Here is a 53,799-nt window from a genome sequence, read left to right on the forward strand (position 1 = left end):
TGAATCGGCCACCTGTGCGCGAGCGGACGGGCCCGCTCAACGCCCGCCTCCCGGATCTGACGCCGGTCCCCGACACCACCGTCTGGTTCCAGGGCGAAACACCGCGGCACGAATTGCTGCTGGTGCGCCGGGGCATCCTGCGCCTGGAGCGGGTCACGGCCGGCGGCGAGGCCGCATCGTCAGCCTGGCCGGGCGGGGCATGCTGCTGGGCGTGGAGTCCTGGCTCGGCCAGGCCCATGGTTATGACCTCGTCAGCTGCACGTCGGCGCAGGTCTCCCGGCTTCGCTGCCGGGACGTCGAAGACAACTTGCTACAGCAGCCCGAGCGCTACCGCCGCCTGCTGCGGCACTGGCACCAAAGCCTGAGCGACTCGCAGGCCTGGTCGGCGGAGCTGCTACGAGGCAGCGCACGGCAGCGCATCCTGCAGTTGCTGCTGTGGCTCGTCGCGCTGAGTGCCGCGCGCGCCGGCCAGCATTCGGTCTGGCTGCCACGGCGCGAAGACATGGGCGCCATGCTGGGATTGGCAGAGGAGACCGCCAGCCGCCAGATCAGCCCGCTGTGCCGGGAAGGCCTGTGCACCCCCGGGGACCACGAAGCGCAGGGGTGGATGCTGCCCGCCTGAGGCGGGCCGTGGCGCTGGCGAACTCGGAATGAGCGCAAGGGCTCAGGCCGCAGCCGAGGCCAGCTCGCTGGCCAGCCCGCCGAGCCGGCGAAGTGCGTCGTCTATCCGGGCGTCGCCCGGGTGGCCCAGGTTGAGCCGCATATGGTGGACGAATCGCCGGTCCGCCGAGAAGAGCACGCCGGGCGCGGTGCTGATGCCCAGGCTCATCGCCTGATGATGCAGCGCGAGCGCCTCCACGCCGGCAGGCAGTTCAAGCCAGACGAAGTAGCCACCTGCAGGACGGGTGACACGCGTTCCCGCCGGAAAGTGGCGTTCGATCAGCCGACGCGCCCGTTGCTGTTCGGCGGCCAACGCGGTGCGCAGTTGGCGCAGATGGCGCTCGTAGCCGCCCTGCCCGAGGTAATCCGCGATCGCCAGCTGGGGCGGCAGGGCCGTCGCCAGCGAGCTCATCATCTTGAGCCGCCGAACCGCCGGCGAGAAGCGCCCCGCCGCAGCCCACCCGACGCGATAGCCCGGTGCCAGGCATTTGCTGAAGGAAGAGCAATGCAACACCCCGCCGGCCTGGTCAAAGGCCTTGGCGGACGGCGGTCGACGCACGTCGACGTACAGCTCCCCGTAGACGTCGTCCTCGATCAACGGCACGCCGTGACGCGCCAGCAGCTCCACCAAGGCCTGTTTGCGGGCTCTCGGCATCAAGGCACCCAGCGGATTCTGGAGCGTGGGCATGAACCAGCACGCCGCCACCCGCTGCCGGCCCAGCAGTTCGCCCAGCGCGTCCAGGTCCACGCCGTGCTGCGGGTCGGTCGGCACTTCGACGGCTTTCAGCTTGAGCCGCTCCAGGGCCTGCAGCGCTGCGTAGAACGTCGGGCTCTCCACGACCACCACATCGCCGGGCTGGGTGACGGCCTGCAGGCATAGATTCAATGCCTCCATCGCGCCGTTGGTGATGACCAACTCATCCTCGGCCAGGGGAACGCCCTGCAGCGCATAGCGCTTGCGCAGAGTCTGACGAAGCCCGGCGTCGCCGACGGTCAGCGCGCCGGTGATCTGGGCCGGCTTGAGCCGCCTCATGGCGCGCGCACCGCTACGCGCCAACGCCTCGAACGGAAACAGGTGCGGCGCTGGAAACGCAGACCCCAGCGGGACGACGGCCGCATCCCGGGTGGACTCCAGCAGATCGAATGCCAGGGCACTGACCGCAACTTCGGTGGCCTCGGCGCGGATCGGCGCCTGCAGCGGCAGCGCCCGCGCGGGCTTCTTCCGGGCCAGGACGTAGTAGCCCGAGCGCGGTCTCGCCTCGATGAGGCCGCGCGCCTCCAGCAGCCCGTAGGCCTGGAACACGGTCGACGGGCTGATGCCGTGATGCTGGCAGGTCACCCGCACCGACGGCAGGCGCTCGCCGGGCCGCAGCAATCCCTCGCCGATGGCCTGATCCATTTCATCAGCCAGCTTTTCGTAGCGCCTGCTGACGGGACCGGGCATCTGATGCGCTGAAGTTGGCTGAAATATTCATTCTACGGATCAGGCGCAGATGCCGACCGGCCGCGCGCCAGGCCTGCGGTGCCCGCCAAGGTCGGATATCAGCGCCCTGGCGAAACGTTCTGCGGGGCTAACCCGAGCCCGCCCCAGCCCGCGGCCAAGTCCGAACCGGTTTTGCCGCACAAGTCACGGCAGGGGCGTCTCCCTGTCGCTCAGATCGCATTCGGGGCGGCGATTTCTGCTGAAATTTCGGCCAGTTTCATCCGCCTCCGCCTGCATCCAGAACTCCATCAAGCGGGCGGCTCGCTCCCTCAAACCAAGGCCGCCCCATGAAGTTCTTGTCCCACCTGCGCATCGGACAACGTCTCGCCGCAGGCTTCACTGTCGCGATCGCCTGCCTGGTGGCCATGGCGGCCCAGGGCTACTTTGGCATCCAGACGCTGAACAGCGAGATCAGCCAGCTGCTCAGCAGCGACTACAAGGCCGTGGCCCTGGCCAACCTCGCCAAGGCCGAACTCGGCGACGCGTCGCGCTCGATGATGACGACGCTGATCATGACGGGCGAGGAGCAGATCAAGAAGGAGCTGGACACCGTGGCCAGCCAGCTGGCCGCGCACGAGAAGACCATGGCCGAGCTGGAACCGCTGCTGACCGACGAGGCCAGCCAGGAGCAGCTCAAGGCCGTCAAGGAGGCGCGGGCCAGGTTCATGCCGGCCCAGGCCTCCTTCGTGAAGATGGTGGCCGCCGGCGACACGGAGGGCGCGCCGCTGAAGTTCCAGTTCTCGGTGCGCGCCGCCCAGGTGAAGTACCAGGCCACGCTGGACAAGCTGGTCGAGACCCGCAACGCCGAGATGGAGGCCGCCGGCCTGAAGTCCAACGGCGTGGCGCGCAAGACCGGCCTGCTGCTGATGGCGCTGGCCCTGGCGGCCTGCGTCGCCAGCGTGGCCATCGGCGTGCTGACGACGCGCGGCATCGTCAACCCGCTGCGCGGCGCGGTGAACGTGGCCCGCCAGGTGGCCTCGGGCAACCTGACCAGCGAGATCGAGGTGAGCAGCCGCGACGAGACCGGCGAGCTGCTGCAGGCCCTGTCGGACATGAACGAGAGCCTGAAGGGCATCGTCGGCCGGGTGCGCGAGGGCACGGAGTCCATCTCCTCGGCCTCCAGCGAGATCGCCAGCGGCAACCTGGACCTGTCGGTGCGCACCGAGGCCCAGGCTGCGTCGCTGGAGCAGACACTTTCGGCGATGAAGACGCTGACCGACGCCGTGCAGCAGAACGCCCAGAACGCCCAGCAGGCCAACCAGCTCGCGCAGGCGGCCTCGACGGTGGCCGTGGAGGGCGGCGCGGTCGTGGCCAAGGTCGTGACGACGATGGGCAGCATCGACGCCTCGTCCAAGAAGATCGTCGACATCATCAGCGTCATCGACGGCATCGCCTTCCAGACCAATATCCTGGCGCTGAACGCGGCCGTGGAGGCCGCCCGTGCCGGCGAGCAGGGCCGCGGCTTCGCGGTGGTGGCCGGCGAGGTGCGCTCGCTGGCCGGCCGCAGCGCCGACGCGGCCAAGGAGATCAAGCGCCTGATCGGCGACTCGGTGGAAAAGGTCGCCCAGGGCAGCCAGCTCGTGGCCCAGGCCGGCAACACCATGCAGGGTGTGGTGGCGAGCGTGCAACGGATGACGGACATCATGGGCGAGATCACCCACGCCAGCGCCGAGCAGAGCTCCGGCATCGAGCGCGTCACGCATACCATCCACGACATGGACAAGAGCACGCAGCAGAACGCCGCGCTGGTGGAGCAGGCCGCCGCCGCCGCCGACTCCCTGCGTGCCCAGGCCCATGGCCTCGAAGAAGTCGTCAGCCTCTTCAAGCTCGAAGCGGCGCGCTGATCCCCTCCCCCCCAAGATCAAGACCAGGAGACAACATGAAGACGAACACCGCCATCCGCTGGATCTCAGGCCTGGGCCTGGCCCTGAGCCTCGCCGCGGCGGCCCAGGCCGTCGAGGTCGGCGGCCTGAAGTTCGACGACACCGCCAAGGTGGCCGGCAAGGAACTCAAGCTCAACGGCGCCGGCGTGCGCGTGCGCATCGTCGTCAAGGTCTATGCGATGGCGCTCTATCTGACCGAGAAGAAGACGACGACGGCCGGCGTGCTGGACAGCGCCGGCCCGCGCCGCTTCACCCTCGGCCTGCTTCGCGAAGTGACCGGCGACGAGCTCGGCCAGGCCTTCATGGCCGGCATCACTGCCAATACCGACAAGGCCGAGCGCTCCAAGTTCGTCAACCAACTCGCGCAGTTCGGCGAGGCCTTCGTCAGCATCCCCACGGCCAGGAAGGGCGACGTCATCACGGTGGACTGGGTGCCCGACACCGGCACGGTGATGGCGCTCAACGGCAAGCAGATCGGCGAGCCGCTGAAGGACGTCGGCTTCTACAACGCGGTGCTGAAGATCTGGCTGGGCGACAAGCCGGTCGACTCCACGCTCAAGCCCGAACTCCTGGGAAGCAAGGGCTGACACCCCCATGCACCAGCAAGCGCGCCACGCCGCCGCCGCGACGTGGCGCGATTTGCTTTTCACCGGCCCGCCCTGACTGCCCTTGTGGCAGCATGACCCGATCTTGAGCAGCAAGCCCTCCTCCTCGCTCTTCGCCGCCCTGGCCCTCGGCGCCAGCATCGGCCTGCTCGTGCCGGCCCTGATCGTCGGCGGCCTCTTCATCGGCCTGCGCGAATCCAAGGTCGCCGAGCAGAACCTGCAGCGCGACCTCGACGCCAAGCTCGACGTGCTGGCCAGCAGCCTGCCCGAGCTGCTTTGGAACCTCGACGCGGTCGCCGCGCGCGAGGTGGTGTCGGCCATCGTCAAGTCGCCCGAGGTGGTGCGCGTCAGCGTCAGCGACGCGTCGCAGGGCCTGCCCTTCATCGAAAGCCACCTGCCCGAGCGGCGCCTGGGCCAGACGCTGACCGGCGAGCGCGACATCCTGCGCGGCTCGACGCGCATCGGCCACATCCAGATCGAGATCGACGACCACCTCAGCACCACCGCGCTGCTGCGCCAGCGCTGGCTCTACGGCGCCACCGTGGGCGGCCAGCTGCTCGTGTCGCTGGCCCTGGTGCTGTGGCTGCTGAACTCGCGCCTGTTCCGCCCGCTGCGCGAGCTGGGCGGTTTCGCCAACGACCTCGCCCAGGGCCGCTTCAACGCCAAGCTCGAGCACAAGCGCCAGGACGAGATCGGCCTGCTCGGCGGCCACCTGGAGCACATGCGCGACGCGCTGCAGCAGCAGTTCGACGCCCAGCGCAGCCTGATCGAGCGGCTGCGCGGCATGGCCGAGACCGTGCCCGGCGTCGTCTACCAGCTGCGCCTGGCGGTCAACGGCGAATTCAGCTTCGCCTATGTCAGCGAGGCCGTGCGCGAATACTTCATGCTCGGCAGCGCCGAGCTCGGCCGCGGCGCCGCGCCCTGGTTCGAGCGCATCCACCCCGACGACCGCGCCGCCGTGCGCGAGAGCCTGCTGGCCTCCGCGCGCACCCTCAGCCCCTGGCAGCAGGAGTTCCGCACGCCGCTGGCCGACGGCGGCGAACGCTGGATCTACGGCAATGCCATCGCTCAGCGCGAGGCCGACGGCAGCGTGCTCTGGCACGGCTTCCTGACCGACATCTCGCGCCAGCGCCGCGACGCGCTGGAGCTGGAGCGCTACCGCCACCACCTCGAGGAACTCGTCGAGGCCCGCACCGCCGAGCTCGCCGAGGCCACCCAGGCCGCCCAGGCCGCCAGCCTGGCCAAGAGCGCCTTCCTGGCCAATATGAGCCACGAGATCCGCACGCCGATGAACGCCATCATCGGCCTGACCTATCTGGCTCAGAGCGACGCCGTCGAGCCCGTGCAGCAGCAGCGCCTGCAGAAGGTGGCCCATGCGGCCGAGCACCTGCTCAGCGTCATCAACAATGTGCTCGACTTCTCCAAGATCGAGGCCGGCAAGGTGCAGCTCGAGCGCGTCGAGTTCACCGTCGACGAGGTGCTGGACAACATCGCCAACATGACGCTGCAGGGCGCCGCGAGCAAGGGCCTGAAGGTCGAATGCGACATCGCGCCGGCGCTGCGCGGCCGCCCGCTGCTCGGCGACCCGCAGCGCATCACCGAGCTGCTACTGAACTTCGCCGGCAATGCAGTCAAGTTCACCGACCGCGGCTTCGTGCGCCTGTCGGCGCGCAGCGAGGGCTCGCCGTCACCGCAGCGCCTGAGCGTGCGCTTCGAGGTGGAGGACAGCGGCATCGGCATCGCCGCCGACGCCCAGGCGCGGCTGTTCCAGGACTTCGAGCAGGCCGACAAGTCCACCACGCGCCGCTACGGCGGCACCGGCCTGGGCCTGGCCATCTGCCGCCGCCTGGCCGAGCTGATGGGCGGCGTCGTCGGCGTCGACAGCACGCCCGGCCGCGGCAGCCGCTTCTGGTTCCAGGTCAATGTCGAACCCATGGCCATGAACGAGGAGCACGAGCCCGAGGCCAACACGCTGACCCGCTCGCACACGGCGCGCGAGCGCCTGGTCGCGCTGGCGGCGACCCACCCGCGCAAGCTGCTGCTGGCCGAGGACAACCCGGTCAACCAGGAGGTCGCGCTGGCGCTGATCGGCAGCACCGGCCTCGTCGTGGACGTGGCCGCCGACGGCCAGCAGGCCGTCGACATGGTGAAGGGCGGCGACTACGCCCTGGTGCTGATGGACGTGCAGATGCCCATCATGGACGGCCTGGACGCGACCCGCGCGATCCGCCGCCTGCCGCAGGGCGCCGAGCTGCCCATCCTGGCGATGACGGCCAATGCCTTCGACGAGGAACGCCAGCGCTGCCTGGATGCCGGCATGGACGACCATGTCGCCAAGCCCGTCGTCGCCGAGCAGCTGTTCACGACGCTCTACGACTGGCTGTCCGGCCAGCGCACGACGCTCAAGGGGACGCGCCGGGCGCCGCCTGCGACTCCTTGATGATCCGCCCCGAGCCGGCCTGCAGCGGCCTCGCGTTCATCGGGTAGAGCCGGGCGAATATGCCGATCTGCTGGGCCGTCAGCGGCACCGGCCGGCGCATCACCATCCACAGCACGCCCTCGCTGCAGGGCGGCGTCGTCAGCGAGCCCATATAGATGTAGTAGCCGCGGTCGGCCGGCAGCAGCTGGTTCAGGTCGATCTGCGACTGGGCCGCCAGCGCCTCGCCCTTTTCGAGCGGCAGATTGGCCCAGACCGCCTGCACCACCGGTTGAGGTCGATCGTCAGCACCGCGCTCCAGCGGCACGGCCACCACGGCCAGACGCCCCTGCTCGTCCCGGTGCACGAGGTGGACCACCATGTCGAACTGATGGCCGTTGATGCGCTCCTCGCCCGGCCGGTGGAAGTGGAATTGCACCAGCTCGAAGCGCCGGCCCATGACGGTCAGGCCATTGCCCGGCGCGACATTGACCTGCACGGTGTGGCCGTTGTCCAGTACCGAGAAGCCACTGGCGCGGTAGTCGAAGGCGATGGGCTCCAGGTCGACGGCCAGGCCGTCGCGGATGTCGATGGGGCTCTGGCGCGTGCCGACCGCGCAGAGCCGGTTCTCCGGCGCCAGCTCGGCCCAGTGATCGGGGCCGACGTCTCCCGCATAGCCCCAATGGGGCGCATGGGCCGCGTGCGGGCCCTCGCCCCTGGCCGGCTTCGCGGCCCTGGGCGCCGACTTGGCGGCGGCCATGGCGCTGCCCTCGACCTTGGTGGACAGGCGCTCGGCCAGGCGCTGGCGCAGCACCTCCACCGGTTCCTTGGGTTCCTGGGCCGGTGCAGCCGCCGCGGCCAGCAGCAGCGCAGCCAGGAGCGCGGACGGCAGAGATTGCATCTTCTTCATCATGGAGATTTCGGCGCCGCCGCCCAGGGCTTAAGCGGCGACGGAGCGGCGCACGCCATACCAGGCCGCCAGCCCCACCAGCATCAGCCCGGCCGACGTGACGGCCAGGGCCAGCGTGGAGTGCATGACCAGGGGCACCAGTACGCCGGCCACCAGGCCGTTGGCCGCCGAGCCGATGCAGGCCTGCAGCGACGAGGCCATGCCGCGGCGCTCGGGCACCTGGTCCAGCACCAGCAGCGTGACGACAGGCACCATCATGGCCCAGCCGAAGGCGAACAGGCCGACCATCGGCAGGGCCCAGAAGGGGCTCAGCGGCGCGAACAGGTTCAACAGGATATTGGCCACCGACACCGCGGACATGATGCGAAAGCCGCGCATGATCTGGCGCTTGGCCGACATCCGGCCGGCCAGCCGGCCGCTGACCGCCGCGCCGGCCATGATGCCGCCGATGGAGCAGATGAAGAACCAGAAGAACTGCGTCGGCGCGAAATGCAGGTGCTCGCCCAGGAAGACCGGCGTGGCCAGCACATAGAGGAACATTCCGTTGAAGGGGATGCCGCTGGCCAGCACCAGCAGCATGAACTTGCGGCTGCTGCACAGCCGCCCGTACTCGCGCATCAGCGCACCCGGGTGGAAGGGCTGCCTGAGCCCGGCGTGCAGGGTCTCGGGCAGCAGCCGCCAGTTGGACACCAGCAGGGCCGTGCCGACCAAGGTCAGGAACCAGAAGATCGAATGCCAGTCGGCATGCACGAACAGGAAGCCGCCCACCATCGGCGCGATGGCCGGCGCCACGCCGAAGAAGAGGGTCACCTGCGACATCACGCGCTGCGCATCGGCCGGCGGGAACATGTCGCGGATGATGGCCCGCGACACGACGATGCCGGCGCCCGCCGACATGCCCTGCACCGTGCGCCAGAAGACGAGCTGGCCGATGGAGCCGGCCAGCGCGCAGCCCACGCTCGCGCCCGTGAAGATGGCCAGGCCGACGAGCACCACGGGCCGGCGGCCGAAGCAGTCCGACAGCGCGCCGTGGAAGAGGTTCATGAAGGCGAAGCCGAGCAGATAGGCCGACAGCGTCTGCTGCATCTGCACCGGCGTCGCGTCCAGCGCCGCGGCGATGCCGGAGAAAGCCGGCAGATAGGTGTCGATGGAGAAGGGCCCGACCATGGCCAAGCAGGCCAGCAGCACGGACAGGGCCCAGCGGGGCGCGCGCCACAGGCGGCTGGCTTCGGGATTCATCGGGGGGGAGGGAGGGGATCGGGGGGCAAAGGAAGCAGTCTATCGACGCACCGCCGGCCCTGCCGAAAGAAAAGAGTGAAGCAAGCCGATAGGCCGGATTCTGTGCACCGCCCTGCCCTTGCGGGCCGGACGGCGTGACCGCCATTCCTCTGGGCCGGGCATCGCTGCCCGGCTCGTTGCCACCTACCCGCCAGCTCTGCGAGCCGCATCGACGCTGGCCTACTTGGTGTTGCTGCGCGTAGAGATTGCCCGTTTCACCTCCGTCGGGCAGAGCCCGACAGAGGTGCTGTTCGGTTCGCGCTTTCGCGCGATGGTGCGAAGCTTTCGCTCCACCCCACGCCAGCTTGCGCTGGCGCCTCACAGACCACCCATCGGGTTGTCCCAACAGAACTCGTCTCTGTTGCTCTGATCCTCGGCTTTCGCCGGGCAGCCGTTAGCTGCTACGCCGCTCTATGCAGTCCGGACCTTCCTCCAGGGCCTCGTTTCCGAGATCGCCCCAGCGGCGGTCTGGCTTGCTTCACACTAGCGATTATCCCAGCACCGGCCCAGGAACCGACATGAAGGCTCAGAACGTCCTCGACACCATCGGCAACACCCCACACATCCGGCTGCAGCGCCTGTTCAGCGGCAGCGAGGTCTGGGTCAAGTCCGAACGCAGCAACCCGGGCGGCTCCATCAAGGACCGCATCGCGCTGTCCATGGTCGAGGCCGCCGAGGCCAGCGGCGAGCTCAAGCCCGGCGGCACCATCATCGAACCCACCTCGGGCAACACCGGCGTCGGCCTAGCCATGGTGGCAGCCGTCAAGGGCTACAAGCTCATCCTGGTGATGCCCGACAGCATGAGCGTCGAGCGCCGCCGGCTGATGCTGGCCTATGGCGCGAGCTTCGACCTGACGCCGCGCGAGAAGGGCATGAAGGGCGCCATCGCCCGCGCCCGCGAGCTGCTGGAACAGCACCCGGACTCCTGGATGCCGCAGCAGTTCGAGAACGCGGCCAACCCGGCCGTGCACGTCAGGACAACGGCGCAGGAGATCCTGCGCGACTTCCCTGAAGGCCTGGACGCGCTGATCACCGGCGTCGGCACCGGCGGCCACATCAGCGGCTGTGCCCAGGTGCTGAAGGCCGTCTGGCCGCAGCTCAAGGTGTTTGCCGTGGAGCCCAGCGCCAGCCCCGTCATCAGTGGCGGCCAGCCCAGCCCGCACCCCATCCAGGGCATAGGCGCGGGCTTCATCCCGGCCGTGCTGGACACGGCCCGGCTGGACGGCGTCATCCAGGTCGAGGCCGAGGCCGCGCGCGAGTACGCGCGCCGCTGCGCCCGCGAGGAGGGCCTGCTGGTGGGCATCTCCAGCGGCGCGACGCTGGCGGCCATCGCGCAGAAGCTGCCCGAGCTGCCCGCGAGTGCGCGGGTGCTGGGCTTCAACTACGACACCGGCGAGCGCTACCTGTCGGTCGAGGGCTTCCTGCCGCAGACCTGAACCTCATTCGCCGCTGTCGTCCTCGCCGGCACCTTCGCTGTCCTTGTGCGCCTGGCGGGCCAGCTCGGCCTTCAGCGGCTTGAGGGACTCGATCAGGGCCTGCGGCGGCTGGGTGGGTGCGATGCGCAGCACCGGTGGCGGCAGGCTGGCGAGGTAGGGCGGGCCGAAGGTGTGCTGCTGTTCCTGGCGCCCCGCCGCCTGCAGGCCCAGGCCCAGCAGCAGCAGGACTGCGAGGCCGCCGTTCAGCGTGCGATGCGCGCCCGGCCAGACGAGGCGGGCATGCCAGGCGATCAGCAGCGCGGCGGCGATGGGCATGGACAGCGCCTCCAGCGCCATCAGCCGCGGCCAGGAGAAGGCATAGGCCACAGCCGGCAGCAGCCATTCCAGCAGCTGCATCGCGACGATGACGACGAGCGCGCGGCGCAGATGCGTCGTGAACGGGAAGCGGTGCTGGAAGAGCTGGCTGGCCAGCGACCACAGGCCCGCCCAGCCGAGCACGAGGGCCAGCGGCGCCAGCAGCGGCGAGGCATAGTCGACCCAGCGCGCGTCGGGGTCGACGGCGCTCCAGCGGTCCAGCCACTGGAAGAACAGCATGCCCAGAAGCAGCAGCGGCACCAGGGCCCAATGGCGGGTCTTGTCGACGATGAGCAGATGCTCGGGCGCGAGCATGTCGGCGCTGGTGCGCAGCCGCAGCAAGCAGCCGGCCAGCTGGAAGGCGCCGCCCGCGGGCAGCGGCGCCTCGTCGCCGCCGGCCAGGCGCTGCTTGCCGACATGGCCGCCGTTGCGGCTCGGCAGCAGCCTCAGCCGCACGCCGCCTGCGGGGGCGAGGTGCAGCTCGGCATGCTCGGCGGCGAGGTGGGCGTCGTCCAGCACGATGTCGCAGGCCGGCGAGCGGCCGATGCGCACGGGCCATCGCGTCACGCGCTGCACGAGCGTCGCGCGGCCGTCGCGGCCCAGCAGCTCGACGACGGCAGCGGGCGCGGTGGGCGTCGTCACTTGGCCTTGCTGCTGTTCGTCCACGCGAAGCCCTCCAGATAGTGCGCCGCGAGCTTGAGCGCGTTGTCGAAGCTGACGCCCTTGGCGTCGAAGCGGCCCAGCGCGCCCTGCGTGGACGAGTCCACCGTCGTCACGAGCACGCTGAGATCGTGCAGACCGTCGAGCTTGCGGTAGGCCCGCAGGCAGACGACGGCGCGCAGCGGCAGGCCGTCCCGGTCGACGAACTGCTCCTTGCAGTAGGGCGCGGTGCGCGCCTTGTCGGCAGCACCCAGGCGCTCGTTGCGAAAGCTCTGCGAATACTGGCGCGCGAAGCGCAGCGGGCCGAGCTTGCTGCCGTCATAGGCCTCGTGCGACATGTCCAGCCAGCCGGTCTGCAGGCTGCCGCTGACGAAGAGAGCGTGGTCCATGCGGCACTGCGAGCGCTCGAAGTCCAGGCCCTTGGTGTCGGCCGACGTCCCCCGCCCCCAGCAGCGCATGAAGTCCTGCCTGGGCACGGGCAGGCGGTAGCGGTCGTTGTTGGCACTCTCCCAGGGCTGGGACAGGAAGCGCGTGACGAGCTCGTCCTGGTAGCGGGTCAGCTGGTCGCGCAGGCGGGCCCAGGCGGCCGTGTGGATGGGCTTGGCGCCGAGGCTGCGCCTGACCAGGCCCTCGGCGAACTCGCCCGGCACGAGGAAGCTGACCTGCTGCGCGAACAGCAGCGTCGACACGTTGACGCCGACGACGCGGCCGTCCTCGTCCAGCACCGGCCCGCCGCTCATGCCGGGGTTGATGCCGCCCGCGTAGTAGATCAGCGGGTCGAAGCTGCGCTCGACCAGGCCGTTGTAGTTGCCCTCGACGACGGCGAAGGCCACGTCGTGCGGGTTGCCCATCGAATAGATGCGCTCGCCCTTGGCCAGCGGCTGGCTCTGCGGGCGGAAGCCCAGGGCGCCGCGGCCCTTCAGCCCATCGCCCACGGCGCGCAGCAGCGCCAGGTCGCGACGGGCGTCGAAGTCCAGCAGCTCCAGCGCGCCGCCCTGGCCGTCGGTCGTCGCATAGCGCAGCCGGTAGCTGTCGGGCTCCAGTGCGAACTGGCTGATGACGTGGTAGTTGGTGACGATGTGGCCGTCGTCGCTGACGAGGAAGCCCGAGCCGACCGAGGCCTGGCTGTCCTGGGTCTTCAGCAGCGTGCGGATCTGCAGCAGCTGGCCCTTGCTGCGCTCGTACAGGCGCCGGGCACTGGCCGACACGGTCGGCGGCTGCTGCGCCCCAGGCGCCGATGCGGCGGGCGCCTGCGTTTGCGCGCCGGCCGCAAGCGCCAGCCCGGCGAGGGCCGCGACCAGCAGGAACTTCAGACAGGACTTCAACAAGCGAGACCTCCGGTGGAGGGCGCCGATGCTAGCTGCTTTGGGCGGAATACCCGGTCGTCAGCGTAGAAGCCCGCCCCTCGTTTGCTGGCCACCAGCCAGGGATGCCGAGCACGGGCAGGGGGGGCAGCGCGGCCGGCACGCGGCCGGTGGCGGCGATGTGCCACTCGTAGCCCAGGCGCAGCGGTCCGGCGGGCTCGAAGCGCGCGTGGCCCAGTGCCTCGAGCACCGGCGCGCCATCCGCCAGCCGCGCCAGCACCGGTGCGGCCACGTCGCGGTACGGCTCGAACCAGGGCGCAGCCCAGTCCGGGGCGATCCTCAAGTAGCGAAGCGGACCTGGTTCGGCTGCTTGGCCGGCTGCAGCTCGAAGGCGTGCGGATGCTTGCGGAACAGCTTGGTCGACGGCGCGGACTTGGCCAGCAGGCCGGCCTCCTTCAACACCTTGGCGGCGGCGCCGAGGTCATGCCATTGGCCGTCGGCCAGCCTGGGCAGCAACGCCAGCACGGCGTTGATTTCCTTGGCGGCGGCAACGCTGGCGTCGACCGGGACCGGCGCTGCTGCCAGCTTGGGCACGGGCGCTGCAACGGGCCTGGGCGCAGGCACCGCGGCGGGCTTGGCTTCGGGCACAGGCGCCGCCGGCTTCAGAGCCGGGGCGGCGGCCTTGGCGGGTGCCGCGGCCTTCTTGGCGGCCGGCTTGGGTGCTGCTGCGGCCTTCCTGGCCGGCTCACGCTTGGGCGCGGGCTTGGGCGCGGAGCGGCCGCTGTCGTGGGCCAGTTCGTTGAACTGGTCGTAAATCTGGATCACGCCGTCGCCGGTCTTGCCGTGCTGGCCGAAGCCGCGCAGCCAGCAGCCCTTCTCGCGCAGGCGCAGCACCAGCGGCGCGAAGTCGCTGTCGGACGACACCAGCACGATGACGTCGGGCTTCTCGGTGATGGCCAGGTCCATCGCGTCGGCGGCCAGCGCGATGTCGGTGGAGTTCTTGCCGATGGCGAGGTTGACGATGGCACGCAGGCCCAGGCGCTTCAGGAAGCTTTGCTCGCGCAGCGCCTGCTCGGCATTGCAGTAGGCGCGGCGGATGTGGGCGGCGCCGTAGTCCTTGAACACGGCGTTGAGCGCCTGCTCGATGACATCGGTGGCGACGTTGTCGAAGTCGACGAGGAAGGCGACCTTCTTGTTCGTGTCGGTCATGCGATCAGTTTCCAGTTCAGCGTCTCGCCGCCGCGCAGCGGCTTCAGCTGGGCTTCGCCGAAGGGCACGGCGGACGGCAGCGTCCAGGGTTCGCGCTTGAGCGTGACGGTGCCGCCGTTGCGCGGCAGGCCGTAGAAGTCGGGGCCATGGTGGCCGGCGAAGGCGTCGAGCTTGTCGAGGGCGCCGATGGCTTCGAAGGCCTCGGCATACAGCTCCAGCGCCGCGATGGCCGTGAAGCAGCCGGCGCCGCAGACCGAGGCCTCCTTCAGCTGGGCCGCGTGCGGCGCGCTGTCGGTGCCGAGGAAGAACTTGGGCAGGCCCGAGGCCGCAGCCTTCAGCAGGGCCTGGCGGTGCTCCTCGCGCTTGAGCACGGGCAGGCAGTAGTAGTGCGGGCGCAGGCCACCGGTGAAGATGGCGTTGCGGTTGTAGAGCAGGTGCTGGGGCGTGATGGTGGCGGCGGTGAAGCGGTCGGCCTCGGTCACGTACTGGGCGGCCTCCTTGGTCGTGATGTGCTCGAACACGACCTTGAGCTCGGGCATGGCGGCGCGCAGCGGCGTCATCACGCGGTCGACGAAGACGGCCTCGCGGTCGAAGACGTCGATGTCGGCGTCGGTCACCTCGCCGTGCACGAGGAAGAGCAGGCCCTCGCGCTGCATGGCCTCCAGCGTCCTGTAGGTCTTGCGGATGTCGGTCACGCCGGCATCGCTGTTGGTCGTGGCGCCGGCCGGATAGAGCTTGAGCGCGACGACGCCCGCGTCCTTCGCACGCTTGATCTCGTCCGGCGGCGTGTTGTCCGTCAGGTACATCGTCATCAGCGGCTGGAAGTCGCTGCCCTCGGGCAGGGCGGCGAGGATGCGCTCGCGATAGGCCAGGGCCTGGGCCGCGGTGGTGACAGGCGGGCGCAGATTGGGCATGACGATGGCACGCGCGAACTGGTGCGCCGTATAGGGCAGGACGCTGGCCAGCGCCGCCTCGTCGCGCAGGTGCAGATGCCAGTCGTCCGGGCGGGTGAGGGTGAGGATGTCGGTCATGATGGGGTGGGATTGTCGTCGTCCAGATAGCCCGCGAGCTGGCCGGTCAGCCAGTCCATGAAGACGCGCACGCGCCGCGGCGTGTGGCGGCGCTGGCTCGTGACGAGGTTGACCGACAGCGGCGCCGGCTCGTAGCCCGGCAGCACGCGCACGAGGCGCCCGTCCGCGATGGCCGCGCGCAAGCCGATGCCGGGCGCCTGCACGATGCCCATGCCGGCCAGCGCGGCGGTCTCGTAGGCATCGGTGTGGTTGACGCTGACCCGCGCCGGCAGGCCCAGGCTGCGTGCCCGGCCCTCCGCGTCCACCCAGTCGAAGCGCGGCCGGCGGTCGGCCCAGGTCTGGCTGTAGTGGACGAGCTCATGGCCCTGGGCGAGCAGATCATCCGGCGTTCCGGGCATGCCGCGTGCGGCCAGATAGGCCGGGCTGGCGGCGTTGACCAGGCTGACGCGCCCGAGCGGCCGCGCCACCAGCATGGGGTCATGGACGGCGCCAACGCGCAGCACGCAGTCGAAGCCCTCCTCCACGAGGTCCACGCGCCGGTCCGAGCAGCTCAGCTCCACCTGCAGACCCGGATGCGCGGCCAGAAAGCCCGGCAGGGCCGGCAGCACGCGGCCCAGGGCCAGGCGCACCGGCATGTCCACGCGCAGCCGGCCGCCGAGCTGGCGATCCTGCTGGAACAGCGCCTCGACCTCGCCGGCGTCCGCCAGCAGCGTGCGGGCGCGCTCCGCGAGCAGCTCGCCGTCCGAGGTCAGGCTGACACGCCGCGTCGTGCGCTGGAACAGGCGCGTGCCGAGCCGGGCCTCCAGTTCACGCACGACCTGGCTGACCCGCCCCTTGGGCAGGCCCAGCTCGTCGGCAGCCCGGCTGAAGTGGGCCAGCTCGGCGACCTGCAGGAAGACGCGCAACGCGGCCAGATCCAGATTGGATTGCATTTAATGCACAGTCTTTTCAAACGAACCTACTTTATCGACATTAAATAGAACAATAAATTCCCTCCGTCACCACTCCACGGAGAAATCCATGCAATCCACGTCCATCACGTTGATCACCGGCGGCAGCCGCGGCCTGGGCGCCGCGATGGCCCTCGCCCTGGCCCGCGACAACCACGACATCGTGCTGACCTACCGCGAGGCCGCCACTGCCGCCGACACGGTCGTCGCGCAGATCCAGGCCCTGGGACGGCGCGCGCTGGCCCTGCCGCTGGATGTGGCCGATGCGGCCGGCTTCCCGGCCTTCGTCGCGCGGCTGCAGGCCGGCCTGGACGCCTGGGGCGCAAGCCGGCTGGACGGCCTCGTCAACAATGCCGGCGCCGGCGCCCACGCCAGCTTTGCCAAGACGACGCCGGCCCAGTTCGACGCGATGCTGGCCATCCATCTGAAGGGCCCCTTCTTCCTGACCCAGGCCCTGCTGCCGCTGCTGGCCGACGGCGCCCGCGTGCTGAACATCTCCAGCGGCCTGGCCCGCTTCACGGTCCCGGGCTATGGCGCCTACGCGGTGATGAAGGGGGCCGTCGAGGTGCTGAGCCGCTACCAGGCCAAGGAGCTGGCCGCGCGCGGCATCCGCGTGAACACGCTGGCGCCGGGCGCGATCGCGACCGATTTCGGCGGCGGTGCGGTGCGCGACAACGCGGAGCTGAACCGCTTCGTCGCATCGGTCACGGCCCTGGGCCGGGCCGGCGAGGCCGCCGACATCGGCGGCGCCGCGGCGGCGCTGATGCGGCCGGGCGCCGGCTGGATCACCGGCCAGCGCGTGGAGGCGTCGGGCGGGATGTTCCTCTGATCGAAGACGGCCCCAAACGGCCCCGTCTTCGGGCTGAGGCCTGACACGACAAGTCCCGAGGGCTTGTCGTGCTTGCCGAAGGGCAGCCGCTCTGCCGGCTGCGCGGTCTGCAAGACCGACCAGGCTTGCCCGCGTTCAGCGCGGCAAGCCTGGGCAAGGGGCTCAGTGCTGCAGGATCTTCGAGAGGAAGTCCTTGGCGCGGGGCGAACGCTCCTCGGGCTTGCCGAAGAAGTCGGCGCTGGAGCAGTCCTCGACGATCTTGCCGGCGTCCATGAAGATGACGCGGTTGCTGACCCGCTTGGCAAAGCCCATCTCGTGCGTCACGCACATCATGGTCATGCCCTCGTTGGCCAGCTGCACCATCACGTCCAGCACCTCGCCCACCATCTCGGGGTCGAGCGCCGAGGTGGGTTCGTCGAACAGCATGACGATGGGGTCCATCGACAGCGCCCGCGCGATGGCCACGCGCTGCTGCTGGCCGCCGGAGAGCTGGCCCGGGAACTTGTCCTTGTGGGCCGACAGGCCGACGCGGTCCAGCATCTTCAGGCCGCGCGCCTTGGCGTCGGCCAGCGAGCGGCCCAGCACCTTGACCTGGGCGATGGTCAGGTTCTCGGTCACCGACAGGTGCGGGAAGAGCTCGAAATGCTGGAACACCATGCCGACGCGCGAGCGCAGCTTGGGCAGGTTGGTCTTGGGGTCGGCGATGGAGATGCCGTCGACGACGATGTCGCCCTTCTGGAAGGGCTCCAGCGCGTTGACGGTCTTGATCAGCGTCGACTTGCCCGAGCCCGAGGGCCCGCAAACGACGACGACCTCGCCCTTCTTGATGGACGTCGTGCAGTCGGTCAGCACCTGGAAGCTGCCGTACCACTTGGAGATGTTCTTGATGTCAATCACAACGCGACCTCAACGGATGATGGCGATCTTCTTCTGCAATTGCCTGACAAGGTGGGACAGGCCGAAGCAGATGACGAAATAGACGACGGCGGCAACGAGATAGGTCTCGACCGGGCGGTTGAAGTTCTTGCCCGCGACCTCGAAGCCCTTCAGCAGGTCGTATTCGCCGACCGCATAGACCAGCGAGGTGTCCTGGAACAGGATGATGGTCTGGGTCAGCAGCACCGGCAGCATGTTGCGGAAGGCCTGGGGCAGCACGACGAAGCGCATCGTCTGCCCGTAGGTCATGCCCACCGCGTAGCCGGCATTGACTTGGCCCCTGGACACCGACTGGATGCCGGCGCGCATGATCTCGGAGTAGTAGGTGGCCTCGAACAGCGTGAAGGTGATGAAGGCCGACATCTGCCCGCCCAGCGGCCCGAGCAACTTGGGGATCAGCAGGAAGAACCACAGGATCACCATCACCAGCGGGATGGAGCGCAGCGTGTCGACATAGAAGGCCGCTGGCGCCGACAGCCAGCGGTGGCTGGACAGCCGCATCATCGCCAGCAGCGTGCCGAGCACGATGCCGCCGATCATGGCCACCAGCGTCAGCTGGATGGAGAACCAGAAGCCCTTGGCGACGAAGCTCTGGACGACGTCCCAGTTCAGGAAGGAGTAGTCGAGGTTCAGCATCACTTGCCTCCGCCCGAGCCGGGGATGCGCACGCGCGCCTCGATGAACTTGGCGACGCGGTTGATCGCGAAGGCGGAGATGAAATAGAGGGCCGTCACGGGGATGAATATCTCCTCGAAGTGCGAGGTTTCCTCGGAGGCCTGCTGGGCGAACTGGGCCAACTCGGGAATGCTGACCGCGAAGGCCACGGCCGAGTTCTTGACGATGTTCATGCTCTCGCTGGTCAGCGGCGGGATGACGATGCGAAAGGCCATCGGCAGCAGCACGAAGCGATAGGTCTGCGGCAGCGTCATGCCCAGGGCCTGGCCGGCATAGCGCTGGCCGCGCGGCAGGGTCTGGATGCCGGCCTTGACCTGCTCGCCGATGCGCGCGCTGGTGAAGAAGCCCAAAGCGCAGACGACCAGCACCGAAGGTGGCACCGCGTCGCGCAGCACCGGGAACAGCGCCGGCAGCACGTGGTACCAAAGGAAGACCTGGACCAGCAGCGGGATGTTGCGGAACAGCTCGGTCCAGGCCTCGCCGAAGCGCGCCAGCCATTTGTTCGGCGTCGTGCGGGCGATGCCGATCAGCGAACCCACCACCAGCGCCACCAGCAGCGCGAGCAGCGAGACGCTCAGCGTCCAGCCCCAGGCGTTCAGCATCCACTGAAGATAGGTCTGCTCCTTGCCGCCCGGCCCGAAGCAACCGGCGACGGCCTCGCCGGTGGCGGTGTCATTGCAGTAGAACTGCCAGTCCCAACTCATGGCTTCTCCTTGAGCCTTCTAGAACAAAGCGGGTGCCAGGCACCCGCTTTGCGGTGGTTCAGGTCGATACGCGGATCACTTCTTCGCGTAGTCTTCCATCGGCCTGTCGTTGGGGTTGGCCCAGGCGTCCTTGTTCGCGGCAGACAGTGGCAGGCCGATCTTGGTGTTGGTCGGCGGGATGGGCTGCATGAACCACCTGTCGTAGATCTTGGCCAGTTCACCCGACTTCATCATGCCCTTGATGCTGTCGTCCACGGCCTTCTTGAAGGCCGGATCGTCCTTACGCATCATGATGGCGATGGGCTCGACCGACAGCACCTCGCCGACGATCTTGAAATCGGCCGGGTTCTTGGACGTGGCGATGTTCTTGGCCAGGATGGAGCCGTCCATCACGAAGGCGTCGGCGCGGCCGGAGTCCAGCAGCAGGAAGCTGTCGGCATGGTCCTTGCCGAAGACTTCCTTGAAGTCCACGCCGGTGGCGCGCTCATGCTTGCGCAGCGTCTGCACCGAGGTCGTGCCGGTGGTCGTCGCGACGGTCTTGCCATTGAGCTGCTTGATCGACGTGATGCCCGAGGCAGCCTTCACGGCGATGCGCACTTCCTCGACATAGGTCGTCACCGCGAAGGCGACGTCCTTCTGGCGCGCGACGTTGTTGGTCGTCGAGCCGCATTCCAGGTCCACGGTGCCGTTGACCGTCAGCGGGATGCGGTTGGCGGACGTGACGGGTTGGTACTTGGTCTCCAGCTTGCGGCCGAGCGCCTTCTCAAGGTCGGTGATGACGCGATGGCAGACATCGATGTGGTAGCCGACGTATTTGCCGTCACCGATGGTGTAGGCCAGGCCCGAGGACTCGCGCACACCCATCGTGATGACGCCGCTGTCCTTGACCTTCTTCAGCGTGTCCTCGGCGTGCACGGCGGCCGCGCCGGCCACCAAGGCCGCGGCAAGCAGGATTTTCTTCATGGAGACTCCAACAACAAGGAAGGGATATCGATATCAAACAGGCATGAGCAGACCACGCGCGGCACCCAGCCCGAATACGGGTTTATACGTGGCATGCGCATGCGCGATGACCTCATGCCGCCGACGCAAGATAGTCCCACAGCGCCTGGGCGGCGGGCTTCTGCCGGCGCGAGATCTCGGGCCGCTCGCGGTAGATGCGCAGCTCCATGCTGACGCTGAAGGTCCCCGCCGCCGCCGCCGGCACGAGGCGGCCGCTGGCCAGTTCCTTCTGCACCGAGCTGGCCGGCAGGAAGGCGAAGCCATGCCCCTCCAGCGCCATCGCCTTCAGGCCCTCGGCCATGTCGGTCTCGTAGATGGCGTCCAGGTTCAGCGCGCAGTCGGCCTCCTTGACGATGAGCTCGACCAGGCGGCCGAGGTAGGCGCCGGCCGCGTAGGCGAGGAAGGGGATCTTTTGCCCCGGCCGGCCCGGCAGCCGGAACAGCGGCCGGCCCTGCGCGTCCGCCCTGGCATAGGGCGACAGCGTCTCGTGGCCGAGCGAGGCCATCTGGTAGCGCTCGGGGTCGAGCTGCAGCGGCTGGCTGGCGTGGTGGTAGACCAGCAGCAGGTCGCAATTGCCTTCGCTGAGCTGCAGCATCGCGTCGTGCACATTGGCCGCGTTCAGCCGGCACTTGATCGCCCCGAAGCCGCGGCGCAGGTCCATCAGCCAGTGCGGGAAGAAGGAGAAGGCCAGCGAGTGCGGCACGGCGAACTCGATCATGTCCTGGTCGGCCGCCTGGTGGCTGCGCAGCATATTGCGCGTGGCCTGAAGGTTGCCCAGCACCTCGACCGCCTGGGCCAGCAGCGTCGTGCCGGCGGCCGTCAGGCGGGTCGGGTAGGACGATCGGTCCACGAGGTCGACCCCGGCCCAGGCCTCCAGCGCCTGGATGCGGCGCGAAAACGCCGGCTGGGTCACATGGCGGAGCTGGGCGGAGCGGGAAAAACTGCGCGTCTCGGCCAGGCTGACGAAGTCTTCAAGCCATTTGGTTTCCACCCGCGGCAGTGTAGCCAAGGCCCCGACCACGCCCGGCAGCCCGTGGTTTCCCCGGGGCCGCACCCTGCCACCCCCCTCAAGCCCGGTCCCTGCCGGCTCCCAGCCCCCTCAACTGAAGGGGCGAAGGCAGGCTCAATTTCAAGGTGCTTGTTTACAGTTCCGTTCACAAGCCCAACTCGAACAACGGATGGAGAACGCCATGCGTGCGACAAACAAACTCCTGGCCCTGGCCTTCACAGCGGCACTGCAGCCGGCCATGGCGGGCGTGGTCTCCCTGGATTTCGAGGATATCCAGCAGGACCGCCAACTCGCAGCCTACGATGGCGTCACCTTCTCTGGCAGTGCATGGGGCGTGAGATCCAGCGCGCCCTCCTGCGGCGGATTCGACAGTTTCCTGCGCACCGGCAGCTGCGGCGCCCTGGAACTCGCGCTGGATGCCACTGCAGATCCCGTCCTGGGTTCCCAGAGTTTTGTGATGAGTCTGGCGGGAGGCTTTGTCAACGAGTTTTCGTTCGTCTACTCGGCCCAGCCTGGTTCCGCCGTCACGATTCAGTTGTTCGATGGCGCCGGTCACGAGTTGCAGAGCCTGACGGGTCTGAAGGAAACCGGATGCTCTATCCAGGGCATACGTTTTTGCAACTGGACGACGACAAGCATGAAGTTCGATGGCATCGCCCTCTCGCTCAAGGTCACCGGTGCTGACCAGGGTCTGCTGCTGGACGACCTGAGTTTCAACCAGCCCGCAGCGGGCGGCACGGTGCCCGAGCCTGCCAGCATCGCGCTGGCCCTGGGCGCCCTCGGTGCCGCCGCCTGGACCCGCAGGCGCGCCGCTCGCTGAGCCGCCTCACGCCGTCCAAAGATGACCGCCTCGGCGGTCATTTTTTTGGCCGCAAGAAGCTCGACTTCCATCCTGGGCCAGACCTATCACACGCGTTGCGCGGGATGCGTTCGCCGGGTGGCTGCGGCGCGAGCAAACCGGCCCGCAAGATCGACCGCCTAGCCCTTGTTCAGCGCGGCGAGATCTGGCGAAGGGCAGTTTCATCTGGCGCGTGCGTCTCCTCGAGCAGGTCGAGCAGCATGCGCGCAGCCCGGGTCGGCGGAGGGTCGTTGCGGTGCACGCAGACGAACTGGCATTCATAGCCCAGCACGCCCGGCGCGGCGGCCCGCATGCGGCCGGCCGCGACGAAGGGGCGGGCGTAGTGCTCGGGCAGGAAGCCGACGAAGCAACCGGTCAGGATCAGCAGGGCCACGCCCTCCTGGTCGGACGCGGTGGCCTGACGCTGCAGTTGCTTCTGGTGGGCCAGCAGCATATTGGGCGAGTGGTAGCCCAGGCCCGCGAGCGGCTGGCCCTGCAGGTCGGCCCAGGTCCGGTCGGGCGCATCGGCAAACCAGGGGTGGCCGGCGCCGGCGTACAGATGCATGGCCTCGGCGAACAGGCGCCGGTAGGCCAGGCTGGCCGAGGGCCGGTGCTCGGGCACGACGCCGAGCTGGAACTGCCCGCTCAGCACGCCCTGCTCGATGGATTCGATGGTGCCGACATGGACATGCAGGCTGACGTCAGGCGCCGCACGGTGCAAGCGCTCCAGCGCCCGGTCGATATGGCAGGCGGGGTTGCTGGCGGTCTTCTCGAAGACGGCCAGGTGCAGCTCGCCGGCGACGCGCTGATGGATGTCCTCCAGCCTGGCCCGGAAGTCGGTCGTCGCCGACAGCAGCTGCAGCGCCGCCGCGTACAGGGCCGCGCCCTCGGCCGTCAGCGCGAAGCCCGCCCGGCCGCGGCGGCACAGCACCAGGCCCAGGCGCTCCTCGAGGTCCTTGATCTGCCGGCTGATCGTCGGCATGCCGACGTTGAGCTCCAGTTCGGCCGCGGCCATGCCGCCGCATTCGACGACGGACTTGAAGACGCGCAGCAGCCGCAGGTCGACATCGGCGATCTGGCCCGGCAGGCTAGGCTTTGGTTTCATACCCTAGCAAGTTGACATTGATACACGATCATTTTCCGCAAGTTTTCGTCCATGCAACATGCCGGCGAATCCCCGCGCGGCGGGCCAACGCAAGGAAGTCGCAATGCCAGAACCCCTCCTCTCCAACGCCGACGTCCAGCATCCCGACGGCTGGCTGGACGCCCACTGGATGGCCTTCAGCGCCAACCGCGAATTCAAGGCCGCCCCGCGCCTGATCGCGTCGGCCGAGGGCAGCTACTACACGACCACCGACGGCCGCCGCGTCTTCGACGGCCTCTCGGGCCTGTGGTGCGCGGGCCTGGGCCATGCGCGCGAGGAGATCGTCGAGGCGGTCGGCCGCCAGGTCGCGACGCTGGACTACTCGCCCGCCTTCCAGTTCGGCCACCCCCTGTCCTTCGAGCTGGCCAACCGCATCGTCGAGAAGATGCCCACCGGCCTGAACCGGGTCTTCTATACGGGCTCGGGCTCCGAGTCCGCCGACACGGCGCTGAAGATGGCCCGCGCCTACTGGCGCGCCAAGGGGCAGGCCGGCAAGACGCGGCTGATCGGCCGCGCCAAGGGCTATCACGGCGTCAACTTCGGCGGCATCTCGGTCGGCGGCATCGTCGGCAACCGCAAGACCTTCGGCCAAGCCGTGGAGGCCGATCACCTGCCCCACACCCAGCCGCCCAACGGCAGCTTCCACAAGGGCATGCCACCGGCCGAGGCGCCCGATGGATGGAAGGGCGCGGCGCTGGCCGACGAACTGCTGCAGCTGATCGCGCTGCACGACGCGAGCAATATCGCGGCCGTCATCGTCGAGCCCTTCTCGGGCTCGGCCGGCGTCGTCATCCCGCCGGTGGGCTATCTGCAGCGCCTGCGCGAGATCTGCACGGCCCACAACATCCTGCTGATCTTCGACGAGGTCATCACCGGCTTCGGCCGCTGCGGCCAGTGGACGGGCGCGGCCGCCTTCGGCGTCGTGCCGGACATCCTGACCGCCGCCAAGCAGATCACCAACGGCGCGCAGCCGCTGGGCATCGTCGTCGCCAGGCAGGAGATCTACGACACCTTCATGGAGCAGGGCGGCCCCGACTACATGCTGGAGTTCCCGCACGGCTACACCTACTCGGCCCACCCGGTGGCCTGCGCGGCCGGCCTGGCCTCGCTGGACCTGCTGGAGCGCGACAGCGCGCTGCAGCGCGTGCGCGAGCTCAGCCCCGTGTTCGAGACCGCCGTGCACAGCCTGCGCACCGCCCGGCATGTGGCGGACATCCGCAACTACGGCCTGGCCGCGGGCATCACCGTCGCGCCGGCACCCGGCGAGCCCGCCAAGCGCCCCTGGCAGATCGCGATGGACATGCTGCGCAAGGGCTATTACGTGCGCTACGGCGGCGACACCATCCAGCTCGCCCCCCCCTTCATCAGCACCGAGGCCGAGATCCAGTCGCTGATCGCCGCCCTCGGCGACAGCTTCAACGCCACCGCTTAAATCCCATCCTCCCACTCATGATCAAGCACCTCATCAACGGCCAGCGGGTCGACGGCGGCAGCCGCCGCGCCGACGTGTTCAACCCGGCCACCGGCCGCGTCGGCAACCAGGTTCCGCTGGCGGACCGCCCCACCGTCGAGGCCGCCATCGCCGCGGCCCAGGCCGCCTTCCCGGCCTGGCGCAACACGCCGCCGCTCAAGCGCGCGCGCGTCATGTCGCGCCTGAAGGAGCTGCTGGAGAGCAACGCCGAGCGCATCTGCCAGCTCATCACCGACGAGCACGGCAAGGTGCTGGCCGACAGCCTGGGCGAGCTGCAGCGCGGCATCGAGAACGTCGAGTACGCCAGCTACGCGCCCGAGCTGCTCAAGGGCGAGCACAGCCGCAACGTCGGCCCCGGCATCGACGCCTGGAGCGAGCACCAGGCCCTGGGCGTCTGCGTCGGCATCACGCCGTTCAACTTCCCGGCCATGGTGCCGCTGTGGATGTGGCCGATGGCCGTGGCCTGCGGCAACAGCTTCGTGCTCAAGCCCTCGGAGCGCGACCCCAGCAGCACGCTGCTGATCGCCGAGCTGGCGCTGGAAGCCGGCCTGCCGCCGGGCGTGCTCAATGTCGTGCACGGCGACAAGGAGGCCGTCGACACGCTGCTGACGGACCGGCGCGTGCAGGCCGTCAGCTTCGTCGGCTCCACGCCCATCGCCGAATACATCTATTCGACCGGCACGGCCCACGGCAAGCGCGTGCAGGCCCTGGGCGGCGCCAAGAACCACGCCGTCGTGATGCCCGACGCCGACCTGGACAACACCGTCAGCGCGCTGATGGGCGCCGCCTTCGGCTCCTGCGGCGAGCGCTGCATGGCCATCCCGCTGGTGGTCGCCGTCGGCAACGCGACGGCCGACGCGCTGCGCGAGCGCATCGTCGCCGAGATCGCGAAGATGAAGGTCGGCCCCGGCACCATGGCCGGCTGCGACATGGGCCCGCTGGTCACGAAGGCGCATTTCGACAAGGTGCGCGGCTATGTGGACCAGGGCGTCGCCGAGGGCGCGACGCTGGTGGCCGACGGCCGCACGCTGAAGGTGGCGGGCCACGAGGAAGGCTACTTCCTCGGCCCCTGCCTGTTCGACGACGTCAAGCCCGGCATGCGCATCTACCAGGAGGAGATCTTCGGCCCGGTGCTGGGCATCGTGCGTGTCGAGAGCCTGGAGGCGGCCATGCAGATGATCGACGCCCACGAATATGGCAACGGCACCTGCATCTTCACGCGCGACGGCGAGGCGGCCCGCCACTTCACCGACCACATCCAGGTCGGCATGGTGGGCGTCAACGTGCCGCTGCCGGTGCCGGTGGCCTACCACTCCTTCGGCGGCTGGAAGCGCTCGCTGTTCGGCGACCTGCATGCCTACGGCCCCGACGCCGTGCGCTTCTACACGCGGCGCAAGCAGATCACGCAGCGTTGGCCTTCATCCGGCGTGCGCGAGAGCGCGGTGTTCGCCTTCCCGTCCAGCAAATAAGGCGTTGGGGGCCTGCCGCCGAGCGCGCGGCGCTGGCTCCGGAAGGCGATTAAGGCCGCGCGCCGCATGAACCTCGGCGGCTTCGGGATCGACCTCGCCGATCCCAAGCGCCCCGGCTCGCGCTTCACCGACATCGTCTACGTGGGCTCGGAAGGCCGCGTCGCACGCCGAGCGGCACACGGGCCGGCGTCGTGTCCCTGGCGCCGGTCTCGTCGCGGCCTCGAAGTGCCTCCAGCCGCGCGCTGACAATGCGGCCGGGCGCTTTGTTCAAATCGCTTGCGTTGCGAAGCAACTGGAAACCAGTGGCGCAGCGCCGTCAGATTCCAATGAGGCGCACCACGCCTGCAAGTCGGAAGTCAAGCGCAGATGAACCGAGTCCCGTCCCCGCCCGCCGAGCAAGCCGTGCCGCCCCGCCACCACCCATCCCGCCTCGCGCGCGGCGCCGTGCTCGCCACGCTCGTCGCGCTGCTGTCCAGCGGTGCCCAGGCCGCAGGCCGGCCGCTTGGCTTGCCACACGGCCTGGGGAACCCGTTTCCGGGCTCCCAGGGGCTGGACCAGGGCCGTGCGTTGGGACGGCTCGACGAGTTGCCCGCGCAGGCCCAGACCGCCCAGCAATTGGCGCAGGCGCGCAAACAGGCGGTGGACGAGCTGGTCAGGCGCAACCCCGCGGTCATTGATCGCGATCCGGCAGGCGCGCCCATTCGCCGCGGCGAACTGGTGGTGCTGGATCCTTCCGCCGCCCTGCTGGACGCCGCGGCATCGGCGGGCTTCCTGCGCCTGCGCAGAACGACATTGACGGGTCTGGGGCTCACCGCCGTCGTCCTCGGCATCCCGGCCGGGATGCCGGGCGCGGCCGGGCTGGAAGCACTGCGGCGACTGGACCCCGACGCCGACTTCAACCACCTCTACCAGCATGCCGGCGGCATCACCGGGCCCCGAGCGGACCTTGCCGCCGCGCCGGGCAGCGGGGCGCCGTCGGCGGGTGCCGAGGCCCGGGTCGGCCTCATCGACTCGGGCGTGGACGGCGAACATCCGGCGTTGCGCGACATACATCTGCGGCGCTCGGGCTGCGACCAGCCCCACCCCAGCGCGCATGGCACCGCGGTGGCGTCGCTGCTGGTGGGGCGCCTGGCGCCGTTTGCCGGCGCGGCGCCGGGCTACCAGCTGTTTGCCGCCGACGTCTACTGCGACGACCCGGCCGGCGGCTCGGCCGAGGCCGTCGTCGTGGCCCTGTCCGGCATGGCCCGCGAGCGCGTGCCGGTGATCAACCTGAGTCTGGTCGGGCCACCCAACCGGCTGCTGGAGCACGCCGTGGCCGCCCTCGTCGCACGCGGCCATCTGCTGGTCGCCGCGGTGGGCAACGACGGGCCTGCAGCGCCGCCGCTGTACCCGGCCGCCTACCCGGGCGTGGTTGCCGTGACCGGTGTGGACCCCCACCGCCATGTGCTGCCCGAGGCGGGTCGCGGGCCGCATGTGCAGTTCGCGGCGCCCGGCTCGCAACTGGCCGCCGCCGCCCAGGGCACGCGGGGCTTTCGGCCCGTGCGCGGCACCTCCTTCGCCGCGCCCCTGGTGGCCGGCCTGCTGGCGCGGCGCCTGGCGCAGCCCGATCCGCGGCTGGCGGCCGCGGCCGTGCAGGCGCTGGGCGCTACGGCACGCGATCTGGGCGAGCCGGGTCGCGATCCGGTGTTCGGCTACGGCCTTGTCGGCGAGGGGCTGCGGAGCGACGCCGACGATCTGCCGTAACCCAAGCCCATCCCCTCCGTTTTCAAGCGCCGCGCCGCAGTTGCGGGAGCCGCCCTCATGACCTTGACGCTCGCCCGCCAGGCGGGTGGGCCTGCTCGCGCTGACCAACGGCGTGCTCAGCGAACTCGGCCAGGCTTCGCTGCCCACTGGGCACTACACGCAGATGCGGCTGGTCCTGGCGGCCAATGACAACCGCCCCCGCTTGAATCGTCTCACTCCGTCCCTATAATCCTCGTTGCTAGCACTCGCCGCATTCGAGTGCTAACGAAATCGGGCCGAGGATTCGGCCCCGTTTTTTCACGCAATCACGGCCCAAAGGGACCGTGATCGCTGCGGTTCAAACTCTGAAGGAGATCCCATGAAGCTGCGCCCCCTGCACGATCGCGTGATCGTTCGCCGCCTGGAACAGGAAACCAAGACCGCCTCCGGCATCGTCATCCCCGACAACGCCGCCGAGAAGCCCGACCAGGGTGAAGTCCTGGCCGTCGGCCCGGGCAAGCGCAACGACAAGGGCGAGTTCGTGGCCCTGAACGTCGCCGTCGGCGACCGCGTGCTGTTCGGCAAGTACTCCGGCCAGACCGTCAAGGTCGACGGCGAGGAACTGCTGGTCATGCGCGAAGAGGACCTCTTCGCCGTCGTTCAAAAGTAATGCCTTGCGGGACAGACCGAAGCGCGCAGCGCGAGCTCTGTCCTCAACCGACTCAGAGAAATTGACTCTGACCCCAATTTAGATTCGGAGAATTCAAATGGCAGCAAAAGACGTGATCTTTGGCGGCGAAGCCCGCGCCCGCATGGTCGAAGGCGTGAACATCTTGGCCAATGCGGTCAAGGTGACCCTGGGTCCCAAGGGCCGCAACGTGGTGCTCGAGCGCTCCTTCGGCGCCCCCACCGTGACCAAGGACGGCGTGTCCGTGGCCAAGGAAATCGAGCTCAAGGACAAGCTCCAGAACATGGGCGCCCAGATGGTCAAGGAAGTCGCTTCCAAGACCAGCGACAACGCCGGTGACGGCACCACGACCGCCACGGTCCTGGCCCAGGCCATCGTCCGCGAAGGCATGAAGTACGTGGCCGCCGGCATGAACCCGATGGATCTGAAGCGCGGCATCGACAAGGCGGTCGCCGCCCTGGTCGCCGAACTGAAGAAGGCCTCCAAGGCCACCACCACCTCCAAGGAAATCGCCCAGGTCGGCACCATCTCGGCCAACAGCGATGCCGACGTCGGCCAGATCATCGCCAACGCGATGGACAAGGTCGGCAAGGAAGGCGTCATCACCGTCGAAGACGGCAAGAGCCTGAACAACGAGCTGGATGTCGTCGAAGGCATGCAGTTCGACCGCGGCTACCTGTCGCCCTACTTCATCAACAACCCGGAAAAGCAATCCGCGATCCTGGACAACCCCTTCGTGCTGCTGTACGACAAGAAGGTGTCCAACATCCGCGACCTGCTGCCCACGCTGGAAGCCGTCGCCAAGGCCGGCCGCCCGCTGCTGATCATTGCCGAGGAAGTCGAGGGCGAAGCCCTGGCGACCCTGGTGGTCAACACCATCCGCGGCATCCTGAAGGTCGTCGCCGTCAAGGCGCCGGGCTTCGGTGACCGTCGCAAGGCCATGCTGGAAGACATCGCCATCCTGACGGGCGGCAAGGTCATCGCCGAGGAAGTCGGCCTGTCGCTCGAGAAGGTCACGCTGGCCGACCTGGGCCAGGCCAAGCGCGTCGAAGTGGGCAAGGAAAACACCACCATCATCGACGGCAACGGCGCTGCCGGCGACATCGAGGCCCGCGTCAAGCAGGTCCGCATCCAGATCGAGGAAGCCACCAGCGACTACGACCGCGAGAAGCTGCAAGAGCGCGTGGCCAAGCTGGCCGGCGGCGTGGCCGTCATCAAGGTCGGTGCCGCCACCGAAGTCGAGATGAAGGAGAAGAAGGCCCGCGTGGAAGACGCGCTGCACGCCACCCGTGCCGCCGTCGAGGAAGGCATCGTCGCCGGTGGCGGCGTGGCCCTGCTGCGCGCCAAGCAAGCTGCCGGCGCGATCAAGGGCGATAACGCCGACCAGGACGCCGGCATCAAGCTGGTCCTGAAGGCCATCGAGGCCCCGCTGCGCGAGATCGTCTACAACGCCGGTGGTGAAGCCTCCGTCGTCGTCAACGCCGTGCTGGCCGGTTCGGGCAACTACGGCTTCAATGCCGCCAACGACACCTATGGCGACATGATCGAGATGGGCATCCTGGACCCGACCAAGGTGACCCGCACCGCGCTGCAGAACGCCGCCTCCGTCGCGTCGCTGATGCTGACGACCGAGTGCATGGTTGCCGAGGCCCCGAAGGAAGAAGCTGCCGGCGGCGGCATGCCCGGCGGCATGGGTGGCATGGGCGGCATGGGCGGCATGGACATGTAAGTCCACGCCGGCGACACACCCGTCGCTGACGAACGAAGGGGCTGCTCGCGCAGCCCCTTTTTCATTGCGGCATCAGACGCAGCAGCGCTTCGCAAAGGGGGCTCGCAGTCCAGGCGCAGATGCTCGTCCTCGTCCGCCGCGACCCAGCCGGCCGCCAGGCCCAGCGTCTGCATGAAGCTCGGGCCCCGGAGCGAGATCGGCGCGGCGCCGGGCCGCCCGCGCGCGCTCGAAGGCCGGCAGCGCGTCCTCGCCCGGCATCTGCTGCGCGACGGACAGCGCCTTCCGCAGGGCTCCGTCCGCCGGATGCCGCGCTAGCAGCGTGCGCGCCGCGGCGGTCATCCCGGCAGGGCGCCCGGCCTGGAAAAGCGTGAAAAGGTTATGAACTGCGGCGTTTGCCATGCGAATCGGGGAATGTGAGAGACGGCAACAGGCCGGAACGCACCAGTCTGGCGCCGGATAATCTCACCCCTTCGTCACACGATGTTCATGGCCACCTCTTTGCATCCCCACGCCCTGCTCGACCACGCGCTGACCGAGGCCGGGCCGCTGGCGCGCGAGCTGCTGAACGTGGTTCAGGACGAACTCGATGCCCAGCCGCAGCACTTCCCGTTGCGCGAGGGCTGGCGCAAGGTGCGCACGAACTTCGCGGCCGACTTCGAAGGCGAGCTCATCACGCTGCTGCAGGCCGGGCGCCGCGGCGAGGATCCGCTGAACCGCCTGCAAAGCCCGCTCGGCGGCCTCGACAGCCTCAGCCTGGTCGACGAGCACCAGGCCCTGCAGGACGTCGCCATCGCCCACGTCGCGCATGCCGCCGAGGACGCCAGCCGCGCCGAGCTGCACCAGATCGGCAACTTCTATGCCGCGCTGCGCGGCATCGCCCGCGCCCGCGAGCGCGACAACCCGCTGCGTCCGGCGCTGTACGCCCACGCGCTGCACCGGGCCCTGGTAGCCAGCCCGCTGAGCGCCCAGGCGCAGTACGAGCTGATGCGCGTGGCGGCCACGCCGCTGGCCAAGGCCCTGCACCGCCAGTACACCCAGGCCTGCGCGATGCTGCACGCGGCCGACCTCAGCGCCATGGTCGCCTCGCACGGCCAGGCGCAGAGCGACCCGCTGGCCCGCCAGCGCCTGGCGGCCTCGCATGGCACGCTGGACGGCCTGTCGCGGCGCGTCGACGCCGTGAACTCGCGCCCCCAGCCCCTGGCTGCCGCCCAGGCCCGCCCCGACGCGCCGGCACCCTTCGTGCGCTCGACCGGGCCGGACATGCTGAGCCGGCTCTACGACCAGATCCTGGCCGACCCGCGCCTGCTGCCGCCGCTGAAGGCGCTGCTGGCGCGCCTGCAGATCGCCGTCGTGCGCCTGGCGCGCAGCGACACCAGCCTGCTGCGCAGCCAGGACCACCCGACCTGGGCGCTGCTGAACCGCGTCGCCGCCCATGGCATGGCCTTCGAGCGCGCCGACGACGAGCGCCTCGTCGACTTCCTGCGCTTCATGGAGGCCGAGGCCCAGTTCCTCGTCGACGCACCGACGCCGACCGCTGCGCTGTTCCAGCAGGTGCTGGCCCGCGTCGAGGCGCGCATCGGCCAGCAGGCCCGCCAGAGCAGCGAGCGCAATGCCGTGGCCCTGGCCGCGCTGGAGCGCGAGCAGCAGCGCAAGGAATGGCGCGAGCTGCTGCGCGAGCAGATCGACCACCAGATCATCGGCGCGCCGCTGGGCCCGCGCATGCACCGCTTCCTGCAGACCTGCTGGGTGGACGTCATCGTCGCGGCCATGGTGCGCCACGGCCGCGACTCCCGCGAGGCCCAGGCAGCGATGGAGCTGGTCGACGCGCTGCTGGACAGCCTCAGCACGCCGCGCGACCTGGCCGACCGCGAGGCCCTGCGCATGCGCCTGCCGGTGCTCGTCGAACGCCTGGTGGCCGGCTGCGAAAGCATCAACCTGCCCGTGCCCAAGCGCGAACCCGCGCTGAGCGAGCTGATGAACCAGCACGCCCGGCTGCTGCGCGGCCTGCCGGCGCTGGACCCGGCCGAGCGCCGCCCCGCCCCGCCCCGGCCGGCAACGCCGGGCAGCGCTGCGCCGGCCTCGGCCGACGAGATCGTCAAGCGGCTGATGGAGGAGCGCGACTCCCAGGTGCCCTCGTTCTGGCTCAGCGCCGACGTCGACCGCGGCGAGCTGCCGACGGTGCCGGTGCAGCTCTACAACGAGAATGACTCGCCCGACGCCCGCGCCGCGCTGCAGCGCTGGATCGACGGCCTGCAGATCGGCCACTGGTTCCACCTCTTCATCCAGGGCGGCTGGCACACGGCCCAGATCGCCTGGTTCAGCGAAGGCCGGCAATACGTGCTCTTCGTCGGCCGCGACCCGGAAGAGCGCCTGTCCCTGACCCGCAAGGCGCTGGAGGCGCTGCTGGCCAACGGCCTCATCGCGGCGCTGGACGACGACAGCGTCCTGCAGCGTGCCGTCGACACGCTGATGAGCGCCCTGGACGGCGGCTGAGGCTCAGTCCTCGGCCTGGACCGCAGGCGCGGCCTCGAGAACCGAGTCAGGCACCGCGTCGGGCACCCGATGCGCCAGCACCCACTCGCGCAGCGCCACCGCGACATCGCCGACGCCGCTTTTCTTCAGCGCCGAGAACAGCGTCACCGCGACGTCGGAGTTCTCCGTCGACATGCCGCCCAGGAACTCGGTCGTCGCGCGCAGCGCCGCGTCGGCCTCCTTGCGGTTGAGCTTGTCCGACTTGGTCAGCAGCACCAGCAGCCGGATCTCGCCCGTGGCGACGCGGGCCGCGACGAAATCGAGCAGTTGCTTGTCGAGGTCGGTCAGGCCCAGCCGCGAGTCCACCATCAGCACGACGCCCGACAGGCTGCGGCGGATCTCGAGGTAGTCGGCCATCACCTTCTGCCAGCGCTGCTTGGCGGACTTGTTCACCGCCGCATAGCCATAGCCCGGCAGGTCTGCGAACAGCGCGTCGGGCGCGTCCTTGGGGCCGAGCTGGAACAGGTTGATGTGCTGGGTGCGGCCCGGCGTCTTGGACGCGAAGGCCAGGCGCTTCTGCTGGGCCAGCGTGTTGATGGCGGTGGATTTGCCGGCGTTGGAACGGCCGACGAAGGCGATCTCCGGCAGCTCGGTCGCCGGCAGATGGACCAGCTGGCTGGCCGTCGTCAGGAAGCGGGCGGTATGCGTCCAGGCCAGGGCGAGTTTGTCGGTGACGGCCTCGCCGGGCGTTGCATCAGGGATTTCGTTGGTCATGGTGTTGTCGGACGCAGTGATTCAGCATTGTAAAATTTGCAGGTTGCGCCCAACGGAACCTTATTCATCCATGAAGACTGTCGCCTTTCTCCTGTCGAGTCTGATCCTGGCTGCCACGGCTCACGCAAACGAGCCGGCGACTGCCCCGGCCAAGCCCGACCTCGCCAAGGGTGGCGCCATCTCGTCGCAGGTCTGCGCGGCCTGCCACACGGCCGATGGCTCGCGCGGCAGCCCGGCCAACCCCATCCTGCAGGGCCAGCATGCCGAATACCTGGTCAAGCAGCTGACCGAATTCAAGTCCGGCAAGCGCAAGAACCCCGTCATGAGCGGCATGGCCGCGCCGCTGTCCGACGAGGACGTGCGCAATGTCGCCGCCTTCTATGCGAGCAAGACCGCCAAGCCCGGCTTCGCGAAGAACAAGGACACCGTCGCCCTGGGCGAGAAGATCTACCGCGGCGGCATCGCCGAGCGCAATGTGCCGGCCTGCGCGGCCTGCCACGGCCCGACCGGCGCCGGCATCCCGGCCCAGTACCCGCGCATCGGCGGCCAGCATGGCGACTATGTCGAGGCGCAGATGACGGCCTTCCGCGGCGGCGCACGCGCCAATGGCCCGATGATGGTCGCCATCGCCGCCAAGATGAACGACAAGGAAATCAAGGCGGTGTCCGACTACGTCGCCGGCCTGCGCTGAACCTGGCGCAAGCCTCGAGGAACGAAGGCCGGTGTCACGCACCGGCCTTTTTTCTTGGCCCACACTCTCGATCCCGATGTCCTCCGCCTCACTCCCCCGCCCCTCGGCCGCCCGCGAACTGCTGGACCTGCTCGCGTCCATGCGTTTCGCGATCACGCTGCTGACCGTCATTTGCATCTCGTCGGTCATCGGCACCGTCGTGAACCAGGGCGAGGCGATGGGCAACTACATCGACAAGTTCGGCCCCTTCTGGGCCGAGCTGTTCGGCCGCCTGAACCTCTTCACGGTCTATAGCGCGCCCTGGTTCCTCGCCATCCTGGCCTTCCTGGTCGTCTCGACCAGCCTGTGCATCATCCGCAACACGCCCAAGATCCTGGCCGACCTGCGCAGCTACAAGGAAGGCGTGCGCGAGCAGTCGCTGCAGGCCCACCACCACAAGGCCATAGCCTCACTGCCCAGCAGCCCGCAGATGGCGCTCGCCGAGATCGGCAAGACCCTGACGGCCCTGGGCTGGAAGGCCCGCGTGCAGCAGCGCGAGCACGGCATCATGGTGGCGGCCCGCCGTGGCGCGGCCAACAAGATCGGCTATCTGGCCGCCCACTCGGCCATCGTCCTCATCCTCATCGGCGGCGTGATGGACGGCAACGCCATGGTCAAGCTGGCGATGTGGGCGCAGGGCAAGCAGCTCTACAAGGGCTCCGGCTTCATGGCCGACATCCGGCCCGAGCACCGCCTGTCCACCGCCAACCCGAGCTTCCGCGGCAATCTTTCCGTCGCCGAGAACCAGCGCTCGGGGCTGGCCGTGCTCAGCCTGCCCAGCGGCGTCGTGCTGCAGGACCTGCCCTTCGAGATCGAGCTGAAGAAGTTCAGCGTCGACTACTACCCCACCGGCATGCCCAAGAGCTTCGTCAGCGACATCGTCATCCACGATGGCGGCGCGAGCCGCGAGGCCACGGTCAAGGTCAACGAGCCCGTCATCCACGACGGCGTCGCGATCTACCAGAGCAGCTTCGAGGACGGCGGCTCCAAGCTGCAGCTCAAGGGCCTGCCGCTGGCCGGCGGCGAGCCCGTCAGGCTGGAGGGCCGCGTCGGCGGCAAGCTGGCCTTCGGCGACCAGACGCTCGAGCTCTCCGGCCTGCGCGTCATCAACGTCGAGAACCTCGCGGCCGATGCGGGCGCCAACGGCACCGACGTGCGCCGCGTCGATCTCGGCGAGCGCCTGAGCAAGCACCTGGGCAGCGGCGCCAAGGGCGGCGCCGACAAGGCGCTGCACAACATCGGCCCCTCGTTCAGCTATCTGCTGCGCGACGCCGCCGGCCAGGCGCGCGAGTTCAACAACTACATGCTGCCGGTCGAGCTGGACGGCCAGAAGGTCTTCCTCGCCGGCGTGCGCGACACGCTGGCCGAGAACTTCCGCTACCTGCGCATGCCGGCCGACGAGAACGGCCAGCTCGCCGGCTGGCTGCGCCTGCGCCAGGCCCTGGCCGACCCGGCCCTGCGCGACGCCGCCGCGCGCGCCTACGCCGCCAGCGCGGCGCCGCCCACCCAGCCGCAGCTGAAGGCGCAGCTGCAGACCACCGCCCAGCGCGCGCTGACGCTGTTCTCCGGCGCCGCGGCCAAGCCGGGCGAGGAAGTCCGCGGCGGCCTGCCTGCACTGTCGCAGTTCATCGAGCGCGAGGTGCCCGAGGCCCAGCGCCAGCGCGTCTCCGAGGTGCTGCTGCGCATCCTGAACGGCAGCCTGTTCGAACTCAACCAGCTCGCCCGCGAGCACGCCGGCCTCGCCCCCGCCGGCACCGATGCAGCCGTGCAGGCCTTCATGACGCAGGCCGTGCTGTCGCTGTCCGACAGCCTCTACTACCCCACGCCCATGCTGCTGCAGCTCGAGAACTTCGAGCAGGTGCAGGCCAGCGTCTTCCAGGTCGCGCGTGCCCCTGGCCAGAAACTGGTCTATCTGGGCGCCCTCTTGCTCATCGTCGGCGTCTTCGCCATGCTCTACATCAAGGAGAGGCGGCTGTGGGTCTGGATCGCGCCCGGCACCGACCCGGCCAGCTCGCAGGTGCGCATGGCCATGTCCTGCACCCGCGATTCGCCGGACAACGCCGTCCTCTTCGCCCAGCTGGAAAAAGCCGTCATCCCTGCCGCCGAGCCCAAGGAGCGCTCATGAACACCACCACCTTCGACCTGCCGCGGCGCCACGCGCTGCAACGGCGTGACATGCTGGACTGGGCCTTCGCCGTGCTCGTGCTGCTCGGCGGCGCCTATGCCTTCAACCGCTACCACGCCAGCATGAACGTCTACGAGCAGGGCATCCTGCTGTGCGCCATGCCGGCCATCGTCGCGCTGGGCTGGTTCTGGAAGCCGCTGCGGCTGCTCTGCGTCGCGGCCGGTGCCGCCACGCTGCTGGCCATCTCGCTCTACGCCCAGCACACCGACGGCTTCGGCGCCGACCTCGCCGCCGGCGAAAAGGTCTTCTGGCTGAAATACCTGCTGTCCAGCCAGAGCGCCATCCTGTGGATGAGCCTGCTGTTCTATATGAGCACGCTGTTCTACTGGGGCGGCTTCTTCACCGGCGCGGGCCGCAACAGCGTGGCCGAGGTCATCGGCTCCAAGCTCGCCTGGGGCGGCGTGCTGATGGCCCTGATCGGCACCCTGGTGCGCTGGTACGAGAGCCACCAGATCGGCCCCGACATCGGCCACATCCCGGTCAGCAACCTCTACGAGGTCTTCGTGCTGTTCAGCTGGATGACGGCGCTCTTCCACCTCTACTACGAGCAGCGCTTCGCGACCCGCTCGCTGGGCGCCTATGTGATGCTGGTCGTCAGCGGCGCGGTCAGCTTCCTGCTCTGGTACACGCTGGCCCGCGATGCCCAGGAGATCCAGCCGCTGCTGCCCGCGCTGCAAAGCTGGTGGATGAAGATCCACGTGCCGGCCAACTTCGTCGGCTACGGCAGCTTCTCGCTGGCGGCCATGGTGGCCTTCGCCTTCCTGCTGAAGTCGGCCACGCAGCGCGCGCTGCTGATCGGCCTGGTCGGCGTGCCGGGCTTCATCGTCGCGCTGATCCTGGCCGTGCGCTTGCTGGCCGGCGTCAGCCCGCAGACGGCGGAGGGCCTGGAAAGCTGGGCCGCCAAGATCGCCGGCGTGATGGCCTTCCTCGGCCTGTGCATCGCGCTGCGCCGCCATCTGGTCGCCCGCCTGCCGGAGCTGCCCCAGCTCGACGACCTGATGTACAAGGCCATCGCGCTGGGCTTCGCCTTCTTCACCATCGCCACCATCCTGGGCGCCTTCTGGGCCGCCGAGGCCTGGGGCGGTTACTGGAGCTGGGACCCGAAGGAGACCTGGGCGCTGATCGTCTGGCTGAACTACGCGGCCTGGCTGCACATGCGGCTGATGAAGGGCCTGCGCGGCATGGCCTCGGCCTGGTGGGCCCTCGTGGGCCTGCTGGTGACGACCTTCGCCTTCCTCGGCGTCAACATGTTCTTGTCGGGCCTGCACAGCTACGGCAAGCTGTAGAAGCCTCAATACCGCGGCCGTCGCCGCGTCTCCTTGACGCGGTACATCGCGGCGTCGGACTCGCGCAGCGCCTCCTCGACGCCCGAGCGCTGCGGGTCCATGCAGGCCACGCCGACGCTGGCGCCGGCATAGTCCAGCTGTACCGCGCCGGCCGGATAGCGCCCGACGGTGGCCGCGGCCAGGCGCTGCTGCAGCAGTTGGGCCGCGGCGCGCCCGTCCTCGCTGAGCATCGGCCCCAGGCCGATGACGACGAACTCGTCGCCGCCCATGCGCGCCAGCACGTCGCCGGCGCGCAGCGCGGCCTTCAGCGCATCCGCGACGCCGCACAGGAAGCGGTCGCCGGCGTCGTGGCCGTGGGTGTCGTTGATCTGCTTGAAGCCGTCCAGGTCCACCGTGCCGGCCAGCAGCCAGCGGCCGGTGCGCTGGGCCACCGCGGTCAGCCGGCGCAGCTCCTGCATCAACGCGCGGCGGTTCATCAGCCCGGTCAGCGCGTCGGTCAGGGCCTGGGCCTGCAGCTCGGCATTGGCCCGCCGCAACTGCTCGACGAGCTGCTCGCGCGCGACCTGCTGCTCGATGAGGCGGGCGAACAGCTCCAGCGCCTGCCCGGCCTGCGGGCTCGGCGGCCGGCGCTGCGAGCTGGCCGCGCACAGCGTGCCGTATAGCGCGCCGTCGTCCTGGCGCAGCGGCGTGCTGGCAAAGGTCTGCAGGCCGAACTCGCGCGCCGCGGCGGAGTCGCCCCAGACACCGGGCACGTCGTCCGTGTAGGGCCGCCCCTCCTCCAGCGCACGCTTGCACAGCGTGTCGCCCCAGGGCAGGGTCAGGCCCTCGGGAATCTGCAGCTCTTGCGTGTTGCGCGCATACAGGACGCGCTGCTGGCCGCCGGCCAGGTCCAGCGTCGTCAGATAGGTCGATTCCAGGCCCGTGACGGCCTCCAGCATCTCCAGCAACGGCCGGGCCAGCCCCTCCAGCGTGCGGGCCTGGGAGACGGCGGTGGAGAGCTGGGGCAGCAGGGAATCCATGATCGGGAACAAATGGCGGACCGGTCTACTGTAGGCAAGCCGGAGCCCTGCTCCGAGGATGCAGGGCCTCCTGTTCGAGGGGGGGCGTCAGCCCACCGGCAGCGCCGTCTCGTACTTGACCTCGCGCAGCACGACATTGCTGCGCACGCTGGCCACGCCCGGCAGCTTGAAGATGTGCTGCTGCAGGAAAAGGTCGTAGGCCTTCATGTCGGCGGCGACGACCTTGATGACGTAGTCGGCCTCGCCGGTGATGGCGTGACATTCGATGATCTCGCGGCGCGTGGACACCAGTTGCTCGAACTGCTCTACCGCGCCCTCGCTGTGCCGCACCAGGCTGACATTGGCCAGCACGAGGATGGACAGGCCGATCTTCTCGCGGTCCACCAGCACGACCTGGCCGCGGATGACGCCGCGGTCCTCCAGCTCCTTCACGCGCCGCCACACCGGCGTGGCCGACAGGCCGACCTTGTCCGCCAGGGCCTGGGTAGACAGCCGCGCATCGGCCTGCAGGGCCTCGAGGATCTGCAGGCTGGCGCGGTCGAGTTGGTTTGTTTCCATGTCAGTGGTGCCCGGCCGCCCGAAACCACTGACGCGCCCCCTCGGGGGGCAGCGAGCAGCGCGAGCGTGGGGGCTTTCGATAAATCGCCTCTTTGGAGAAGAATCATCTCATTCAGCCGCTGAAGACCCGGCATTGAGGCAAGTTCTTTCGGCGGTTGGAGGGAAGAATTCCCCGCCCCAAAGGAGACAAGATGGCCGACACCCCCGCCCTGCGCCCCTACCAGCTCAGCGACAACCTCGCGGCCGACAGCGGCGCCGTCTTCCTGACCGGCACCCAGGCCCTGGTGCGCCTGCTGCTGGCACAGAAGAAGCAGGACGAGCGCGCGGGGCTGAACACCGCGGGCTTCGTGTCCGGCTACCGCGGTAGCCCGCTGGGCATGGTGGACCAGCAGCTGTGGAAGGCGAAGAAGTTCCTGGCCGCCGCCCACATCGAGTTCCTGCCCGCCATCAACGAGGATCTGGCCGCCACCGCCTGCCTGGGTGTGCAGCGCGTGGCGTTGGACCCGCAGCGCAGCGTCGATGGCGTGTTCGCGATGTGGTACGGCAAGGGCCCCGGCGTGGACCGCTCGGGCGATGCGCTCAAGCACGGCAATGTCTACGGCACCAGCACGCAGGGCGGCGTGCTCGTGGTCTGCGGCGACGACCATGGCTGCGTGTCCAGCAGCACGCCCCACCAGAGCGACCAGGCGCTGCAGGCCTGGAGCATGCCCCTCGTGCACCCGGCCAATGTGGCCGAGTACCTGGAGTTCGGCCTCTACGGCTGGGCGCTGAGCCGCTTCTCCGGCGCCTGGGTGGGCTTCAAGGCGATCTCGGAGGTCGTCGAGAGCGGCATGACCGTGGACCTGGACGCGGTGCCGCTGGACTTCGAGCATGCCGTCGACTACACGGCGCCGACCAACCTGCACATCCGCTCGGTCGACCTGCCCTCGCTCGACCTCGAATCGCGCCTCGCGCACAAGCTGGACGCGGTGAAGGCCTTCGCAAAGGTCAACAGCATCGACAAGCACATCGTCACCAGCCCGGCCGCCACGCTGGGCATCGTGACGGTTGGCAAGGCCCACTACGACTTCATGGAGGTGCTGCGGCGCCTGGACCTGGACCCCAATGCGCTGGCCGCGGCCGGCGTGCGGGTCTACAAGGTGGGCCTGGTGTTTCCGCTGGAGCCGACGCGCATCACCGAGTTCTGCAGCAACCTGACCGACGTGCTGGTCATCGAGGAGAAGGGGCCGGTCGTCGAGCGCCAGATCAAGGAGCTGCTCTACCACCTGCCCGACTTCCAGCGCCCGCGCGTCGTCGGCAAGACGGACGAGCATGGCTGCCCGGTGCTGAGCGCCCTCGGCGAGCTGCGCCCCAGCCGCATCATGGGCACCGTGGCCGACTGGCTGGCGCGCCTGAACCCCGCGCTGGACCGCCGCCATCTCGTCGTCGACTTCCTGACGCCGCAGCTGCTGTCCAACGCGGCCGACGCGGTGCGCCGCCAGCCCTATTTCTGCTCGGGCTGCCCACACAACACCAGCACCAAGCTGCCCGAGGGCTCGCGGGCTCTCGCCGGCATCGGCTGCCACTTCATGGCGAGCTGGATGGAGCGCGGCACCTCGGGCCTGATCCAGATGGGCGCCGAGGGTGTGGACTGGGCCGCCCACTCGCGCTTCACGAAGGAGAAGCACGTCTTCCAGAACCTGGGCGACGGCACCTACTACCACTCGGGCTATCTGGCCATCCGCCAGGCCATCGCGGCCAAGGCCAACATCACCTACAAGATTCTCTACAACGACGCCGTCGCGATGACCGGCGGCCAGCCTGTGGACGGCCAGACCAGCGTGCCGCAGATCGCGCGCCAGGTCGAGGCCGAGGGCGTCAAGCGCCTGGTCGTCGTGTCCGACGAGATCGGGAAGTACGACGGACACCACGGGTTGTTCCCCGCCGGCACGAGCTTCCACGACCGCAGCGAACTGGACGCCGTGCAGCGCGAACTGCGCGACATCGAAGGCGTCACGGTGCTGATCTACGACCAGACCTGCGCCGCCGAGAAGCGCCGCCGCCGCAAGAAGAAGGAATTCCCCGATCCGCCCAGGCGCATCTTCATCAACGAAGCCGTCTGCGAAGGCTGCGGCGACTGCGGCGTGGCCAGCAACTGCCTGAGCGTCGTGCCGGTAGAAACGGACTGGGGCCGCAAGCGCACCATCGAGCAGAGCAGCTGCAACAAGGATTTCTCCTGCGTGAACGGCTTCTGCCCCAGCTTCGTCTCGGTGCACGAGCCGGTGCTGAGGAAGAAGGCGGGTGCCAGCTACACGCCGCAGGACCTGGCGCGCGAGCTTGCCGCCATCCTGCCGCCGGCCGCCTGGCCCTGGACCGGGCCCTTCGACCTGCTGGTCACCGGTGTCGGCGGCACGGGCGTCGTCACGGTCGGCGCGCTGGTCTCGATGGCCGCCCACCTCGAGGGCAAGCAGGCCTCGGTGCTGGACTTCATGGGCTTCGCGCAGAAGGGCGGCGCCGTGCTGTCCTTCGTGCGCGTGGCGCCGACGCTGGATCTGCTCAACCAGGTGCGCATCGACACCCAGCAGGCCGACGTGCTGCTGGCCTGCGACATGGTCGTCGGCGCCAGCCCCGACGCGTTGGGCACCGTCAAGCCCGGCCGCACCGTCATCCTCGCCAACACGCATGAGCTGCCGACCGCCGGCTTCGTGCGCAACCCGGACGCGTCTCTGCAGGGCGACTCGCTGCTGGCCAAGATGCGCTTCGCCGTCGGCGATCAAGCCGGGCTGCTGAACACCATCGACGCCCAGGACATCGCCCAGCGCCTGATGGGCGACACCCTGCCCAGCAATATCGTCATGCTGGGCGCCTGCTGGCAGCGCGGGCTGATCCCCGTCAGCGAGGCCGCGCTGATGCGCGCCATCGAGCTCAACGGCGTCGCTGCCGAGGCCAACAAGACCGCCTTCTCGCTGGGCCGCCTGGCCATCGCGGCGCCGGACGCCATCGCGAGGCTGGCCGGCGACGTCAATGTCGTCAGGCTCTTCAACTACGACCAGCTCGACGGCCCTGACGGCCTGATCGAGCGGCGCGCGAAGTTCCTGACCGACTACCAGGATGCCGCCTACGCCGCCCGCTACCGCGCGCTGGTGGACCGCGTGCGCAGTGAGGAAGCCAAGCTTGGCAAGGGCCAGCGGCTGACGCAGGCCGTGGCCCGCTATTACGCCAAGCTGCTGGCCATCAAGGACGAATACGAGGTCGCGCGCCTGTACACCGACGGCCGCTTCATGGCCGCGATGAAGGAACAGTTCGAAAACTGGGAATCCTTGAGCTTCCACCTCGCCCCGCCATTGATCTCCAAGCCCGGTGCCGACGGCCGTGCGAAGAAGATCGAGATGGGCTCGTGGACGTTCACGGCGTTCAAGTGGCTGGCCAAGTTCAAGGGCCTGCGCGGCAGCGCGCTGGACGTCTTCGGCAGGACCGAGGAGCGCCGCATGGAACGCCAGTTGATCGCCGACTACGAGGCCCTGATCGACGACGTGCTCAAGTCACTGGCCGCAGACAATCTCAACACCGCCGTCGACCTGGCCCGCCTTCCCGAAAAGATCCGCGGCTACGGCCATGTGAAGCAGGCCAACGTCCTCGCGGTGAAGCAGCAATGGCAGTTGCTGCTGGACCGCTTCCACGGCCGTGCGGCGGAGGTGGCGGCTCAGCCGGTGGCGATGGCGGTGCGGGTCAAGGGCGTGGCGGAGCTCTGAGTCAGACCGGCTCTTCCCAGCCTAGCGCCGCCATGTCGTCAAGACGGTACACGCTGTCTCCGAGCAGGATGAAGTCATCCAGCTGCGGCGGCCTGACCGCCGTGCCGGCCAGCATCGCATGCGCCTGGCCACGGTGATGGGTCTGGTGCATGAAGAGGTGGGCCAGCACCCGCCCGACCGGCTCGCGCGGGCCGTTCTCGAGGCCCGCGCCGCGGTCGAAGGCGACGCGGCGGTCCTCGTCGCCGGGCCTCAGGGCCGCGCAGAAGGCGACCAGGCGGGCGTCGCTTTCGTCCTGGCGCCCGGCCAGCGCTAGCGCCGTGATTGCGGGCACATAGCTCGCCCAGATGCCGCGCATGGCCGCGTCGCCGTGCAGGGCGGCGAGGTAGTAGTGATCGACATTGAGGACGTGGTTCAGCGTCAGCGCGAGACTGGGGAAGAAGCTGGTGCGCGGCGCATGGAAGTCGGCATCCGACAGCGTTGCCACAGCGCCCAGCAGGCGGCGGTTGGCCAGGCGGCTGGCCCGGGCCTGGGTCAGGAACAGATTCATGACAGCAAATTGTGCGCCGCCACGGCCCGGGCGAGGCTGACGACGGCGGCCGGACATGCTTCAATGTCCGCGCAGCCCTCGCTGCGCCAATAACGAGAGACAACTTGCGCATCGGAGACGGCTACACCGGGCCCGACACGATCAGCACGACCGCGTGGGTGACCGCGGCGGTGGTGCTGTCCATCGGCCTTGCACTGACGGCGGCTGGGGCCCTGTGGCAACAGCATCGGGCCAGCACCGAGACCCGCAGCCTGCAGGACCGCCAGATCGAACGGCTGCATGCCGACCTCGTCAGGCAGCTGACCATGCCGGTCTACGGGCTCAGGGGCGCGCGCGGCACGCTGGCGGCGCTGGAGGGGCGCGCCAGCCGCACGGCCTTCCGGGCCTATGTCGGGTCGCGCGACCTGCCGCGCGAGTTCCCCGGCGTGCGCGGCTTCGGCTTCATCGAGAGGGTGGAGCAGGCCGATCTCGACGCCTTCGTCGCGGCCCGGCGGCGCGGCGATGCGCCGGACTTCCAGGTGCACGACCTGGGCCAGGGCCCGACGCACTACATCGTCACGCAGATCGAGCCGCTGGAGCGCAACGCCCAGGCCTGGGGCGCCGACTCCGGCGCGCTCGTCCCGCGCCGCCAGGCCATCGAGCGGGCCATAGACAGCGGCGAGGTCATGCTGTTCGGGCCGCTGCCGCTGATGCAGGATCCGCAGAAGGGCCCCGGCTTCCTGATGCTGGTGCCGGTCTACAGGCAGGCCGGCGACCCGGGCTCGCCGGCGGAGCGCCGGGCGGCCCTGCTCGGCGTGCTGTACGCGCCGTTCGTGGCCAGCGAACTGCTCAAGGGCACGGCCGACCAGGCCGCGCAGCTGCTGGACCTGAAGCTGTCGGCGCGCGCCTCGGGCGGCGAGTTCGCGCCGCTGCTGGCGACCCGCCAGGGGCAGATGCTGCCGCTGGACGAACTGCCGGACTACACGCTCGGCGACGCCCCCACGGCCGAGTCGGTGCGCTTCACGATCGACGGCTGCGAGTTCGAGCTCGACGCCGCGCTGACCCACGACGCCGCTGCGCGCCTGCTGGGGCTGTCCGGCGTCGGCCTGGCGCTGGGCGGATCGCTGCTGAGCCTGCTGCTGGCCGTGACGGTCTATCTGCTGGCCGCGGGCCGCGCGCGCGCCGAGGAGATGGCGCGCGGCATGACGGCCGACCTGGCGCGCCTGGCCAAGGTGGCCAGCGGCACGACCAATGCCGTCCTCATCCTCGACACCGGGCACTGCATCACCTGGGTCAACGACGGCTTCACGCGCATGACGGGCTACACGCTGGCCGACGCCCAGGGGCAGCGCCCCGACGCGCTACTGCACTCCGACCGCACGAATGCCGACACCGTGCACGGCATGTTCGAGGCGATGAACGTGGGCATGGGTTGCACCGGCGAGCTGTGCAAACGCGCCAAAGACGGCCGCTACTACTGGGCCGACATCGAGATCCAGCCGCTGCGCGGCACCGAGGGCGAACTGACCGGCTTCATGGTCATCGAGTCCGACATCACCGCCCGCAAGGCCCTGCAGGCCCAGGCCGACGAGGCCCGCCAGAGCCTGCAGGACCTCTACGACAACGCCCCCTGCGCCTACTATGCGCTGGACGGCAACGGCCGCTTCCTGCAGATCAACGCCCTCGGCCTGAGCTGGCTGGGCTGCACGGCCGAGGAGCTGATCGGCCGCACCAGTCCGCGCGACTTCTTCAGCCCCGAGGGCCAGCTCTTGTTCGACGAGGCCTTCCCGCGTTTCATCCGCGAGGGGCGGGTGTCGGGGCTGGAGTTCGACCTCACCGGCCGCCAGGGCCGCACGCGCCGCGTCAGCCTGTCTGCCACGGCCATCTACGACGCCGGCGGCGCCTTCCTGCGCAGCCGCTCCGTGATGTTCGACATCAGCGAGACCCACCGCATCCGCCAGCAGCTGCACCAGCTGACGCTGGACCAGCAGGCCATGCTGGAGAGCGACCTCGTCGGCATCGTCAAGCTCCGCGACCGCCGCTCGGTCTGGCACAACCGCGCGCTGGAGCGCATGTTCGGCTACGACGCCGAGGAGCTGCACGACGCGCCCGCCCGGCTGCTCTACCCGGACGACACCGCCTTCCAGACGCTGGGCCTGCTGGCCTACCCGCAGCTGCGCAGTGGCGGGCGCTTCCGCACCCAGCAGCAGATGCGCCGCAAGGACGGCTCGCTGATCTGGGTCGACATCTCCGGCGTCGAGCTGCCCGGCAGCGGCGGCGCGACGCTGTGGATGATGCTGGACATCACGCAGCGCAAGGCCCACGAGGAGCGCATGGAGCGCGCGGCCCTGCACGACGCGCTGACCGGCCTGCCCAACCGCCTGCTGCTGGCCGACCGCCTCAGGCAGGCCATCCACAGCGCCGAACGCAGCGGCCATGTGTTCGCGCTGGCCTATCTGGACCTGAACGGTTTCAAGGAAATCAACGACACCCATGGCCACGACGCGGGCGACGAGGTGCTCAAGGTGGTGGCCGCCCGCCTGCAGGCGGGGCTGCGCGCCAGCGACACCGTGGCCCGCCTGGGCGGCGACGAATTCGTCGTGCTGCTGACGCCCGAGCAGGCCGCCGCCGAGGCCGGGCCGGCGCTGAGCCGCATGCTGGACGCGCTGAGCCGGCCGATCACGCTGAGCAAGGGCGTGCAGGTGGCCGTCGGCAGCAGCCTGGGCCTGGCCCATTTCCCGGCCGACGGCCGCTCGCCCGACGAGCTGATGCGCCATGCCGACGAAGCCATGTTCGCCAACAAGCGCTCCGGCCGCGCCCGCGCAAGTACCGGTTAGGGAACGTTTCAGCCAGGGCGTATTCACGCTCTGTGCCCGTCGCGCGTCGAACGGATGCCAAGCCGCCGGCTGCTTGCGGCATCATGCCCGCCCATGCTGACCCGCCGCCAAGCCCAACTCGCCCTGGCCAGCCTCGCGCTGCCCGCCGCTCTCGCACGCGCCCAGGAGCGGCGTGCGATCGTGCTCGGCCAGTCCGTCCCGTTGACCGGCCCCGCCGCCCAGCTCGGCCTGCAGATGCAGCTGGGCGCCAAGGCCTATTTCGACGCCGTCAACGCGGCCGGCGGCGTCGGCGGCATGCCCATCGTGCTGAAGACCCTGGACGACGGCTACGAACCCACTCGCTGCAAGGCCAACACCGAGAAGTTCATCCAGGAGGACGTGTTCGCGCTGTTCGGCTATGTCGGCACGCCCACCTCGCTGGCCGCCCTGCCGCTGGCCACCCAGGCCAAGCTCCCCTTCATCGCCCCCTTCACCGGCGCCGAGGCCCTGCGCGACCCGTTCAACCGGCTGGTCTTCCACATCCGCGGCTCCTACTACGACGAGACCGAACTCATCGTCAAGCAGCTGACCCAGCTGGACCTGAAGAGGATCGCCGTCTTCCACCAGAACGACGCCTACGGCCAGGCCGGCCTGAAGGGCGTGCAGCGCGCGCTGGACAAGCGCGGCCTGCAGCCCGCGGCCGTCGCCACCGTGGAGCGCAACAGCGTCGACGTGGCCGCGGCCGTCAAGGCCCTGGTGCCCGCCAAAGCCGAGGCCATCGTGCAGATCAGCGCCTACAAGAGCTGCGCCGCCTTCATCCGCGAGGCCCGCAGGGCCGGCTACGGCGGCCAGTTCCATAACGTCTCCTTCGTCGGCACCCAGGCCCTGGCCGACGAGCTCGGCAAGGAGGCTGCCGGCGTCGTCATCTCGCAGGTCATGCCCTCGCCCTTCGGCACCGCCGTTGGCCTGGTCAACGACTACCAGCTGGCCCTGCACAAGCTCGACGCCAAGGCCGAGCCCAACTACACCAGCATCGAGGGCTATATCGCCGCCCGCGTCATCGTGGACGGGCTGCGCCGCCTTGGCGGCCACCCGACGCGCGAGGGCCTGATCAGCGCCCTCGAGACCCTGTCCGGCTACGAGTCGCGCGGTTACCGCCTGAGCTTCGGGCCGGCCAAGCATGTCGGCTCCAGCTTCGTCGAGCTGAGCATGCTGACGGCCGAGGGCAAGATCCTGCGCTGAGCCGGCGCCGCTGCATCCGGTTACTTGCTTGCCGGCGGCTGACGCCTCACGCCCGGTAACTCGTCCCGGTCAACCGCGACCCGGGGCGCGAACTTAAGCTGACGTCACAACCACAGGAATCCAGATGCCTCGCCAGCCCGCTCTCGCCCTGATCACGACAGGCGCCGCCCTCGCCTTGCTGGCCGGCTGCGCCGCGCCCCCGCACACCCAGGTCCGCACCGTGGTCCAGGTGGCAGCGCCCGCGCCGGTCGTGAGCGTCTACGTCGACCCGCCGATGATCCAGCCCGAGCCGGTGCTCGTGGACGTGGCGCCGCCGCCGATGCTGGTCGAGGTTCCGCCGCCGCCTCCCATGGTGCAGGCGGTCTGGGTCGGCGGCTACTGGGGCTGGCAGGGGCGCTGGGTCTGGTGCGCCGGGCACTGGATGGCGCCGCCGCAGATGGGCTATGTGTGGGCCCAGCCCTACTACGAGCATCGCGACGGCGCCGTCATCTTCATCGCGGGCCACTGGGCCGGGGCCGGCGTCGCCTTCGTTCCGCCGCCGCCCGGCCTGCACCTGTCGCTGCAGGTCTCGCTGGACGGCGGCGCCCGCCCGGTCGGCCCGGCCGGTGTGTTCGTGCCGCCGCCGCCGGGCTCCCGCCCCGGCCTCGTCGTGCCCGCCCCCGTGGGCACGCCGCCGGCGGTGGTCGTCAGCGCGCCGCCGGTCGTCAACGTCGGCATGCGGGTGACGAACAACATCAACAATCACAACGTCACCAACATCACCAATGTCACGAACATCACCAACGTGACCGTCGTCGCGCCGCCTGCAGCCACGGCCAACGGCCAGGCCTACCAAGGCAGCATCCCGGCCCAGGCCCATCTCGCGGCCGCCCTGCCGGCCGTCGTCCAGGCCCGGGCGCCGCGGCCGGCATACACGCCCGCGCCGGCGATGGCCACGCCGCCCGTGCAGCCGGCACCTGCCAGGATGCGGGCCCAGGACCTGCCCCAGCCCGCGCCGATGGCCGCCCCCGCCGCACGGCCGGCGCCGCATGCCGAGCCACCGCTGCCGAGTGCCGCCCCGGCGCCCTCGCAGCCCCGGCCCGCTGAGCCGCGGGTCCAGCATCCCGAACCCGCGCATGACAGGCCCCACGCCGAAGCGCAGCGACCGCCCGCACCGCCTCCCAGCCAGGCTGCCGCAAAGCCGGCGCCGCAGCAGCCGACGCACCGGGAGCACGGGCCGCACGACAAGGAAGACCCGCGCCACGGCGAGCATCACGGCGAAGAAGCCCGCTGACGCCTGCCGCCGCAAGCCGGCTCGCGCAGCCGGCGCCTGGCGGGCTCAGCCGCGCTCGTCCTTGGGCGAGTCCATCACGATATAGCTCGTGATCATGCTGACCTGCGGCAGGCCGCCCAGCACGTCGGCATGGAAGCGCTTGTAGGCGGCCAGGTCGGCCACCTCGACGCGCAGCAGGTACTCGAAGGCGCCGGTCACGTTGTGGCATTCGCGCACGACCGGGCAATCGCCCATCGCGCACTCGAAGCCCTGCTGCTCGGCCAGCGTGTGCCCCGACAGGCCGATGGCGACATAGGCGACGAAGCCCAGGCCCAGCCGCGCCGGGTCCAGCACGGCGCGGTAGCCCTTGATGACGCCCAGCCGCTCCAGCTCCTGCACGCGGCGCAGGCAGGCCGAGGGGCTGAGCGCGATGCGCTGGGCCAGCTCGGCGTTCGTCATCCGGCCATCGCCGACCAGTTCGCGCAAGATTTTCTCGTCGATGGCATCCATGGCCGCAGATCATTGCATGCATCCCGGGCAGCACGGCGCCAAAAGCAAGCCCATTCGGCCTGCACCTGCCTAGAGTTGCGGGCCATGAATTCCAGCGCCACCCTGCTCGCCCTCGCCGGCTTCGCCTTCGTCACCTCCATCACCCCCGGACCCAACAACCTGATGCTGCTGGCCTCGGGCACCCACTTCGGCTGGCGGCGCAGCCTGCCCCATCTGCTGGGCATCTCCTTCGGCTTCGGCATCATGCTGGCCCTGGTCGGCCTGGGCCTGGGCGAGGCGTTCGCGCGCTTCCCGGCGCTGCACGAGGTGCTGAAGTGGGCCAGCCTGGCCTATCTGCTCTACCTAGCCGCGCGCGTGGCCACCGCCACGCCGCCCGGCGCCGACGGCCGGGCCGGGGACGGCGGCCGGCCGATGGGCTTCGTGGCCGCGGCCCTGTTCCAGGTCGTCAACCCCAAGGCCTGGGCGATGGCCCTGACCGCCGTGACGGCCTACAGCGAGCTCGGCGTCGCGGCGCTGACGGCCGTCTTCGTCGCCGTGAACCTGCCCTGCTGCGGATCCTGGGCGCTGCTGGGCGAGCAGATGCGCCGCTGGCTGCACCGGCCGCGCGCGCTGCAGGCCTTCAACTGGGGCGCCGCGGCGCTGATGGTGGTCTCGGTGCTGCCGCTGCTCAAGGGCTGAAGGCGCGACGGCGCCGCGAATTCCTGACCGGGAAGCCTTCACTCGCCCGTCATATTTCAGCGCCGATACAAAACGGCAGCACGCCGGAAACGGCCGCGAACGAGGATGGCGGCCGCCTTCTGCTCCGGAGCCCCGCGTGCCCGCCTTCGTCATCCGAATCGTCCTCGCCGCGCTGGCCCTGCTGGCACTGGGTTCCGCCCCCGCCCTAGCCGCCACGGACGACAGCGACGGCGCCCGCGTCATCGTCAAGTTCAAGGCCCTGGGCCCGCTGATGCGCGTCGCCCGCGAGCGCGGCGATGTCGGCCCCCAGCAGGCCGCCACACTAGCGGCCCGCCACGGCCTCAGCCTCGTCGACGGCCGCATGATCGACGCGCGCAGCCAGGCCCTGCACGGCGACAGGACGCTCAGCTCCGCCGCCCTGGCCGCCCGGCTCGCCAAAGACGCCGACGTCGAATACGCGGTGCCCGACGAGCGCCGCCACGCGCTCGCGCTGCCGAACGACCCTCTGCTACCCGCCAGCTCCGGCGCGGCCCTGGCCGCCGGCCAGTGGTATCTGCAGCCCGCGGACACGACGCTGGTCGCGGCCATCAACGCGGCGGGCGCCTGGGCCATCACGACGGGCGCCAGCAGCCTCGTCGTCGCCGACGTCGACACCGGCGTGCTCTTCAACCACCCCGACCTGAGCAACAAGCTGCTGGCGGGCTACGACTTCATCGCCTCGGTCAGCATCTCGGGCGACGGCGACGGCCGCGACGCGGACCCGACCGACCCCGGCGACTGGACGACGGCCGGCCAGTGCGGCAGCGGCCAGGCGGCCACCAGCAGCAGCTGGCATGGCACGCAGACGGCCAGCATCATCGGCGCGCAGACCAACAACGGCATCGGCATGGCCTCGGTGGGCTACAACGTCATGGTGCTGCCGGTGCGCGTGCTCGGCAAATGCGGCGGCACCGACTCGGACATCATCGCCGGCATGCTCTGGGCCGGCGGCCTGAGCAGCGTGCCCGTGGCCAACCCCAACCCGGCCAGAGTCATCAACCTGAGCCTGGGCGGCAGCGGCAGCTGCAGCGCCGCCTACCAGGACGCCATCAACCAGCTCATTGCCGCCGGCGTCAGCATCGTCGTCGCGGCCGGCAACGACGAGGGCCTGGCCGTCGGCGTGCCGGCCAACTGCACCGGCGTCATCAGCGTGGCCGGCCTGCGCCATGTCGGCACCAAGGTCGGCTTCTCCAGCATCGGCCCCGAGGTCGCCATCGCCGCGCCCGGCGGCAACTGCGTCAACTCGACGGGTGCCTGCCTCTACCCCATCCTGACCGCCACCAACACCGGCACGACGACGGCCAGCAGCACCGGCTACACCTACAGCGACAGCAGCAACTACTCGGTCGGCACCAGCTTCGCGACACCCATGGTCTCGGGTGCCGTCGCACTGATGCTGTCGGTCAACCCCTCGCTCAAGCCGGCCCAGGTCAAGTCGCTGCTGCAGTCGTCGGCGCGCAGCTTCCCGGCCCAGCCCCTGGGCAGCAGCGTGCCGATCTGCACGGCGCCCACGACGGTCGCACAGGACGAGTGCTATTGCACCACTTCCACCTGCGGCGCCGGCATGCTCGACGTGGGCGCCGCCGTCGCCGCCGCGGCCAGCCTGGCGACGCCCACCGCCGCCATCACGCCCAGCGCGACGACGGTGGCCGCCGGCACGACGGTGAGCCTGGACGGCAGCGGCTCGACGGCACCGGGCACGCAGGCCATCACCGGCTGGCAATGGACGATCACCAGCGGCAGCACCATCGCCAGCTTTGGCGGCGCCAGCAACGTGGCCACGGCCAGCCTGAAGACGAGCGGCATCGGCAGCGTCACCGTGCAGCTGACCGTCACCGACAGCGCCGGCCTGCAGGCCTCGCACACCCAAACCATCACCGTCACGGCGCCTGCCGCGCCGGCGGTCGGCATCGTCGCCTCGGCCAGCGCCGTGGCTGCCGGCACGGCGGTCAGCTTCGACGGCAGCAGTTCCAAGGCCGCGACGGGCTTCGCCATCGCCGGCTATCAGTGGAGCGTCGCGCCGAGCAGCGGCAGCCCCAGCAACCTCGCCAGCTTCAGCAGCGCGACCAATGCCGCAACGGCCACCGTCGCGACGCTGGGCAGCGGCAGCGGCAGCTTCGTCGCCACGCTGACCGTGACCGACTCGCTCGGCCAGACCAGCAGCGCGAACACGACGGTCACCGTCACCGCGCTTGGGCCGACCGCCAGCATCAGCCCGTCGGCGACGACGGTGGTGGCCGGCAACAACGTCACGCTGGACAGCACCGGCTCCAGCGCGCCGGCCGGCCGCACGCTGGCGGGCTACCAGTGGAGCCTCACCAGCGGCAGCGGCATCGCGGCCTTCAGCGGCAGCACGACGGGGTCGAGCGCGACCGTGACGACCAGTGCGGCCGGCAGCTTCACCCTGCAGCTGACGCTGACCGACAGCGCCGGCGCGCAGGCGACCAAGACGCAGACGATCACGGTGACCGCGGCCGCCACGACGGCGGGCGGCTCGTCGGGTGGGTCGAGCAGTGGCGGTGGTGCGATGTCGGGGCTGTGGCTGCTGGCCCTTGCCGGCGCGGCAGCGATGGTTGCTCGGAGGCAAGGCCGCTGAATAACACTTGTCGGCCGCCAAGGGCGGTGCAGGATTTAGCGAAACCCTCGCCCGTTCTCCCCCGCGGGTGGCCTACAAGCTCTTGCCTTGGCGTTTGGCAGCCTCATAGCCGGCTACAAATATGTCTCTGGCTGCCGGCTCCATCGCCCAATCCCATGAGTCCTGGAATTCCTCCCAGGCTTCTTCAACCGGATCCGTGTTGCGCGGTCGATCACTCCACTTCATCAACTTGGCAAGCAAGCCATCCACGAATCCTGTCATCCTATTTCCGGCAGTTGAGCCCACCGAATTGGGCTGAACGCCAATGCTGACGCGGGCTGCAAGCGATCGGTGACACTCACCCGATGGGTGAAGCACGACGCAAGCGAGAGCGGGCTGTTTCGGCCGCAGTGGGTGGCGACGAGCCGATGGTGGTGGACACGCTGGGCGGGCGCATGCATGTGCGCTGGGACGAGGGTGCGGCGGCCACGCCCAACGGGCAGTTGGTGTTCTTCGCCGAGTTTCTGGCCGCCGCGGGCGTGTTCGACCGCTGGGTTGAGGCCTGCCCGCTGGCGTACACCAGTCCGAATGCGCCGGGCAAGCGAGACGTTCTGGGCACGCTGGTGCTGGCGATTCTGGCCGGCCACAAGCGCTATGCGCATGTCACGGCGCTGCGCGGTGATGCGGTGGCCTCGCAGGCGCTGGGGATGAACAAGGTGGTCAGCGAGGACGCGCTGCGCCGGGCCCTGCAGCGCATCGACGAGCCCAGTAGCGAAGCGTGGCTGCGCCCGGCGCTGCTGGACTCGGTGCGCGAGGCGCTGGATCGGCCGTGGGTGCTGGACATCGACGCCAGCATCAAGCCGCTGTACGGGCGCCAAGAAGGCGCGGAGCTGGGCTACAACCCGCACAAGCCGGGGCGACCCAGTCATGTGCTGCACACCTACTGGGTGGGCAACCTGCGCCTGGTGCTGGACGTGCAGCTCAATCCCGGCAAGCAGCACACCTCGGTCC

General features: G+C 69.6%; 45 protein-coding genes and 1 other RNA gene (1 of these 46 running past the window's edge). 25 read left to right on the forward strand and 21 right to left on the reverse strand.

Annotation, left to right across the window (positions count from 1 at the left end; all coding sequences use genetic code 11):
• A protein-coding gene (locus tag EV671_RS06530) for a 4Fe-4S dicluster domain-containing protein (RefSeq protein WP_132570486.1) crosses the window boundary here: on the forward strand, positions 1-3 show its 3' portion. The gene continues 732 nt to the left of window position 1, outside the view; the window shows 3 of its 735 coding nt (coding positions 733-735); the start codon falls outside the window, past its left edge; its stop codon occupies positions 1-3.
• 196 nt (positions 4-199) lie between these two features.
• Positions 200-622, forward strand: a complete 423-nt coding sequence (locus EV671_RS06535) for a helix-turn-helix domain-containing protein (RefSeq protein WP_132570487.1) — start codon at positions 200-202, stop codon at positions 620-622.
• A 42-nt stretch (positions 623-664) separates the two neighbouring features.
• Here the strand turns inward: EV671_RS06535 and EV671_RS06540 are convergent, their stop codons facing one another.
• Positions 665-2,104 carry an aminotransferase-like domain-containing protein gene (locus tag EV671_RS06540; RefSeq protein ID WP_132570488.1) on the reverse strand — a complete coding sequence of 480 codons (1,440 nt, stop codon included), beginning with the start codon at positions 2,102-2,104 and terminating at the stop codon, positions 665-667.
• A gap of 326 nt (positions 2,105-2,430) precedes the next feature.
• Between EV671_RS06540 and EV671_RS06545 the strand changes: the two genes are divergently transcribed.
• The 3 genes from EV671_RS06545 to EV671_RS06555 all read left to right on the forward strand — a co-directional run bounded on the left by EV671_RS06545 (position 2,431) and on the right by EV671_RS06555 (position 7,071).
• On the forward strand, positions 2,431-3,987 hold the full coding sequence (locus tag EV671_RS06545; RefSeq protein WP_132570489.1) for a methyl-accepting chemotaxis protein: 1,557 nt from the start codon (positions 2,431-2,433) through the stop codon (positions 3,985-3,987).
• Positions 3,988-4,022: 35 nt separating this feature from the next.
• Positions 4,023-4,613, forward strand: coding sequence for a chalcone isomerase family protein (locus tag EV671_RS06550; protein WP_132570490.1), 591 nt, complete (start codon positions 4,023-4,025; stop codon positions 4,611-4,613).
• A 103-nt stretch (positions 4,614-4,716) separates the two neighbouring features.
• Positions 4,717-7,071 (forward strand): ATP-binding protein, encoded by a 2,355-nt coding sequence (locus EV671_RS06555; RefSeq protein WP_132570491.1) that lies wholly within the window; start codon positions 4,717-4,719, stop codon positions 7,069-7,071.
• Here the strand turns inward: EV671_RS06555 and EV671_RS06560 are convergent.
• The 3 genes from EV671_RS06560 to rnpB all read right to left on the reverse strand — a co-directional run bounded on the left by EV671_RS06560 (position 7,034) and on the right by rnpB (position 9,715).
• The gene (locus EV671_RS06560; RefSeq protein ID WP_132570535.1) at positions 7,034-7,948 is read right to left on the reverse strand and encodes a carbonic anhydrase; all 915 of its coding nucleotides are present in this window, start codon (positions 7,946-7,948) and stop codon (positions 7,034-7,036) included. The genes EV671_RS06555 and EV671_RS06560 overlap by 38 nt on opposite strands.
• Positions 7,949-7,987: 39 nt before the next feature.
• Positions 7,988-9,196, reverse strand: coding sequence for a multidrug effflux MFS transporter (locus tag EV671_RS06565; RefSeq protein ID WP_132570492.1), 1,209 nt, complete (start codon positions 9,194-9,196; stop codon positions 7,988-7,990).
• 73 nt (positions 9,197-9,269) lie between these two features.
• An RNA gene (rnpB, locus tag EV671_RS06570) (RNase P RNA component class A) lies at positions 9,270-9,715 on the reverse strand.
• Between the two features lie 38 nt (positions 9,716-9,753).
• Between rnpB and cysK the strand changes: the two genes are divergently transcribed.
• Positions 9,754-10,671, forward strand: a complete 918-nt coding sequence (gene cysK / locus EV671_RS06575; protein WP_132570493.1) for a cysteine synthase A — start codon at positions 9,754-9,756, stop codon at positions 10,669-10,671.
• 3 nt (positions 10,672-10,674) lie between these two features.
• On the opposite strand, the gene EV671_RS06580 is transcribed toward cysK, so the two are convergent.
• From EV671_RS06580 to EV671_RS06605, 6 genes are read right to left on the reverse strand one after another with little or no spacing between them, the layout of a single operon-like run.
• A complete protein-coding gene (locus tag EV671_RS06580; protein ID WP_132570494.1) occupies positions 10,675-11,691 on the reverse strand; it encodes an FHA domain-containing protein in 1,017 nt (338 codons plus the stop codon).
• Entirely contained in the window at positions 11,664-13,013 is a 1,350-nt protein-coding gene (locus EV671_RS06585; protein ID WP_243655604.1) for a S1 family peptidase, read from the reverse strand. Before EV671_RS06585 ends, EV671_RS06580 begins: the two co-directional genes overlap by 28 nt.
• Positions 13,014-13,041: 28 nt before the next feature.
• Positions 13,042-13,332, reverse strand: a complete 291-nt coding sequence (locus EV671_RS27235; RefSeq protein WP_243655605.1) for a DUF3025 domain-containing protein — start codon at positions 13,330-13,332, stop codon at positions 13,042-13,044.
• Complete coding sequence (locus EV671_RS06595; RefSeq protein ID WP_132570495.1) at positions 13,329-14,198, reverse strand: NYN domain-containing protein; 870 nt, start codon at positions 14,196-14,198, stop codon at positions 13,329-13,331. Before EV671_RS06595 ends, EV671_RS27235 begins: the two co-directional genes overlap by 4 nt.
• The gene (pyrC, locus tag EV671_RS06600) at positions 14,195-15,229 is read right to left on the reverse strand and encodes a dihydroorotase (protein ID WP_132570496.1); all 1,035 of its coding nucleotides are present in this window, start codon (positions 15,227-15,229) and stop codon (positions 14,195-14,197) included. Before pyrC ends, EV671_RS06595 begins: the two co-directional genes overlap by 4 nt.
• Complete coding sequence (locus tag EV671_RS06605; RefSeq protein ID WP_132570497.1) at positions 15,226-16,161, reverse strand: LysR family transcriptional regulator; 936 nt, start codon at positions 16,159-16,161, stop codon at positions 15,226-15,228. The genes pyrC and EV671_RS06605 overlap by 4 nt, the downstream gene beginning before the upstream one ends.
• 88 nt (positions 16,162-16,249) lie before the next feature.
• Here EV671_RS06605 and EV671_RS06610 point away from each other — a divergent pair, with 88 nt between their 5' ends.
• Positions 16,250-17,008, forward strand: a complete 759-nt coding sequence (locus EV671_RS06610) for an SDR family NAD(P)-dependent oxidoreductase (protein ID WP_132570498.1) — start codon at positions 16,250-16,252, stop codon at positions 17,006-17,008.
• A gap of 162 nt (positions 17,009-17,170) precedes the next feature.
• On the opposite strand, the gene EV671_RS06615 is transcribed toward EV671_RS06610, so the two are convergent.
• From EV671_RS06615 to EV671_RS06635, 5 genes are all read right to left on the reverse strand, one after another.
• Positions 17,171-17,905 (reverse strand): amino acid ABC transporter ATP-binding protein, encoded by a 735-nt coding sequence (locus tag EV671_RS06615; protein WP_132570499.1) that lies wholly within the window; start codon positions 17,903-17,905, stop codon positions 17,171-17,173.
• Between the two features lie 9 nt (positions 17,906-17,914).
• Positions 17,915-18,580, reverse strand: coding sequence for an amino acid ABC transporter permease (locus EV671_RS06620; protein WP_132570500.1), 666 nt, complete (start codon positions 18,578-18,580; stop codon positions 17,915-17,917).
• A complete protein-coding gene (locus EV671_RS06625) occupies positions 18,580-19,323 on the reverse strand; it encodes an amino acid ABC transporter permease (protein WP_132570501.1) in 744 nt (247 codons plus the stop codon). The genes EV671_RS06620 and EV671_RS06625 overlap by 1 nt, the downstream gene beginning before the upstream one ends.
• Before the next feature lie 75 nt (positions 19,324-19,398).
• Entirely contained in the window at positions 19,399-20,286 is an 888-nt protein-coding gene (locus tag EV671_RS06630; protein ID WP_132570502.1) for an amino acid ABC transporter substrate-binding protein, read from the reverse strand.
• A gap of 112 nt (positions 20,287-20,398) precedes the next feature.
• Positions 20,399-21,316 carry a LysR substrate-binding domain-containing protein gene (locus tag EV671_RS06635; protein WP_132570503.1) on the reverse strand — a complete coding sequence of 306 codons (918 nt, stop codon included), beginning with the start codon at positions 21,314-21,316 and terminating at the stop codon, positions 20,399-20,401.
• A 199-nt stretch (positions 21,317-21,515) separates the two neighbouring features.
• Here EV671_RS06635 and EV671_RS06640 point away from each other — a divergent pair, with 199 nt between their 5' ends.
• Entirely contained in the window at positions 21,516-22,154 is a 639-nt protein-coding gene (locus EV671_RS06640) for a PEP-CTERM sorting domain-containing protein (protein WP_165917487.1), read from the forward strand.
• Positions 22,155-22,323: 169 nt separating this feature from the next.
• On the opposite strand, the gene EV671_RS06645 is transcribed toward EV671_RS06640, so the two are convergent.
• Positions 22,324-23,277, reverse strand: a complete 954-nt coding sequence (locus EV671_RS06645; RefSeq protein ID WP_132570505.1) for a LysR family transcriptional regulator — start codon at positions 23,275-23,277, stop codon at positions 22,324-22,326.
• 103 nt (positions 23,278-23,380) lie between these two features.
• On the opposite strand from EV671_RS06645, the gene aptA reads away from it, so the two are divergent.
• The 7 genes from aptA (at position 23,381) to EV671_RS06680 (ending at position 32,888) form a co-directional block, all read left to right on the forward strand.
• Entirely contained in the window at positions 23,381-24,748 is a 1,368-nt protein-coding gene (gene aptA, locus EV671_RS06650) for an omega-aminotransferase AptA (protein WP_243655606.1), read from the forward strand.
• Between the two features lie 17 nt (positions 24,749-24,765).
• A complete protein-coding gene (locus EV671_RS06655) occupies positions 24,766-26,256 on the forward strand; it encodes a CoA-acylating methylmalonate-semialdehyde dehydrogenase (RefSeq protein WP_132570507.1) in 1,491 nt (496 codons plus the stop codon).
• Between the two features lie 402 nt (positions 26,257-26,658).
• Positions 26,659-27,999, forward strand: a complete 1,341-nt coding sequence (locus tag EV671_RS06660) for a S8 family serine peptidase (RefSeq protein WP_207911101.1) — start codon at positions 26,659-26,661, stop codon at positions 27,997-27,999.
• A gap of 85 nt (positions 28,000-28,084) precedes the next feature.
• Positions 28,085-28,228 carry a DUF4382 domain-containing protein gene (locus EV671_RS06665; protein ID WP_132570509.1) on the forward strand — a complete coding sequence of 48 codons (144 nt, stop codon included), beginning with the start codon at positions 28,085-28,087 and terminating at the stop codon, positions 28,226-28,228.
• 129 nt (positions 28,229-28,357) lie between these two features.
• The gene (groES, locus tag EV671_RS06670) at positions 28,358-28,648 is read left to right on the forward strand and encodes a co-chaperone GroES (RefSeq protein ID WP_056874394.1); all 291 of its coding nucleotides are present in this window, start codon (positions 28,358-28,360) and stop codon (positions 28,646-28,648) included.
• Positions 28,649-28,745: 97 nt separating this feature from the next.
• Positions 28,746-30,395: a chaperonin GroEL gene (gene groL, locus EV671_RS06675; RefSeq protein ID WP_132570510.1), complete on the forward strand. Its 1,650-nt coding sequence runs from the start codon at positions 28,746-28,748 to the stop codon at positions 30,393-30,395.
• Positions 30,396-30,881: 486 nt separating this feature from the next.
• Complete coding sequence (locus EV671_RS06680) at positions 30,882-32,888, forward strand: DUF1631 family protein (RefSeq protein WP_165917488.1); 2,007 nt, start codon at positions 30,882-30,884, stop codon at positions 32,886-32,888.
• Between the two features lie 3 nt (positions 32,889-32,891).
• Here EV671_RS06680 and yihA read toward each other — a convergent pair whose 3' ends face one another.
• Positions 32,892-33,641, reverse strand: a complete 750-nt coding sequence (gene yihA, locus EV671_RS06685; protein WP_132570512.1) for a ribosome biogenesis GTP-binding protein YihA/YsxC — start codon at positions 33,639-33,641, stop codon at positions 32,892-32,894.
• A 70-nt stretch (positions 33,642-33,711) separates the two neighbouring features.
• Between yihA and EV671_RS06690 the strand changes: the two genes are divergently transcribed.
• From EV671_RS06690 to ccsB, 3 genes are all read left to right on the forward strand, one after another.
• Positions 33,712-34,332: a c-type cytochrome gene (locus EV671_RS06690; RefSeq protein WP_132570513.1), complete on the forward strand. Its 621-nt coding sequence runs from the start codon at positions 33,712-33,714 to the stop codon at positions 34,330-34,332.
• A 76-nt stretch (positions 34,333-34,408) separates the two neighbouring features.
• On the forward strand, positions 34,409-36,496 hold the full coding sequence (locus EV671_RS06695) for a cytochrome c biogenesis protein ResB (RefSeq protein WP_243655607.1): 2,088 nt from the start codon (positions 34,409-34,411) through the stop codon (positions 36,494-36,496).
• The gene (ccsB, locus tag EV671_RS06700) at positions 36,493-37,842 is read left to right on the forward strand and encodes a c-type cytochrome biogenesis protein CcsB (protein ID WP_132570514.1); all 1,350 of its coding nucleotides are present in this window, start codon (positions 36,493-36,495) and stop codon (positions 37,840-37,842) included. The genes EV671_RS06695 and ccsB overlap by 4 nt, the downstream gene beginning before the upstream one ends.
• 5 nt (positions 37,843-37,847) lie before the next feature.
• On the opposite strand, the gene EV671_RS06705 is transcribed toward ccsB, so the two are convergent.
• Together EV671_RS06705 and EV671_RS06710 are read right to left on the reverse strand one after the other, a co-directional pair.
• On the reverse strand, positions 37,848-38,861 hold the full coding sequence (locus EV671_RS06705; RefSeq protein ID WP_132570515.1) for a sensor domain-containing diguanylate cyclase: 1,014 nt from the start codon (positions 38,859-38,861) through the stop codon (positions 37,848-37,850).
• An 87-nt stretch (positions 38,862-38,948) separates the two neighbouring features.
• Positions 38,949-39,419, reverse strand: a complete 471-nt coding sequence (locus EV671_RS06710) for an Lrp/AsnC family transcriptional regulator (RefSeq protein WP_132570516.1) — start codon at positions 39,417-39,419, stop codon at positions 38,949-38,951.
• 191 nt (positions 39,420-39,610) lie between these two features.
• Between EV671_RS06710 and EV671_RS06715 the strand changes: the two genes are divergently transcribed.
• Positions 39,611-43,150, forward strand: coding sequence for an indolepyruvate ferredoxin oxidoreductase family protein (locus EV671_RS06715; protein ID WP_132570517.1), 3,540 nt, complete (start codon positions 39,611-39,613; stop codon positions 43,148-43,150).
• Between the two features lies 1 nt (position 43,151).
• On the opposite strand, the gene EV671_RS06720 is transcribed toward EV671_RS06715, so the two are convergent.
• On the reverse strand, positions 43,152-43,697 hold the full coding sequence (locus EV671_RS06720) for a DinB family protein (protein WP_132570518.1): 546 nt from the start codon (positions 43,695-43,697) through the stop codon (positions 43,152-43,154).
• Between the two features lie 104 nt (positions 43,698-43,801).
• Here EV671_RS06720 and EV671_RS06725 point away from each other — a divergent pair, with 104 nt between their 5' ends.
• The 3 genes from EV671_RS06725 to EV671_RS06735 all read left to right on the forward strand — a co-directional run bounded on the left by EV671_RS06725 (position 43,802) and on the right by EV671_RS06735 (position 49,007).
• Positions 43,802-46,513: a sensor domain-containing diguanylate cyclase gene (locus tag EV671_RS06725; RefSeq protein ID WP_132570519.1), complete on the forward strand. Its 2,712-nt coding sequence runs from the start codon at positions 43,802-43,804 to the stop codon at positions 46,511-46,513.
• Positions 46,514-46,606: 93 nt separating this feature from the next.
• Positions 46,607-47,734: an ABC transporter substrate-binding protein gene (locus EV671_RS06730; RefSeq protein WP_132570520.1), complete on the forward strand. Its 1,128-nt coding sequence runs from the start codon at positions 46,607-46,609 to the stop codon at positions 47,732-47,734.
• Positions 47,735-47,858: 124 nt separating this feature from the next.
• Entirely contained in the window at positions 47,859-49,007 is a 1,149-nt protein-coding gene (locus EV671_RS06735) for a hypothetical protein (RefSeq protein WP_132570521.1), read from the forward strand.
• A gap of 45 nt (positions 49,008-49,052) precedes the next feature.
• On the opposite strand, the gene EV671_RS06740 is transcribed toward EV671_RS06735, so the two are convergent.
• A complete protein-coding gene (locus tag EV671_RS06740; protein ID WP_132570522.1) occupies positions 49,053-49,496 on the reverse strand; it encodes an Lrp/AsnC family transcriptional regulator in 444 nt (147 codons plus the stop codon).
• Positions 49,497-49,580: 84 nt separating this feature from the next.
• On the opposite strand from EV671_RS06740, the gene EV671_RS06745 reads away from it, so the two are divergent.
• The 3 genes from EV671_RS06745 to EV671_RS06755 form a co-directional block, all read left to right on the forward strand.
• Positions 49,581-50,174: a LysE family translocator gene (locus EV671_RS06745; RefSeq protein WP_132570523.1), complete on the forward strand. Its 594-nt coding sequence runs from the start codon at positions 49,581-49,583 to the stop codon at positions 50,172-50,174.
• Positions 50,175-50,310: 136 nt separating this feature from the next.
• On the forward strand, positions 50,311-52,809 hold the full coding sequence (locus EV671_RS27240; protein ID WP_243655608.1) for a S8 family peptidase: 2,499 nt from the start codon (positions 50,311-50,313) through the stop codon (positions 52,807-52,809).
• A gap of 344 nt (positions 52,810-53,153) precedes the next feature.
• On the forward strand, positions 53,154-53,799 hold a 646-nt coding region (locus EV671_RS06755), incomplete at its 3' end, for a transposase (RefSeq protein WP_132570524.1).

The organism is Roseateles saccharophilus, assembly GCF_004342485.1.
GTDB lineage: Bacteria > Pseudomonadota > Gammaproteobacteria > Burkholderiales > Burkholderiaceae_C > Pelomonas > Pelomonas saccharophila.

Bases quoted from the DNA above. Each gene is read 5' to 3' on its own strand.
- EV671_RS06710 (WP_132570516.1), bottom strand. From the start codon at position 39,419: ATGGAAACAAACCAACTCGACCGCGCCAGCCTGCAGATCCTCGAGGCC.
- EV671_RS06610 (WP_132570498.1), top strand. From the start codon at position 16,250: ATGCAATCCACGTCCATCACGTTGATCACCGGCGGCAGCCGCGGCCTG.
- EV671_RS06630 (WP_132570502.1), bottom strand. From the start codon at position 20,286: ATGAAGAAAATCCTGCTTGCCGCGGCCTTGGTGGCCGGCGCGGCCGCC.
- EV671_RS06730 (WP_132570520.1), top strand. From the start codon at position 46,607: ATGCTGACCCGCCGCCAAGCCCAACTCGCCCTGGCCAGCCTCGCGCTG.
- EV671_RS06640 (WP_165917487.1), top strand. From the start codon at position 21,516: ATGCGTGCGACAAACAAACTCCTGGCCCTGGCCTTCACAGCGGCACTG.
- EV671_RS06550 (WP_132570490.1), top strand. From the start codon at position 4,023: ATGAAGACGAACACCGCCATCCGCTGGATCTCAGGCCTGGGCCTGGCC.
- EV671_RS06735 (WP_132570521.1), top strand. From the start codon at position 47,859: ATGCCTCGCCAGCCCGCTCTCGCCCTGATCACGACAGGCGCCGCCCTC.
- EV671_RS06695 (WP_243655607.1), top strand. From the start codon at position 34,409: ATGTCCTCCGCCTCACTCCCCCGCCCCTCGGCCGCCCGCGAACTGCTG.
- ccsB (WP_132570514.1), top strand. From the start codon at position 36,493: ATGAACACCACCACCTTCGACCTGCCGCGGCGCCACGCGCTGCAACGG.
- EV671_RS06645 (WP_132570505.1), bottom strand. From the start codon at position 23,277: ATGAAACCAAAGCCTAGCCTGCCGGGCCAGATCGCCGATGTCGACCTG.
- EV671_RS06560 (WP_132570535.1), bottom strand. From the start codon at position 7,948: ATGCAATCTCTGCCGTCCGCGCTCCTGGCTGCGCTGCTGCTGGCCGCG.
- groES (WP_056874394.1), top strand. From the start codon at position 28,358: ATGAAGCTGCGCCCCCTGCACGATCGCGTGATCGTTCGCCGCCTGGAA.
- EV671_RS06740 (WP_132570522.1), bottom strand. From the start codon at position 49,496: ATGGATGCCATCGACGAGAAAATCTTGCGCGAACTGGTCGGCGATGGC.
- cysK (WP_132570493.1), top strand. From the start codon at position 9,754: ATGAAGGCTCAGAACGTCCTCGACACCATCGGCAACACCCCACACATC.
- EV671_RS06680 (WP_165917488.1), top strand. From the start codon at position 30,882: ATGGCCACCTCTTTGCATCCCCACGCCCTGCTCGACCACGCGCTGACC.
- EV671_RS06690 (WP_132570513.1), top strand. From the start codon at position 33,712: ATGAAGACTGTCGCCTTTCTCCTGTCGAGTCTGATCCTGGCTGCCACG.
- EV671_RS06705 (WP_132570515.1), bottom strand. From the start codon at position 38,861: ATGGATTCCCTGCTGCCCCAGCTCTCCACCGCCGTCTCCCAGGCCCGC.
- EV671_RS06745 (WP_132570523.1), top strand. From the start codon at position 49,581: ATGAATTCCAGCGCCACCCTGCTCGCCCTCGCCGGCTTCGCCTTCGTC.
- EV671_RS06720 (WP_132570518.1), bottom strand. From the start codon at position 43,697: ATGAATCTGTTCCTGACCCAGGCCCGGGCCAGCCGCCTGGCCAACCGC.
- EV671_RS06595 (WP_132570495.1), bottom strand. From the start codon at position 14,198: ATGACCGACACGAACAAGAAGGTCGCCTTCCTCGTCGACTTCGACAAC.
- EV671_RS06625 (WP_132570501.1), bottom strand. From the start codon at position 19,323: ATGAGTTGGGACTGGCAGTTCTACTGCAATGACACCGCCACCGGCGAG.
- groL (WP_132570510.1), top strand. From the start codon at position 28,746: ATGGCAGCAAAAGACGTGATCTTTGGCGGCGAAGCCCGCGCCCGCATG.
- EV671_RS06605 (WP_132570497.1), bottom strand. From the start codon at position 16,161: ATGCAATCCAATCTGGATCTGGCCGCGTTGCGCGTCTTCCTGCAGGTC.
- EV671_RS06535 (WP_132570487.1), top strand. From the start codon at position 200: ATGCTGCTGGGCGTGGAGTCCTGGCTCGGCCAGGCCCATGGTTATGAC.
- EV671_RS06540 (WP_132570488.1), bottom strand. From the start codon at position 2,104: ATGCCCGGTCCCGTCAGCAGGCGCTACGAAAAGCTGGCTGATGAAATG.
- EV671_RS06565 (WP_132570492.1), bottom strand. From the start codon at position 9,196: ATGAATCCCGAAGCCAGCCGCCTGTGGCGCGCGCCCCGCTGGGCCCTG.
- pyrC (WP_132570496.1), bottom strand. From the start codon at position 15,229: ATGACCGACATCCTCACCCTCACCCGCCCGGACGACTGGCATCTGCAC.
- yihA (WP_132570512.1), bottom strand. From the start codon at position 33,641: ATGACCAACGAAATCCCTGATGCAACGCCCGGCGAGGCCGTCACCGAC.
- EV671_RS06620 (WP_132570500.1), bottom strand. From the start codon at position 18,580: ATGCTGAACCTCGACTACTCCTTCCTGAACTGGGACGTCGTCCAGAGC.
- aptA (WP_243655606.1), top strand. From the start codon at position 23,381: ATGCCAGAACCCCTCCTCTCCAACGCCGACGTCCAGCATCCCGACGGC.
- EV671_RS06545 (WP_132570489.1), top strand. From the start codon at position 2,431: ATGAAGTTCTTGTCCCACCTGCGCATCGGACAACGTCTCGCCGCAGGC.
- EV671_RS06655 (WP_132570507.1), top strand. From the start codon at position 24,766: ATGATCAAGCACCTCATCAACGGCCAGCGGGTCGACGGCGGCAGCCGC.
- EV671_RS06715 (WP_132570517.1), top strand. From the start codon at position 39,611: ATGGCCGACACCCCCGCCCTGCGCCCCTACCAGCTCAGCGACAACCTC.